This window comes from Hyphococcus lacteus, assembly GCF_041058985.1.
Taxonomy (GTDB): domain Bacteria; phylum Pseudomonadota; class Alphaproteobacteria; order Caulobacterales; family Parvularculaceae; genus Hyphococcus; species Hyphococcus lacteus.
Window position 1 is genome coordinate 458733 of sequence record NZ_JBEHZE010000001.1, and the last position, 57671, is coordinate 516403.

Genomic DNA, 57671 nt, shown 5'->3' on the forward strand with positions numbered 1-57671 from the left:
CTGCCAACGTGCCACATCAGCGGCATTCGCGGGATTGGCGCGAGCTATACGTTGTTACCGGAATCACGCTTTCCCACCCAGATCAATCAGATCGATACAGTTTATCGCGCACTTTTGGAAAGTCATCGCGACAAAGAAATTGTGCTGTTTGGCGATTCTATCGGCGGGGCGATTGCCGTTTCATGTCTGCTGAAATGGCGCGATGAGAACGTGAGGCTTCCATCCAAGGTGATCTTGGCCTCGCCCGCGCTCGATGGTGCCGGCGCAAGCGATACCCATGTCACGCTCGACGGGCATGACCCTTTGATGAAATCCAATGGTGGCCGTAGCTGTCGGCGTTTGTTCAATTTCTATGCGCCCGGCGAAGATTTGAAAAATCCGATGGTCTCACCGATCTATGGCGATCTTTCAGGCTTGCCCCCGACACTTATTCATGTTGGCTCGCGCGAAATTCTCTTAGGCGATGCTGCGCGTTTTGCCGAAAAGCTACGCCGGGCAGGTGTGGAAAGCACATTACGGGTGTTCGACGGGATGTTTCATCTATTCCACATGCATTGGGGGCTTGAGGAAGCAAAATTCGCACATGCCGACATCGCTGACTTTATCACCAAACACAAATAACCATCTTTATACAGATTTTAATGGCTTGCCGGTCAGTGTTGATATAGTCGTTGCGCGAGCGCGGCGGTATCTTCTGCCAAAGCGGGCGGGGCCGTACTGGCACTCAGCACCTCTTTAAATACTGGCATAAAAGCCAACGCCAATTCGGGTCGAGCGCGCTGCACTGAGAACTTACACAACGCCGCATAAATCAACCGCGTTGCCTCAGCCGCATCATTAATCACCTGCTCTCCCAATAACTCTTTATGCTCGCCCCAAAGGTGATTGACCGAAATCGCAATTGCTAGCTTTAGGCGTTCGTGATCTAACGCAATATCTTCAGCGCGCGTAAAAACCCCACTTCGCAAACCATCGCCGCCATAGATCACTTCTAGTGACACCGCACCACCTGTTGCCTCGACAATGCGGCGCGCAAGATCCGGTTTCGGCATCTGCTTTTTGGTGACAATGCGATAGAGCGTTTGACGCGAAACGCCGACGCGCTCGGAAAATTCCTGTATCCCCTCGTCCACGTCGATAAGGTACTGCTTTAAAGGGTGCATCAGGTGGTCCGATAAAGTGCCAAAAAACACCACATGGCTCCCATGAGACTCACAACATTCCGTAAAGAATTGCTGCGACGGCTGAGACCGCCTAAAGGAACACCGTTGAAAGCGGATTGATTATGAGTGCACTGTTATTTTCCCTAACCGATATTCACCTTACTTTGGGTGGTGACCCTTTGTTCGAGGGGGCATCATTGATGGTGGGCGAGCGTGCGCGCATTGCGCTGGTGGGGCGAAACGGATCAGGCAAGTCAACACTGATGAAAATCGCGGCGGGTATGGTCGAACCCGATAGCGGGGAGCGGTTTCTTCATCCCGGCTCGACCCTGCGCTATCTGCGGCAAGAACCCGACATGGCAGGTTTCGAAACCATCGGTGATTATGTCCGCGCCGGGCTTGATGAAACTGGCGGCGACTATCGTGCCGAAAACTTGCTCGAAGAATTAGGACTAAAACCAGATCAATCACCACAAGCGCTTTCGGGGGGCGAAGCCCGTCGCGCGGCGATTGCCCAAGCGCTCGCCGCTGAACCGGATATTTTATTATTGGACGAGCCGACCAACCATCTCGATCTGCCGGTGATTACATGGCTGGAGGATAAGCTTAAATCCCTGCCCTCTTCGATTGTATTGATTTCACACGACAGACGGTTCCTGGAGAATGTCACTAATGACACTGTCTGGATTGACCGTGGTGCGACACGCAATACTGGCCAAGGCTTTGGTACCTTCGAGGCATGGCGTGACAAATTTCTCGAAGAAGAAGAGCAAGCGCATCACAAGCTGGGGCGAAAAATCGTCGCCGAAGAACATTGGATGCGCTATGGCGTAACCGCCCGGCGAAAACGCAATATGCGCCGCGTTGGCGAGCTAAAAGATATGCGTAAACAATTACGCGAAACTCGCCGCGTTCAAGGCAATGCGAATTTTGCCGTCCAAACCGCTGGCGCATCGGGCAAGCGCGCGATAGTCGTTGAGAATGTTTCCAAAACATTCAGTAGCCGGAAAATTATTGACGATTTTTCGATTGAAATTGCGCGCGGTGATCGCATCGGGATCGTCGGGCCGAATGGTGCCGGGAAAACCACATTGGTCAATATGATCATTGGCACGCTTGCCCCCGATGAAGGCAATGTAACATTGGGCACGAACCTTGAGATTGTCTCGCTCGATCAGCGCCGCGACCGATTAAAGCCTGAAATGCGGGTGGCCGATGCGATCAATGACGGCACTGGCGATTGGGTCGAAATCAATGGCGAGAAACGCCATGTCGCAACCTATCTAAAAGACTTTTTGTTTGGGCCGGAACAATGGCGCCAGCCCGTCACCGCACTTTCCGGTGGGGAACGTGGCCGGTTAGCGCTGGCGAGCGCGCTAGCGAAACCGTCAAACCTGTTGATCCTCGACGAGCCCACAAACGATCTTGACCTAGAAACCCTTGAAATGCTCGAAGAGCAGCTATCGGCCTATGGCGGGACATTGTTGTTGATCAGCCACGATCGACAGTTTCTCGATAACCTTGTGAGCAGTGTCGTGACCACCGACCCGGAAACACCGGGAAAGTGGCGTCGCTACGCAGGTGGCTATGACGATATGGTGATCCAGCGCGGCAGTGCGCCGGGTACGGAACGCTCGGACAAAGTCGAAAAAGCAAAGGCTGCCCAACAGGCACCCAAGCCCAAACCCACACAGAGCAAAACAAAGCTTTCCTACAAAGAACAATATGCGCTCGAAAAACTGCCAAAAGAAATGGAAGCGATGCAGGCCGAAATCGCTAAGCTGAAAACGAAACTAGATGACCCGAATTTCTTTAGCCGCGATGGTGAAGGTTTCAACAAAACCGCCAAAGCTCTTTCTGCACTCGAAGACAAGCTCGTAAGCGCAGAAGAAGAATGGCTCGAGCTGGAAATGAAACGCGAAGAAATTGAGAACAGCTAGGACTTTGGCTCGATCAAATCCCATTTATTGCCGAACTGATCGCGGAACACGACGACGCTGCCATAGGGTTCGTGCCGTGGGGCCTCAAGAAATTCAACACCCTTCTTTTTCAAGCGCTGATAGTCAGCATCAAAATCATCACTATTGAGAAATAAAAACACACGCCCGCCGGCCTGATTGCCAATCTGCGCGCGCTGCGCCGCATCGGCGGCTTTAGCCAGCAAAATGGCTGATCCGCCTTCGCCGGGCGATACCACAACCCAACGCTTTTCAGGTGATTGCCGCGTATCTTCGATCAGCGAAAACCCCAACATCTTACAATAATAATCAATGGCCTCGTCATAGTCCGGCACAAGCAAAGCAAACAACGCAAGTTTCATTTTATGTAAACACCGCAACTGATTGCCGTCCGGTGGTCACCAGTTCGCCATCTCTGTTCCACACGAGCATGTCCTGACTTGAATAGCCGTCGCGTGCTGTTTCTGCGCGGGATTGCATCAACCACCAGCCATCTCTGGTTTCGGGTTTTTCGACCACCACATTGACCATCCATGTCATCGAACTAATGGGCGCAAACTCTTTGAACATCGGCAATACCGCTGGCGGCGGCATATCTGCCACTGCGAGAAGCGCGGCCATATCCGTCGCCTTGGGATCTTTATGACGTATCCAGATAAAATGATCATGCTCGGTCGAGCCTGTGCCGGGTCGCGCGCCGCGCACAAGGCGGCTTTCAAAGTGTTTGGCGAATGTCGGTCCGAATTCTTCCGGGATGAAGACCTCGCACTCTTCGGGCGCTTTATATTCCGGCTTTGGCGAAAATGTATTATCAAACATCGAAGGCCGCGCCCCACCGAAAGCAAACAGGCACCGCGTCGCAAGGCCCTTTTCGCCGACAATATCCGCCTCAACGAAAGTCACTGATTTCCCCTGACGGAGGATTCTGGCCTGCCCCGTAACGTCACCACCAGCAGGGCCGATGAACGACACCATCGCCGAGCGCAAAGGCGGCAGATCAGAAAAACTGCGCGTTGCTACATCAAGGCATAAAGCCGCCGACAACCCACCATAGGTCGTGCGCCCCTGCATCCAGCCTTGGGGGATGGTTGTCGAATATTGGCCGTCATCATTTAACGTACCGCTGGCGATAAGATCTTCGAATTCCACAAACGTCCCTTTCGTACTGACTGTCTCGCTAGATAAGAAATACGCACGCACACGCCAACACTAAGTCGCAGTTGACGCTGTGCAAATCACCGTGATCGGCGCAAGTGGCTGTAATTACGTGCGATTTAACAGGATTAACGCGGGCCGCTTTATGCTCTACGATGAACCTTGCAAATCCGTGGGGGATCAATGACCGGCAAGACTCAAAAGACTATGCTTCATGCGCTACAAGCTAGCGCTAACACCGCCTTTGCGCGATTACGGGGCCAGTCGAATGAAGCCCAGCCAGCACCGCACGCTTCGTTTGAAAACGCCGATCCCACCCAAGCTTTTTTTCCAAGTGACAAAAGTTCTGATCGCGAAGGCACATTGCCGCTTTCGGCCCGCCTCGAAGAAGCCGCCCAAGGTATCGTCCGGCGCAGCGACGACCTTCGCCGCGCCGCAAACGGACTATCAGCGCGGATCGCCGAGCGGCGCGCCGGCGAAGTGACGATGCTCACCCAAGGCCTTCGGTTTTTAATCGGATCAGTCTGGCTTGCTGTGGCTGCGTGGCTTTTTTATGGAGTGATGTCAGCCCGCGCCGATGGGCTTTCGGTAACCGCTGGCAATATTCCCGTTGCAGACGCCATTTCATTGGTCGAGATGTTTATGATTGTCGCCGCCGCCGGGCTTGGGGGTGCGCTCACCGTTGGTATTTTTACACGCCTTATGGGCAATGCCGACAATCGCCGCATTCGCAAAGAGGCTGAGGCATTAGGCATCGAAATTGCCAACGCTTCAGCTGAATTTGACCGCGAACTCACCACCTTGCGAAAGCAAATGGATAACCGCAGTGCACAGGCGGATGCCGTAAGCGAGCTTTCTCGCGCGCACCTAACGGCGCTAGAGGCCTGCGCCTATTTCCGGGAGATCGCTTTTCTAACCGGTGCCGAGGGCGACCACGCACAACGTTTGTTCAAAGGCTTTCTCAGCCGCCGAGGCCCCAGCCAATCCCTACCGATTCTTGATTTCGGATTGGGCATGTTTGCGGGCTTTATCCTCACGGTCTTTTTCATTCTACCGAAACCGGACCCAACGGAAATCATGAACGCCCTCGGCATTGCGCAATATCCTTGGGCGATACAACTGATTTTAATGGGCAGCTTTCTCTATGCGATTGCGGGCGCACTCATGTCATTGGCCGCTGGTCCCGCAACAGAGAGCACGGCCGCGGCGGCCCGCACCGAAGCGCTCGATGCGTTGCGCAGCGGGTTCACCGCCCAGGAGGCACCGCGCCCCGCCGATGTTATCCGCCGGATCGAGGATATGCTGGATGTTTATCGCGCCCGCGTCAGCGGTCGTGGCACAGCACCTACCCCTACATCTGGTGGGCGCAACGAGTTCGCACCCAAAGCGGCCGACACGAATCAAACCTCGTTCAAAGCCGAAGATGAATCACTTCCCGAATGGCGGCATCGCGATTCGTCGGTTCGATTCGTCGAAACTGACTTTTCAGGGGTGCCGGAACGCTGGCGGACCGACGCTTTTTCAAAAAAATTTTCGGCCCCTGAAGGACGGAATACGGGATCGAAACGAGGCCACGGAACCCTTAAAAACCCACAAAAGAATTAACCCCACAGGCGCACATAATGCGCCGCGTTAATTTCTCGTTAACCAAAAATATTTCCCCTGTGACTAACTTCATATTGACGTTCACCTAGGTGTCCATCACTATATCTTGTGTCGGCTGGGAATGTCGGCAAATCACAACACGAACGAATAGCCGCTCCGGACGCGGGCCTGAATGGGCACTCCGGAGCACAAATTTTGCGCGCCTTTTTCGGAGGCGAAAAGAGTTAGGGACGGGGACATATGTCGCTCTCAGAAGCCGCCAAAGACCTAGAAAACGCTCAGTCACAAGAGCTGACACAAGATCTTGCCCAAGAGCTGGACCAAAACCCGGCAACAGACGCGGGCACTGAACAGCCGACGGCGAAAAAGCCGGCGCTGAAGGTTGTGCGCGATATTGAGGTTGACCACTCACGTGATGCGCTTTTGACCGAATTCGGCAAGACCACGATGATTGATCGCTATCTCCTGCCCGGCGAGTCGTTCCAAGATATGTTTGCCCGCGTTGCCCGCACATATGGCGATGATGCCGACCACGCCCAGCGCATTTACGGTTATATTTCAAAACTTTGGTTCATGCCTGCGACGCCAATTCTTTCAAATGGTGGCGCAAATCGCGGCCTGCCTATTTCATGCTTCTTGAACGGTGTTGGCGATTCGCTCGACGCGATTGTTGATACATGGAACGAGAATGTTGCGCTGGCTTCTAATGGCGGCGGCATTGGCACCTATTGGGGCAATGTTCGTTCCATCGGCGAGAAAGTGAAACATGCCGGCGCGACGTCTGGCATTATCCCGTTCATTCGCGTGATGGATTCGCTGACCCTTGCGATCAGCCAAGGCTCGCTCCGTCGTGGTTCTGCGGCTTGCTATCTTGATGTGCATCACCCGGAAATCGAAGAATTCCTCGAAATCCGCAAACCTTCGGGCGACTTCAACCGCAAATCGCTAAACCTGCATCACGGCGTCAATGTTTCAGACGAATTCATGGAAGCTGTTGCGAAAGACGAAGAGTTCGGCCTGCGTTCGCCTAAAACAAACGAAGTTCTGCGCACGATCTCTGCACGGAAATTGTGGCAGAAGATCCTTGAGGTCCGTCTGGCCACTGGCGAGCCATATCTTTTGTTCTCTGATACGGTGAACCGCCAAATGGCGAAACACCAGCGCGATCTGGGCCTTAAAGTTTCAACGTCAAACCTCTGTTCAGAGATCATGCTGCACACCGGCAAAGACCACCTGGACAATGATCGCACCGCCGTTTGCTGTCTGTCGTCTGTTAATGCTGAGAAGTATCAAGAGTGGAAAGACGAGCCGCAATTCATCGAAGATGTCATGCGCTTCCTCGACAATGTGCTTCAGGACTTTATCGACAACGCACCGCCATCAATGGCGAAGGCTGCTTACTCTGCCAATCGCGAACGTTCAGTTGGTCTGGGCCTTATGGGTTTCCATTCGTTCCTTCAGTCCATGAACATCCCCTTTGAAAGCGCCATGGCAAAGTCGTGGAACACCCGGTTGTTCAAACACATTCGGATGGGTGCCGATGCGGCGTCTGTTGCGCTTGCTGAAGAGCGCGGTGCCTGCCCCGACGCAGAAGAACGCGGCGTGAAACAACGCTTCTCACACAAACTTGCGATTGCACCAACGGCGTCGATCTCGATCATTTGTGGTGGCGCGTCTCCTTGCATTGAGCCTATTCCGGCCAACGTCTTTACGCACAAAACGCTTTCCGGCTCCTTCACCGTGAAAAATGTTGCGCTGAAAAAAATGCTCGAAGAAAAAGGTCAGGACACAGACGAGACATGGAACTCTATCCTTGAGCATGAGGGTTCGGTTCAACACCTCGAATTCCTTAACCAAGACGAAAAAGACGTTTTCAAAACGGCGTTTGAAATCGATCAACGCTGGGTTATCGAACTCGCCGCTGACCGTTCGCCCTATATCTGTCAGGGCCAGTCCGTGAACGTGTTCTTGCCGGGTGACATCGATAAATGGGACCTTCACATGCTGCATTGGTCAGCATGGGAAAAAGGCGTGAAATCGCTTTACTACTGCCGCTCGAAATCAATTCAGCGTGCGGGATTCGCCAATGGCGCGAAAGCCAAAGAAAACGAAACAGATGGCATTTCATCGATGATGGAAGCCGCCGCCCCCACCGACTATGATGAGTGCCTCGCTTGTCAGTAGGGTGATTAATGAAAGCGAAATGGGTCTACCAACCGTCCTATATGACTAAGCGCGGAACTCGTGCTCGCGGTTCGTGGCAATTTCGTATCCGCAGCGGCGCTGCAGAATCTGGTTACCAAAGCCGCTGCCCTCTCTGCGAGGAGCCTATTCGGTCTCGAAAAATGCGTAGTAAAAAAGTTATCCACTTCGATGACTTGCCCGGCCTAAGACACAACAAACATAGATGCCTACATATACTGGACGCATATTCGAAAACGGCGGGCGATAGAAACTTAGAGTTATTTGATCTCCTAGACTTGGGATGCTCGAAAAAACAAAAGATCGCACAGAATCAAATCGGCCATTGATCCCGGATCAAGTCCGGGATGACGGCTGAGGGTAGAGCGCACCCCACCGCCCACGTCATTGCGGGCTCCGACCCGCAATCCAATGACAAGCAACGTCCAATCACATTTACGCACAATCGATGGATCCCGGGTCAAGCCCGGGATGACGGCTGAGGGTAGAGCGCACCCCACCGCCCACGTCATTGCGGGCGCCGACCCGCAATCCACCAAAAGGCACCATCCTCTCGACCTCGCACACATGGGATGACAAAAGGGGAAACGGGATGACAGGGCGAAAGACCAAAGATAAAACAACGAAATGAAACAGGGATGGGTTTATATCTTAGCATCAAAGCGCAACGGAACACTTTATATAGGTGTTACGTCGAACCTCGCCGAACGGATTTATGCCCATAAGAAGAAAGTCGTCAAAGGCTTCACCGAAAAATATAACGTAGACAGACTTGTTTACTACACACCATTTGAACGGATTACCGACGCCATTACCGAAGAAAAGCGTTTAAAGAACTGGAAACGGGATTGGAAGATCGCGCTTATTGAACGCGACAATCCTGAATGGTCGGATTTGTACGAGACATTGTAAGTGGATCCCCGATCAAGTCTGGAATGACGGCTGAGGATAGGGCCTACCCTCACCACTCACGTCATTGCGGGCCCCGATCCGCAATCCACCAACAAACACTATCCTTTTCAATCTCTCGTATTACCACTGGATCCCGGATCAAGCCCGGGATGACCAGTGAGGACAGGGTAATACTCTCGGCAAGCATCGGTGCCGCCGCGTCGCGTCAGTCACCAGTTTAAGGCCAAACCAAACCCCGTGGATAGATATCCGCACGCCCCAAAAGTGACCGTAGGTTGCTGGCGTGAGGAGTAGCCCATGCGCCTATCGCCAGCCTGCGATAATTTCCGTTATGGATTCAATATCCGCGCCGGTTTCATCAAACCAGCGTGGCGACGGCCCGCGCCAGCGATGGCGCGACCAATCAACAAAACCGTTTTTTCGGAAACTGACACCCTCGGCCAACAACAATTTGCGCTGCCCAGCGGCGGAGGGGCGCGGCGCAATCGCACCCGTGGCATTCACAATTCGATGCCACGGGGTGGTCGCGCCATTCGGCAAATGCCCCAAAGCGCGGCCCACCATGCGGGCGGTGACACCCGGCAACAGGCTCGCGATCATGCCATAACTGGCGGCTTCACCAGCGGGCACTTCGTCCACGAGCCTGTAAACAACATTAGCGTCAAATGGCACGCGACGTTACGCGACCTCGAACAGGCCGGCCGCGCCCATCCCGCCGCCAACACACATGGTGCATACGACATATTTTGCGCCGCGACGCTTGCCTTCGATCAGCGCGTGGCCAACCATCCGCGCACCCGACATGCCGTAAGGGTGACCGACCGAAATTGCGCCGCCATTAACATTGAGCAGCTCATCGGGAATGCCAAGCTTATCACGGCAATAAAGGACCTGCACAGCGAATGCTTCGTTGAGCTCCCAAAGGCCGATGTCATCCATCTTAAGGCCGAACTTCTTGAGCAATTTCGGCACAGCAAACACAGGGCCGATACCCATTTCGTCGGGGTTCGTACCGGCGACCGCCATACCGCGATAAATCCCGAGTGGCGAAAGCCCGCGTTTTTCAGCCGTCTTGGCTTCCATCAAAACCGCAGCCGACGCACCGTCAGAAAGCTGAGACGCGTTACCGGCCGTGATGAACTTGCCTTCTTTTACAACTTGGCCGCCTTTGAAAACCGGCTTCAGACCTTTGAGGCCCTCAAGCGTGGTTTCGGGCCGGTTGCCTTCGTCTTTTTCCAGCTTGGTTTCGACGTCCGAGGTTTCACCGGTTTCTTTGTTCAGGAACTTCATCACCGAAGCCATGGGCACGATTTCATCGTCAAACTTGCCAGCCTGCTGCGCTGCATGGGTGCGTTGTTGCGAACGGAGGCCATATTCGTCTTGCGCATCGCGCGAAATATTATAGCGTTCACCGACGATTTCAGCAGTTTCGATCATCTGCATATAAGTCGACGGCAGGTTTTGGATCAGCCACGGATCAGGACGCACGAACATGTCTTTGGTCTGGTTCATGGAGATCGATTCAACGCCGCCACCAACGGCCACATCCATATTATCGCTGATGACTTGTTTGGCCGCCGTCGCGATAGCCATCATGCCGGACGCACACTGACGATCGAGCGACTGGCCCGGCACTTCATGAGGGAACCCCGCGCGCAACACCGCAAGCCGCGCAACATTCTGTGCAGATGTACCCATCTGAAGGGCCGCACCAAACACCACATCTTCAACTTCGCCGGGGTCAATTTTGGCGCGTTCGACAGCATTACTGATGGCATGCGCGGCCAGTGTCGGCGCAGGTGTGTCGTTAAACGCACCGCGATAGGCCTTGCCGATTGGCGTCCGGGCTGTAGAGACGATTACTGCTTCTCTCATAGGAAAGTTCCTTTAATTCTTGTCGGCGAAGTCTTTCGCCTTGTTCATGAAATTCATGCTCGGGCCAGACGAATTTTCGTAGTAATGGACATTGTCCGTAGACGAAATTTCGTCCCAACGTGCTGCGATCTCTTCCGGCGTTTGGTCATCGGGCGGCAAGTAAATACCATCAGTTTCTACGACGTAACCTCGCGCATAGCCACCTGCCGCGCAACTCACGATCGCTCGACTTGGCGCATCTTCACTCACGAGGAACAACATCGCCGCCGTAATCGCCTCGGGCGTCATTTGGTCAAGAATCGGTTCCGGAATACCAATATCAAGCGTCATGCGGGTCTTGGCCGATGGCGACAACAGGTTGATTTTAATGCCGTATTTTGCGCCCTCAAGGTGCAGCGCATTCATGAAACCAATCATGCCCGCTTTTGCTGCGCCGTAATTGGCCTGCCCAAAAATCCCGTGAAGGCCCGATGGCGACGACGTGCAGACAATCCGGCCATAGGTTTGCTCGCGCATAATCGGCCAAACCGCATGGGTACAAATCGCGGTGCCCACAAGGTGGACGTCGATCACCGTACGAAAGTCCGCAAGCGTCATTTTGTGGAACGTCTTGTCGCGAAGAATGCCCGCATTGTTCACAAGGATGTCAACGCGGCCCCATTTATCCATGGTTTCTTTGACCATGGCCGCGACTTCATCTTCTTTGGTGACATTCGCACCATTGACAATGGCTTCACCGCCGGCCGCGTTAATGTGATTTACAACTTCCTGCGCTGCAGAAATAGACCCGCCCGAACCGTCTACGCTACCGCCCAAATCATTGACGACAACCTTTGCACCGCGCGCCGCAAGTGCAATCGCGTGCGACTTCCCAAGGCCATTTCCAGCGCCGGTTACGATTGCAACCTTGCCTTTATAATCAATCGACATATTCACTCCTTATACAAATTGCATAGTCAACCATTCGGCGACCAGGGCAGGCTTTGGCTCACCTTCGATCTCAACCTTGACCGCGTATTTCAACGACCATTGTCCCGGCACTTTGGAGTCTGCCGACATCAAGGTGAAGTGCCCACGCACTCGGCTTCCCGACTTCACAGGCGTTACGAAGCGGACTTTCTCAAAACCGTAATTGACGCCCATTTTGACGCCTTCCAGCGCGATCACACCGCCTTCGGCGAATTTGGACAAAAGCGAAAGCGTCAAAAACCCATGGGCGATCGTCGTACCAAACGGGGTTTTCGCAGCAGCCTCGGGGTTTACGTGAATAAACTGGTGATCATGCGTTACATCCGCAAACTGATTAATTTTTTCCTGATCGATAACAAGCCAATCGGAAGTGCCCGTAGACTTGCCGACAAATTCGGCAATATTTTCCGTCGTCGCAGTAGGCATTACTTACTCCTGATAAAATTTAATAGCCGCGCATTTGCGCAAGGCGATCGGTATGGAACGCTGTGTCACCAAACATCTCCTGCGCAACGCGAATACGTTTCATATAAAAGCCAATGTCATATTCGTCGGTCATGCCGATACCGCCATGCATCTGCACCGCTTCTTGTGACGCCAGTTTCGCCACTTCGCCAGCCTTTGCCTTCGCCAAAGAACAAATTGGCCCAGCCATACCGTAATTGTCGTCTAGCTCTTGCAGCGCTTTTAGTACCGCCGATTTTGCCAATTCAATCTCGGAGTAGAGATGCGCGGCTCGATGTTGCAATGCCTGAAATCCGCCGATTTCAGTGCCAAATTGCTTGCGTTCTTTTAGATATGACATCGTCATTGAAAAAGCTTGCTGGGAAGATCCTGACATCTCCGCCGCAAGGCCAGCGCGGCCCGCATTGAGAACCCCTTCAAGCGCCATATACCCGCCATCGACCTCGCCGAGGACATCATCACCGGTGGCCTCGACATTATCAAATTTTATGCGCGCTGCATTGCGGCTATCGACCATGCTCGTTCGTTCGACCGCGACACCATTTGCTTTTGCATCGACCAAGAACAACGTCATGCCGTCATTCTCGCCAGCCGCGCCACTCGTGCGCGCCGCAACGATGATTTTGTCAGCAACATGCCCGTCAGCGACAAATGTTTTGTCTCCCGATAACTTAAACCCGTTCCCATGTTTTTCGGCGCTCATGGCCGTCTTTGCGGGGCCATGCTTGCGGGCTTCATCCACCGCGAGCGCGAACAGCGCAGAGCCGCCCGCTATTTTTGGCAAAAACTCCTGCCGCTGGGCATCGGACCCCATTTTCTTAAGTGCCGTGGCCGCTAATACAGACGTGGCTAAAAATGGCGATGCCGTCAGGGTACGGCCCATTTCTTCGGCAATCACGCCAGCACCAACAAAACCGAAATCCGCGCCGCCATATTCTTCGTCGACGAGAATACCCGCCCAACCCATCTCAGCCATTTCAGCCCATAGGTCACGCGAAAATCCATCGGGGTTATCCCCATCCCGCAAAGCCCGCAGGGCTTTGACCGGTGCTTTATCTTCAAGGAAACCACGCGCAGAATCACGCAGCATTTCCTGTTCTTCGTTCAATACAAGAGCCATGATGTTTCCTTTACGCGCCGGGCAATTCAAGAATACGTTTTGCAATAATGTTCAGCTGAACTTCGGACGTGCCGCCCTCGATCGAGTTGGCTTTTGTTCGCAACCAACCCCGCGCGAGCTTTCCGTCTTTCGTGCGCTCGCCATCCCACTCAAGTTCGTCAGAACCGCCAATATCCATCAACAATTCATAACGACGCTTATTAAACTCCGTGCCGTAATATTTCAGCATCGAAGAATTAGCGCCGACGCCCTGCCCGGCTTTGGCTTCGTCTTTCATGCGTTCAAGCGTCAACAAAAACGCCCAGCCATCAATCTCGGCTTGGGCAATCTTAGCACGCAACAAAGCATCCGAAAGTTTGCCGTTTTCAAGACCAAGCTCTTGGGCCGCAACTTCGCCCATACCGCGCCCACCCAAAAGGCCGCCGCCGCCCGCCGAAATCATTTCGCGTTCATGGGTCAAAAGATATTTCGCCACATCCCAACCGCGATTCAATTCGCCGACCACCGCGTTAATGCCATCAGCGTGCTCTTTCGGCACGACGACATCATCAAAGAAAGTTTCGCAGAATGGCGACTTACCAGAAATCAACTTGATCGGTTTTGTCGAAACACCCTCAGCATTCATATCAATAAGGATAAAGCTAATACCATTATGTTTGGTCGCCGTCGGGTCCGTACGCACAAGTGCGAAAATCCAATCGGACTGATCGGCATAGGAAGTCCAAATCTTCTGGCCATTTACAAGCCAGTGGTCGCCTTTATCTTCGCATTTACATTGAAGCGACGCGAGATCAGAACCGGCATTTGGCTCAGAGTACCCCTGACACCAACGTATTTCACCGCGTGTGATCGGCGGCAGAAAATGCAGCTTCTGTTCATGGGTGCCATATTTCAAAAGCGCCGGTCCAAGCATCCAGATGCCAAAGCTTTCGAGCGGCGAACGCGCTTTGATTTTGCGCATCTCAGCTTTGAGGACTTTCACTTCCTCTTTCGACAAACCGCCCCCGCCATATTCTTTTGGCCAAGCGGGCACCGTCCAGCCTTTTGCGGCCATGCGGTCGAGCCAAATTTTTTGAGCTTCGGATTGGAATTTCCAATTCTTTCCGCCCCAACAAATACTGTCTTCGCCGCCCGCACCACCGTCACGCATTTCCTTGGGGCAATTTTCCTCAAGCCACGCGCGCGTCTCTGTACGGAATGTATCAAGATCATTCATTTGTATAACTCCAATCTAAACGGACAGCGCCGGTGGGTGCTGAAGAGAAATTTGTCGAATGGTCAGTTTGTCGAACTTCGCAGTGCCCAACTGGGGCAACGGCAGTGGCGAAACCCAAATGCGTTCGGGGACTTTGAACCCGGCCAAATCTTCGGCAATAAAATCGCGAAGCTCTTTGGCATCGATAGACATTCCCTCTTTTGCGTAAACAGCAAGGCCGACACGTTCGTTGAGCACTTCATCAGGAACAGAAAACACAACCGCTTCGGCCACTGCATCATGTTGATAGACACGGTTTTCAACTTCGAGGCAGGAGATGTTTTCGCCGCCGCGAATAATCAATTCTTTCATGCGGTCGACAATATAGAGATATTGTTCTTCGTCGAATTTCCCGAGATCGCCGGTTTTGAACCATCCATCCGGCGTAAGCGCCTCAGCGGTTTCTTTCGGCATATTATGATAGCCACGGAAATTCGCAGGCGAGCGAATCCAGACTTCACCAACGGAGCCCGTGGGCTGCTCTTCGCCGTCTTTCATAATTTTTATGTCGGTCAATGGCGGCACGGGACGCCCCGTGGAATCAGGACGCTTGAGATAGTCTGCTTGAGAGATCACACAGCCCATCGCATTGGTCTCAGACAATCCGTACCCAGAAGATGGATTTGCCTTTTTGAATTTTTCCTTGAGCTTACGAACATGATTGGACGGGCGTTTCGCGCCACCGGAGCCAATATCCAAAAGCGTCGGGCAACCTGCCTCGTCAACAGCTTGCATCATTTCAAAAGACTGGCTCGGAACGCCAACAAAGTTCGTCAATTTCTCTTGATTGATAATCTCACAAGCTTGTTTCGGGTCCCAGCGATACATCATCGCGACTCTTCGGCCAACCAAGAAAGACAAAAGAAAAATCGAATGAGAACCGGTTACATGAAACAACGGAATCGCCAGCAAAATACCGGGGTTATCGCCAAAAATGCCCGCACCACCGCGCATTTCTTTTATGACCGACGCGATAAAGGACCATGACATAAGTGCAGAAATGCAACCACGGTGGGTCAGCACCACACCTTTTGGATTGCCGGTCGAACCCGAAGTATAAACGATACAATAATCATCATCCGGATGAATATCGACAGCCGGCGGCGTTTCTATATTCGATCCTTCAAGCAATTCTTCATAGCTGTAATCGGCACCTTCGCCTTTGTCGCGCGCGAGCACCAACCTAAGACCAAGCTCTTCTTTGAGCGGCTTTAAATATTCCAGCCGCTTTCCATCAACGATTACGGTCTTCGCGCCGCAATCCTCGATCCCGTATTTCAACTCATCGGCTTTCCACCAAGCATTGAGCGGAACAACCACCGCGCCCGTAGAAATCACGGCCATATAGCTGATGCACCATTCAGGATAATTGCGCATTGCCAGCGCAACTTTATCGCCCTGCTTGATGCCAAGCTCGTCGCGCAGGGCATTCGCAAATCGGCATGCCCGCTTAAAGACCTCGGCGAAGCTTAATCGCTCACCCTCAAATATAAGAAAATCCTTATCACCATGACTTGCGCCATAAGCGAACAAACCGACGACGGAGGCAGGCGCATTCTCGAATACGCGGTATGTGTTGCCGCGAATTTCCGCCTCGCCCACTTTGAAAAGCGGGTTTTCTGTCAGCAGCTTAAATGCGGTTGCGGCCAACTTAGCTGGATCCAGAGGCTCGTCATTATTCACCGGCACTGTTTCGCCCATAACGCGTTTAATCCCTTATATTTATTTGACCTTGCCTCTTCATAGCGCCTCGAGACGGGCGGCGGAACAATGGCATGCAGTTGCGAGCAGTGAATTTTCAGTGAGGCCGAAAATCTGGCTGCGCACATCCCGGAAAATCGCAGATCAATGCGGATGGTGCACTTTTGGCCCGCATTTACTATAACTAAAATCTATTGAGCCTAAGTCTAACCTTGCAGAACCGCGCGCGCGGCGTATGGTGCGCCGCCCTGTGGCCAAGTGCCCGAAATCAAGATTGTTTTTTATGCCTCACGCTTCCGCTCTGATGACCGTTATGATTAATGCCGCACGCAAAGCCGCGCGGGGTTTGACCCGAGATTTTGGAGAAACCCAAGCCCTTCAAGTCTCACGCAAGGGGGCTGCTGATTTTGTCAGCCGGGCCGATCTCAAATCCGAGCAGACCATTTTTGAAGAGCTATCCAAAGGTCGCCCAAAATACGGCTTCATCATGGAAGAGCGCGGTGAGATAGAAGGCGTGGACAATTCCAATCGTTGGATCGTGGATCCGCTTGATGGCACAACAAACTTTCTTCACGGTCTTCCGCAATTCGCTATTTCAATTGCCCTAGAGCGTGATCGCCAGCCCTATGCTGGCGTCGTTTTCAACCCAGCTACAGACGAGCTGTTTTGGGCCGAAAAAGGCGAAGGGGCCTATCTGAATGACCGGCGCTTGCGTGTATCAGGCCGGTCGGATTTAAGTACCTGCCTTTTTGCATGTGGGTTGCCTTTTGCTGGTCGCCCCGGTCGCAAACGCGCTCTGGACGAGGCCAAGCGTGTATTAAAAGAAACCGCTGGTGTACGCCGTTTTGGCTCCGCCGCCCTTGATCTCGCATTTGTTGCGGCGGGTCGTTTTGATGCGTTCTGGGAACGCGATCTCAATATTTGGGATATCGCTGCGGGTGCTGCGTTGGTGCGTGAAGCAGGCGGATTGGTCACAGAAATTGATGGCGGGAAAAACTTCCTGACCTCTGGTTCAATTCTCGCCGCCAATTCGGAAGTTTCTGAAAAAGCGCAAAAGCTCCTCGCCGAAGATTAGATGCACCGATAGTGGCGATAGCGCCAACGCACTGATTGTGGATCAACGGTTTCTCCGTCAAAACGCGCCGTCATATTACGCGCGCCGCAATGCGCTTGGGCTTCAGCCAAAAGGTCATCGGGATCGTAATCATAAGGATCATAAGGAATAGAGATTGATGGCTCTGTCCCATAGGCATTGCCCGGATCACTTGTGGTGCAGGCAGCCATTGCAGCCAAGCCGGCACCCATCGCTAAAATCTTGAAAATACCCATCTAAACGCAAACTCCCCTCACGATTGGACCATCGTACCAATATAGTGCGCAATAAAAAAGGGCGCGGTATTACCCGCGCCCCCATCCATTCCGGGAGGGATTTCCAGAATATCTTCCACTTAGGCTGCGTCAGCGTCTTTCAAGACCTTCACATTTGAGGCCTTTCCGCCAGAGATCCCGATTTTACGGGGCTTGAGTGCCTCTGGAATCTCGCGATGCAGCTCAATATTGAGCAAACCATTGACCAGCGAAGCGCCAGACACCTCTACGTGTTCAGCAAGCTGGAACCGGCGCTGGAACGAACGACCAGCAATTCCCTGATATAGGTATGAGCGGCCATCGTCATCATCACCGCGCGAACCCGTGACGGTCAGCGTGTTCTGATGCAATTCGACGTCAAGCTCGTCTTCGCCAAATCCGGCGACCGCGAGCGTGATGCGATAGTCGTTCTCGTCTAAGCGTTCAATATTGTATGGGGGATACCCACCCGTTTCAGCTTTGCCGGCGTTGTCGAGCAGGTCAAAGACCCGATCAAAACCAACCGTTGAGCGATATAGGGGGGCTAAATCAAAGGTACGCATAGTGGTATTCCTCCTTCATTCAAGCGAGGGTTGCAACACATCAACTTCACCGACTGGTCAAAGCGACATGTCTGTCCAAAATTGACGGAGCCATTAGGCCTCCGTCACGAATTGAGATAATAATAGAGAAATGGAGTTCAAGGGCATCTACCCTATGACGGCAAACTAAGCCTCAGCCCATTCTCCGTCTCGACCATGGCTGAAACCATGGTAAAGACAAAGAACGTCTTACAAAAACCGGAGTTTATTTATGACACTAACCTATACGCCGCGCATTCGTCGCAAATCATCCGCGCTAAAATTTAGTGCCGCAATCATTGCCGCCCTGGCTCTTAGTGCCTGCGGCAGTGGAGATGACAATAGCGCGAGCAAAGCGGCGGACAAGGCCACTCCGGCAACAAGCGAAAACACGATCGATATGGTTCTCGCTGGCGATCATCGCACAGATGAAGAACGCGCGCGCGACACTTCACGTCACCCTAAAGAGACATTGGAATTTTTTGGTCTAGAATCCGACATGACCGTCGTCGAAGTCTGGCCGGGTGGTGGTTGGTACACCCAAGTCATTGCGCCCTATCTGAAAAGTGGTGGCGGAAAATATTATGCCGCAAGCTTCCCGCGCGAAGGTGCCAGCGAATACGCCATGAACGCGCTAACCGCTTTCGAAAAGAACTATGTGGCAAAGCCTGAAATTTACGGCGATGTAGAGCTAACGGCACTCGGTGAAGGACACCATATCGCACCGGAAAATTCGGCAGATATGGTCCTTACTTTCCGCAACGTCCATAACTGGCAGTCAGGTGGAACGGCGCTCGATAATTTTAAAGAATTCTATCGCGCACTTAAGCCCGGTGGTGTTTTAGGTGTTGTTGAACATCGCGCGGACGGAGCGGAAGTCAGCACAGATGGTAAATCGGGTTATGTCTATACGGATGATGTTAAAGCATTGGCCGCAGAAGCAGGCTTTGATTTTGACCAATCATCTGAAATCAATGCGAATGCAGCAGACACGAAAGATCATCCTTTTGGTGTCTGGACACTACCACCAACACGCCGCTCTTCAGCAGTTCGTGGTCAAGACGATCCCGATTTTGATCGCGCAATGTATGATGGAATTGGCGAAAGTGACCGAATGACCCTAAAATTCCGCAAACCGATCGCCGCCGACGGCGCGTTGCTGGAATAGGTATATGCCTGCCAAACCGGCAAATGATGAACTTAAAGAGGCGGCGAAGAAATTCTTCGCCGCCTCCTTTGATGGTGTATTGAAACTTGCCCCGGCTGAACAAGCGCCCCTCTGGGTTGATGGCCATCAGTCCCCGCCCGAGGTTTCTTTAACGCCTCCCGCAAAAACTGAAGCCGATTGCATATGGCATGGTGCCGCAGAAATTCTGCAACAGGCGCTCTTTAGCATTCGATCATTTGAAAGTGCCTATATTTCGGGTCGCGTTACAATATCAGGCGACATGAGCTTGCTGACACGTCTCGGAAAGCCGGAGAAAAAATAATGGCGCATTTTATTTCCATTCCCGAAAATCCAATTCCTGAAAATGCTGAACCATTTGAATTCGAAGCACCGGGAGGAGTGAATATTCGTGGTGGATTTTTTCCTGTCGATAATCCTCGCGGTACAGTCGTTTTAGTCACAGGGTGGTCAGAATTCATCGAGAAATACTTTGAAACGATCCGAGACCTCCACCAACGCGGGCTCAATGTCGCAATGATGGATTGGCGTGGTCAGGGCTTATCAGACCGCGAACAAGTAAAAGAAACGAAATGGAACGGGTACTTCCAAACAATAAAAAATGATCTTGAGTTTTTCACAGATACCCAAGTCAAACCACGCTTTGGTGGACCATATATTCTAATGACCCATTCGATGGGCGGGATGCCAGCACTTAAGTTACTTTCAACCGGTAATGACGGGTTTTCCCGCGCAGTTTTATGCGCACCAATGACACGCCTATTTCCGGAACCACAAAATAAAATAACGGGTCTTGCCGCGTCTATTGCGAGTACAATTGGCTTTGCGCGCACACAAGTGATACGCAGCAAAGACTACGCAGATAAATTTGATGGCAATATTTATACCAGCGACAAAGCACGACATTCGCTGTTCCGCGACCTAAGGCTCGCGGAGCCCAAAGCCGCCTCGCAGTCACCGACCTATGGCTGGGTCAATGATGCCATAAAGGCGAGTAAAGCAATTCACGCCGATCACGCCCTAGACGGCATTAAAATACCGGTACTCATTATTACCGCGGGGCTAGAACAACAAATTGATGGCGAAGACCACCAAATCATTGCCGCATCGAGTGACAAAATTTCTGTCGAGACTATTCCGGGCGCTCTGCATGAAATCATGATGGAGCGCGATTCCTTGCGCGCGCTTTATTGGAAAGCCTTTGACGATTTCGTTGCGCCGGTTTTCAAGGACTGACGTCCTTTGCTTAGCCAGCAAGCAAGGCAAGTGTGGATTGGTGCAACTCGACGCTTGCTGACGCCACCAACTCACCTCGGTCATCCGTACCCGGTTCGTCGCCATTCCAGTTTGAAACTACCCCGCCGGCACCGCGCACAACCGGTAAAAGCGCGGCATAGTCATACCGTTGTAATCCAGTTTCAATGACGACATCCATTTCGCCGATCGCAAGCAAGCCATAAGCATATGCATCAAGGCTAAACCGCGCGACACGAGCAGCAGCCGCTACGCGAGCGAATGCTGCGGCCCCCGCCGCCCCAAAATAAGCCGTTGGCAATGGATCGGTAGTCGATATGCGCGCGTTAGCAATGTCGGTAACACCACTTGTTTTGGCGGCTTTCCGATTAGATGTTCGGCTAAAATCGGATTTTTTGTTTGTGCCAACCCAACGCTCACCTGTGTAGGGCTGGTCTATTAATCCGAAAACCGGTTGTCCCTCATATTCGAGACCAATCAATGTGGTCCAACTAGTCGTTCCGCACATATAAGCCCGAGTACCGTCAATGGGGTCAAGCACCCATCGCCACGGACTATTCCCCGGCAACTCACCAAATTCTTCGCCAAGAATACCATGATCAGGAAATCTTTCCTCGATCAAACGGCGCTGAACACGCTCTGCCTCTCGGTCAGCATCGGTGACGGGATCAAACACTGGCCCGTCTTTTTCAGAAATTTTCACGCCATCACGAAACCGCGACAGAGACTGTTCGCGCGCCGCATCTGCGAGTTCATCCGCAAAGGCGGCGAGTATTGATATTTCTTCTGGTGAAAACGACATAACGCGGTGATCATTACCATCACCGCGTTATTGAGCAAGCTTAAGCTGGAGGGCTTTATGCTCAGAATTTAGCTTTCGCTAGAAAGTGCGCGCGCAAGATCAAGTAACCGTCGACGCGGCTCTTCATCGAGACGATAATAATAACGAACGAGATCCATGGTTTCTTTCTCGTCAAGAAGACCCTCGGCCGGTGCTTCTGAGAAGCCATATTCACTTCTCAAATCCATATCGAGTTTTGGCTCAGCGCCATTCATGCCTTCAAAGAAATAAGAAATAGAGACATCGAGCGCTTTAGAAAGTGACCAAAGCCGCGACGCAGAAACACGGTTTGATCCGCTTTCATATTTTTGAATCTGCTGGAACCGAATATCAACGGCCTGCGCCAATTTTTCTTGGGTTAGTCCAAGCAGCCGGCGACGTTGCCGTAAACGTCTACCTACATGAATGTCGATCGGATGCGCCATTACAAAACTCCAACGAATCGATGCGCCCGATTGCGCCCCGTTCTTTCGAGCGTGTACAACGCAAACACCATGCCGAACCGGTGCATAGGCGCAAACTTCCTCGCCTAAAAAGAGTTTTTGTCTTCTCTAGAGTGTAAAAATGTAAATTACCGTCTCGCGTGGCTACTGATCTGTATCAAAACGAAACGCAACGTTTTATCAATCAATCATTTTCGCCGAGCGAAGCCAAAATTGCTCGTCAAATCCGGGTGTTTCGAGATTCGCGATAAACTGCCTCGACGCCGCTTCCCATGAAAAATTTTCTGCCCAGTCCCGACATGCCTTCGGATCACGGTTTTCATAAGCAGTTAAACAGGCCGTTTGCAGATCTTCATGCATCGCGCCGCAGCCCGCAGGTGCGCCTTTAAGTATTTCTAGCGGCCCTCGAACTGGATAGGCTGCGACAGGCACACCACAAGCGAGCGCTTCAACGTTAACCAAACCAAAAGTGTCCGTTCGCGAAGGAAACACAAATACATCCGATGCCTGATAATATTGCGTCAGATCATCGCCGTATTTCGGCCCGGTAAACACGATGTCTTTATATTTTTCTTCGAGCTCTGCCCGTTGCGGGCCGTCACCAACAACCACCTTTGTTCCCGGCAGGTCGGCTTCGAGAAAATCTTCAATCGATTTCTCAACGGCCAAGCGTCCCACATACAGAAAAATTGGGCGCTTATACTTATTCAAAAACGCTCGGTCCCCGGGAATGAATTGCTCAAGATCCACGCCACGCGCCCACAGCTTCATTCTCGAGAAGCCCCGCTCAGAAAGCTCTTCAACGAGTCCTGGCGTGGCCACCATCATGGTTTCCCCGTCTTTATGGAAATCCTTAAGGATCCCATATCCCCATTTTGTTGGAATCTTCCAACGCTCGTTTGCATATTCTGCGAACCGCGTATGAAAACTTGTGGTGAACGGATATCCCCGCCGCTTACAAAAACGCCGTGTTGCTCTTCCTATAGGCCCTTCGGTGGCAATATGAATCGCATCAGGCTGGAATTCGTTAATCATCTTTGCCACCTTTCGATTTGGCATCAACGACAAACGAATTTCCGAATAGGATGGTAGCGGAACTGATTTGAATTCATTCGGTGTAATATAAAGCACCTCATTCCCAAAATCGGTGAGAATATTTCCAAGTGTATCCAGCGTACGGACTACGCCATTTAGCTGTGGTTTCCAGGCATCCGTGGCGATAACAATTTTGAGACCCGATTCACCTTTGGGCATATCAAACTGTTTTTTCGCTCGCGTTAACCTTCCAACCCCGGAACCGATGCGACGAAGCGCACTTTTCTTTTTCTCGATCGGTTCGTTTGGTTGCGCACTATCTTCAGCCATGACGCTGCTTCCTCGGTTGCAATGAGAGTGGGAGCCCTAATGCACCAATGGCCTTTTTACAATCATTGAGCTCGCAAGCTTCAATACCCAATGATTCGCCATTAACCATGCGCATAAATGGATAATTTTGATTATTTCTGCATTTTTCATGTTGCATCGCAAAAAATATATTGCAATGCAAAATTTATATTTCTATAGTCGGTCTCGTAGCGCTTTTGCGTTACTGCCCAATTTTTGGGCGTTTCCTCCCTAACGACTTTGGCCGCGGTTCGTCCGCGGCCTTTTTTTTACACGGATTTCCTTGGCAAAAATCTGAATTTATTCAGCTGCTTGTGCAACACAAAGATCGGCAGCATCGAACTCAGTTAACTTCCGCATCAACACAATCATATTCTCGCGCAAGACCTCAAACGCCTCTGTTCGCGTAATTCGGCGTTCATCAAGGTAAAGAGCACGGTTTATCTCAATCTGTAGCGCATGCACGCCTGTCCGTGGCCGCCCATAAGATGCTGCCACATAACCACCAGCATATGGCGCATTGCGGGTGACCTGATAGCCAAACCCTGTCAGCACATCCTCTGCAAGGCGTACAATTTCAGGTGAACAGGACGACCCAAAACGATCCCCCAGCACGAAATCAATTGGCGGCTCACCTTCACGAAACGGTGCCCCACCAGCCGATGGCATAGAGTGACAATCAATCAAAATTGCGCAACCAAACCGCGCCCGTGCTTCGTCGACCAATCCACGTAAGGCCTTGTGGTACGGGTCATAACACGCAGACAGCCTACGCTTTGCATCCATGAAATAGAGCTTCCGCCCATATATATCCTGACCGTCGGCCACGATCCGCGGAATGACGCCCAGTCCAGCAATCACTCGACTTGAACGGGTATCGGAACTTTTCGGCACATTATCAGTAAACATGCGCGGATCGAGTTCTTGGCGTGACCGGTTTACATCAACGAATGCTCGCGGAAACAATGCCCGCAACAAGGGTGACCCCATACGCGGGGCCTCATCAAACAGGAGGTCAACATAACTATCCTCAGATTGGCGCAGAGCATGACGATCTAGACGAGAATTACGTAAAAGCTCACCAGGATAATCGCGACCTGAATGGGGAGAAGCAAAAATTACCGGTGAGCTCGTCTCAGCTGGGGCCAGCACGTCTATGGGACGGCGGCCCGGATATGAGGGAGAACTATCAATCTTTTCCGGCATTGCACACCTAGGCTTGAATTTAAGTCGACTTTGGGCATGTTAGCGTGAAGTTGTAGGGTTCGTTAAGGTCTTACCACTTAATGCGCTCTTAAACGGAGCATTTATTGCAAGACGAAGATAGAGCGCAGGGCTGGCGTCAGCCAGAATCTCCCTTTAGGACAACCAACTCGTTGAAGATAACGAGATAGAGTAAAGGTCAGCGTAAATGGCGGCGATTCTTTTGGCGGAAGATGATGATTCGATGCGGCGTTTTCTAAAGAAAGCGCTCGAACGTGCGGGTCATTCTGTAATTGATGCTTCACAGGGCGACGAAGCACTTACTGAGCTTCAATTGCGCGAGTTTGACCTTTTACTCACCGACATTGTGATGCCTGTTATGGACGGTATCGAGTTGGCGCGACGCGCAACCGAAATCGATCCAGAAATGAAAATCATGTTCATTACCGGCTTCGCAGCAGTCGCGCTGAACGCGGCGAACCAAGCTCCCGAGGACGCAAAAGTTCTATCCAAGCCATTTCACCTAAAAGATTTGGTGTTTGAGGTCGAACGCGTTGTCGCGGCGTAGCCCAAAGCTACGCTAATAGGCTTGCATAGCTGGAAAATTCCCGTTACAGACCGTCCCCTTCGAGCGGACATCATCTTGCTCGGGCGCATAGCTCAGGGGTAGAGCGCTACCTTGACATGGTAGAGGTCCCAGGTTCGAAACCCGGTGCGCCCACCACTTTCAGTGGCAACAAAAAAACATCTCCAAGATTCAAAAACTTTCTCACGCAGCCGTTAACAGCGTGCTTCAATCTCTAAAATTATGATCGGAATGGCGGACCCGACAGGATTCGAACCTGTGACCTCTGCCTTCGGAGGGCAGCGCTCTATCCAGCTGAGCTACGGGTCCTTTTAGGAGACCGCTGTTTACGCGATCGTCCGCCGTGCGGCAAGCCATTTGCTCGTTCCCCGACATTAACCAGAGGCCTCAAACATAATTAATGACTAAATGCTGCCCTCCTTTCGCCTTGCTTGATGGTTTATGGTACGGATTCTACAAAACTCTGGCGTGTTGTACTCCCTTTAATGGATGCCACCCGATATCGTGAAGAATAGGAAGCGAAAGAACAACCATGAAGAATGTGACATCTGCCTTACTACGCAGTTTCCTTGGTCCTGCCGCCATTTTTCTTGCTACGCCGACGCTTGTTGCGGCACAGGCACCTGAAGAAGTTATTGAAGTTGAGACTGCGACGCCGGCTATGTGGCGTGTTACTGACGACGATTCTGAGTATTACCTTTTGGGCACCTTTCACATTTTACCGCCAAATTTGAATTGGCGTACGGATGACCTTGCCAAAGCTATTGAGACGGCGGAAACAGTTTACTTCGAAGTCGATGCTGACGCGCCTGATGCTGCGTCAAAAACTCTAAACGTCATGATGACGGAAGGGTTTAACGCGCCGGGGAAAACCCTGAGCGGAATGCTCGAATCAAACGATGCACAAAAATTACGCGACATTGCGAGCGATCTAAACATTCCGTTCGCAGCAATCGATACGATGAGGCCATGGAATGCTTTTTTATCACTCAGTGTACAATTCATCGTCAACCAAGGGTTCGAACCTGGATCTGGTGTAGATAGCGTCCTCCTCAAGGAGGCAAAACAAACCCAAAAAGACGTAAGGTTTTTTGAAACACTAGAAGAACAGTTATCACTGTTTACAGGGCTCGATGCAGACACTGAAAAAATGCTTCTCGTCGTCACTTTGCGCGATTGGGAAGAACAAGAAGCGGCCTTTGATGACTTGTTCAGCGCTTGGGTTACGGGCAACGCCGCATTCCTAGACGAACAAATGAATGACATATTACAAGAGCAAGCACCATCTGTGTACGAGCGACTAATTGTTGCCCGTAACAAAGCTTGGGCTAATGAACTTGATGCGGCGCTCAAAAATGAATCCGGCAAAGGGCTTGTCGCAGTGGGTGCTGCGCACCTTGTTGGAGACCAATTTTCCGTACCCGCATTACTCGCGGCAAAAGGTTATGAAGTTAGCAGAGTCGATACAAACACCCCTGCTAATGATAACAACCCATAAGTAAGGCCGGCAAATATGCCGGCCTTACTTCTATACGTCTAGCGCTGCGGAAAGCGCATTATCTTGAATAAATGCCCTTCGCGGCTCGACAACATCGCCCATTAAGCGTGAGAAAATGTCATCTGCCTCATCCGCCGCTTTAACTTTTACCTGCAATAACACACGCGCGTTTTCATCCAGGGTCGTTTCCCATAGCTGGTCCGGGTTCATCTCACCCAACCCCTTATAGCGCTGTACTGACACACCTTTTTCACCCGCCAATCGTACAGCCCGAAGCAGGCTATTCGGCCCAGTGATCTGTGTTTTCTGGTCTTTGCGAACCCAATTTGCCGGTTTATCAAAAGCATCAGCAAGCTCGTTCATCCCAGCCTGCACCCGCTTAGCATCAGCGGAAAGAAGCATATCGCGGCTCAACTCATGCCGTTCCAAAACGCCCCGTAACTCACGCTCAAAGACATAACCCCCCTCGCCATCAGGCTTACCGGTCCAACCGCGTTCAAATTCATCCGCAATCATATCAAGACGGGCAGACACCTTTGCAGCCCGTTGCATCGCCTCATCGTCATCCGGCGCTTCACTCAACGCACGCGCAAGTGCAGCCTGAACAATAATGTCTCGCGAAAACCGCAACGGAAACTCATCGATTGAATCCCGCACTTTACGCGCTTTATTGACAAGGTCTGCAAGGTCTGGGCCTGCAATACTTTCACCGTCCGCCAAGACCAATGCAGCTTCGGTAATCCCCTCAGCATAAAGATGGTTTTCCAGCGCTTGATCATCAAGTAGATATTGTTCGGATTTTCCTCGCGAAATTTTATAAAGCGGGGGTTGAGCGATATACAAATGCCCACGCCGAATTATTTCCGGCATCTGGCGGAAAAAGAACGTAAGCAACAATGTTCTAATATGCGCGCCATCGACGTCCGCGTCAGTCATAATAACGATTTTATGGTAGCGCAGCTTATCTGGATCAAAGTCATCACGCCCAATCCCGGTACCAAGGGCAGTGATCATTGTGCCAATTTCTTGGCTACTCAGCATTTTATCAAAACGCGCCCGCTCGACATTTAGAATTTTACCGCGCAACGGCAGAACTGCTTGATTTTCGCGGTTTCGCGCCTGCTTGGCCGAACCACCAGCTGAATCACCCTCAACGATAAATATCTCTGCTTTAGCCGGATCACGCTCTTGGCAGTCGGCGAGTTTTCCCGGCAACGAAGCAACATCAAGTGCCGATTTTCTGCGGGTTAGCTCTCGCGCTTTGCGCGCCGCTTCACGGGCGGCGGCGGCCTCGGCAATTTTTTGCACGATCCGCTTGGCTTCGCCCGGATTTTCCTCGAACCACTCGCTTAATTTCTCATAAACCGCACCCTCGACTACTGGGCGAACCTCAGAAGAAACAAGTTTATCTTTTGTCTGCGAAGAGAACTTCGGATCAGGAACCTTTACGGATAGAACACAAGTCAATCCTTCCCGCGCATCGTCACCTGTAACCGAAACTTTTTCTCTCTTTGCTATACCTGAGCTTTGAGCATAATTATTGATTACACGAGTCAATGCACCCCTGAAGCCAGCAAGGTGCGTACCACCATCACGCTGCGGGATGTTATTTGTGAAACAAAGAACTTTTTCATGGTAACTGTCATTCCACCACATCGCCACGTCAACACTAAGGCCATCGCGCTCGGATACAAATGAAAGTGGCTCACTCAACAAAGGCGTTTTAGAAGAATCGAGATAACGAATGAAGGCTTCTAGTCCGCCTTCATAAAACATGTCTTCAATGCGTGTTTCGACATGGCGCTTATCAATTAGTTTGATAGCAACGCCCGAATTCAAGAATGCTAACTCGCGCAGACGATGTTCCAATGTATCAAAGTCGAATTCAACACCAGTAAAAATCTTGTCTGATGGGCTAAAGGTAACTTCAGTACCCGTATTTTTTGCGTCACCCACGACCACTAGATCGGCCTCTGGCTCCCCCATCTTGAAGCGCATAAAATGTTCTTTTCCATTTCGGAAAATTCGCAAATCAAGCTCTTCGGAAAGCGCATTCACAACCGAAACACCCACACCGTGAAGACCGCCAGAAACCTTGTAAGAGTTTTGATCAAACTTTCCGCCCGCATGTAATTGCGTCATAATCACTTGCGCAGCTGATACACCCTCTTCGGCATGTATGGCTGTCGGAATACCCCGGCCATTATCGGTCACGGTGACAGAGCCGTTCTCATTGAGAATGACTTGGACCAAGTCACAATGTCCGGCGAGAGCCTCATCAATGGCGTTGTCCACGACCTCGTAGACCATATGATGTAAACCAGATCCATCATCGGTATCGCCTATGTACATACCAGGACGCTTTCGAACAGCATCTAGGCCTTTGAGTACTTTAATGGATTCAGCACCGTATTCATCTTTCGGCGCGGCGTTATTCGCCATGAGATTATCTTTCTTTTTTACGTCAATGTAGTTTCAAGAACCGCGCCGCTTTGAACATCAAAATGTTGCGCGCGATCACCCCAAGCATCAAACAAGGATTTATCCGTTCCCGTCACAAATGCCTGAAAACCAAGCTCATCCAATATTGTAAAAAGTGCGGCGCGCCGATCGGGGTCTAAATGTGCTGCAATTTCATCAAGCAACAAAATCAACGGTGCCTCGGCCTCGCGTTCGGCAAGCGCTCGTGCGTTCGCAAGCACCAAACCGATAAGAAGCGCTTTCTGCTCTCCGGTTGAACATAACCGAGCGGGTCGGCTCTTTGCCCGATGCACAACATTTAGATCACTTCGATGCGGCCCCGAAAGCGCTCGCCCCGCCTCCATATCTCTACGACGGCAGGCGCGTAGTTTTTCAACAAAATTTGCCGTCACATCAACAACAGTTGTGTTTTCCAATGCGCCTTCCAACTCTCCTTCAAGAGAAATATCAGCTGTCGGAAAAACCGAAGCTTCTGTCGTAACATCCGCTTCCTTTAAACGCTCGGTCATCGCGCGCCGTGCATCCGCAATTTCAGCACCAGCATTTGCCATCTGTTGCTCGACAGCCCCAAGCCATTCCTCATCGCGTCCGCCCTCTTCCAGCAAACGTTGCCGCTGGCGCATCGCTTGTTCATAAGCCGTCGATCGGCGACCATGCGAGGGGTCATGCGCCAGTGTCATTCTATCGAGAAAACGACGACGCTCACCCGCACCTTCCATGAACAATCGGTCTTGCGCCGGTGTAAGCCACAAAAATCGCAAGTGCTGTGCAAAAGCGCCGGGCCCTGACGCATCTCGGTCGTCAAGCCTGCAAACGCGGCGGGCCGGCTTCGATGCAGAAACCCCTACACCAAAACGGCGCTCATCTTCCCCATCATCCACGCGAGCTGAAACGGCCCATCCGCCAGTGCCGCCAATGCGCGGTAATTCATCTAGCCTAGCGCCACGCACACCGCGGCCCGGCCCGATCAGCGAAATCGCTTCAAGAATATTTGTTTTTCCGGCACCATTTGCGCCTGAGATCGCCACTGGACGCCCATCGAACTCAATTTCAGCCCGATCATAAGATCGGAAATCAGTAATCGTTAGCCGCTTGATCCGCGCACCTTTATGGGACGCAAGTATGGTTGACGCATCCCGCTGACCGAGATCGTCTCGGTCGCAATCCGCGCCGTCATCCCAATTTTTAACAGCAGCTTCACTCAAAACTTAAACCCTCAACGGCATGAGAACGTAAAGCGCGCGTTCGTCTTCTTCATCCGTGATAACTGTTGGTGATGATGGGTCTGCCAAACGAAACGTCGCGGTTTCGCCGTCAATCTGCTGCGCGACATCAAGCAGATAGCGCGCATTAAATCCGATCTCGATTGGCTCACCACCGTAATCAACCGAAAGCTCTTCCAATGCAGACCCGGCCTCGGGGTTGTTGACCGTGAGCCGCAAGCGATCTGCATCAAGAGCCATTTTAACTGAACGCGTACGATCCGCAGAAACCGTAGAAACTCGGTCTACCGCTTTTGCAAAATCTTTCGTCTCAACTCGCAACACGTTGGAATTTCCCTTTGGGATAACGCGCTCATAGTCAGGGAAAGAGCCATCGATCAGTTTTGACGTTAGATAACCCGCCCCAAAGCCAAAACGAATTTTCGCCTCAGAAACCGCAACATCTACATTATCTTCAGCGTCTTCAAGCAAACGCCCCAACTCCGCGATTGCCTTACGAGGAACAATAACGCCAGGCATTGTAGCTGCGCCATCGGGAAGAGGCGCGTCGATTCGAGCAAGGCGGTGTCCATCAGTTGCAGCAGCACGCAACGCGGGCGCATCGCCATCGGTAAAGGCATGGAGATATACGCCATTGAGATAATAGCGCGTCTCTTCTTGCGACATCGCAAAACGCGCCTTTTGTAATAAGCGACGCATATCCGATGTCGGCATAGCAAATCGTGTTTCGAGGTCTTCAGTAGCAAGGCTCGGGAAATCGTCTTCTGGTAAGACAGCAAGCTCAAATTGTGACCGGCCAGAAGACACTTGCAAGCGCCCCTCACCTGACGAAAGATCCAAACGGACCTGCGCACCGTCTGGCAAACGCTTAACAATTTCAAAAAGCGTCAATGCGGAAACCGTCGTTGCACCGCTTGTGGCCACATCCGCCGGGGCCGCCTCTGATATTTCGATATCAAGATCAGTTGCGGTCAACGTCAATGTACTACCGTCAGCCTGTAACAACACATTCGATAGGATCGGTATTGTGTTGCGGCGCTCGACGACGCTTTGCACATGCCCCAATGCTTTCGACAAGGCGGACCGTTCAATCGTAACTTTCATGCAGAATGCTCTCTCGAAATGATGCTTCTCGCTAACAGCCCTCCAGGACAATCAGCAAAAAAGCCGCCGGGACGACACGAAAGCCTTCCTGAAAAGCTTGCCCAGGCCCGAGGTTTGTCCCTCATATTGACCCGCCCAAAATCAGCAGTTCAGAAAAGTTAACGCGGCGAATCGCCGAGCGAAATGACGTAAAATAGTATAGCCGAAACAACCCCCAAAAAGCTAGCGCCGACGCTCATTTCAAGCATCGGCGCGCATTCGGTAGACCGTTGTTTTTTATGCTAATTTTGAACGCAAATTTTGCGCAGGAATTTAGCCCTCCAGCGCCTCGCGAATACGTCGCACGCCGTCTTGAAAAGTCTTGTCGCGCTCGATCAAAGCCTGCGCCCTACGGTAGGAGGACATGACCGTTGTGTGGTCACGCTTAAGCGCCTTGCCAATGCGAGGAAATGACTCTTTCAACACCTCACGGGCACACCAAACAACCGCGTGGCGAGACCGCACGATGCGCTGCGGCTGAGCCCGCCCAAGCAGGTCATCCATCGTCAGCCCAAACGCTTCCGCGCCGGCAGCAATCGCATCATCAATAGTCGCCACGCGTCGACGGTCCTCCAGCCTTGATTTAAGAACGGCTTTCGCCTCCTCAAGATCAACCACAGTCTCCTCAGCACCATACATCAAAAGCAATTGGTTGAGTGCCCCGATTGTCTCCCGAGTACTCTGCGTGAATGTGCGCGCGATAAATTCAAGAGCCTCATCCGAGACTGAACACGCAGCAGGGCTTTGCTCAACGCGCTTCTTCAGAACAGATAAACGAAGCGGCTCGTCGCCCGGATGGATTGGTGCACAGATACCACCGGCCAAACGATCGGCAATCCGTTGATTGATACCAGCCTCAGCTAGTTTTGCTGGTGGAAGCTCACCAGCGATGACAACCTGCTTACCACTATCGAGTGCTGCGTCGATCACAATTAAAAGCTCCTCTTGCGTACGGTTTTTTCCAGAAAGAAAATGGATATCATCAAAGGCGATGAAATCATTATTCAGAATTGCTTTGTGAAGAGCCGGCGTAGAGTTTGACCAAACCGCACTCACACAAGCGTTGATAAGGTTGTTATAAGTTACATAACCTGCAGAGCCGCGCTGGCCATTGCGCGACCATTCATGAGCGATTGATTGCAGCAAATGCGTTTTGCCAACACCCGACGGCCCATAAAAATAAATCAGCTCTTTCGGGCGCCCCTCTGCCAAAGCTTCATGTGCTGCGGCCCACGCAATCCGGTTCGACCCATCGACAGCAAAAACACCAAATGTACGGCGCGGATCAAGTGGCGTCGCAAGATCTTCAAATGTAGCAGAGCCCTTGCCACCACGCGCCGCAACAACAGCGGACGCGGTTGAGTTTTGCGCGGCCTCCGTTGTTGGAACCTGCGACACCACACGCTGCTCCTCTTGCGCATCAACGCGTGCTGCGTGTGCCGCAAGGTTGTTCTTCATGACTGTTAGACTCAGCTTCCGGACGGGGCCAATTTCTTTACGCCAAATCTCTGCCATGACAGGATGAAAACGATCATCAAGCATCACACGCTTAGCTTCCGAACCCGTTGAAAGAGTCACGCAGTCATTATTTATGTCCGCAAGACCGAGATCAACAAACCATGATTTATATTTCGCATCCCCTACACGTGCACGCAAAGCTGTAAGGTAACGTTTAAATACTTCCTGTTGCTCAAGACCGCTCATTGATTTTTCATTGTCCATTTTTTTGAAACCGCCCGAATTTCAGTCAAACTCGCCGCCGCGTACATTAAAAAACGCAACGCGCTACACAAAAATACTGCAAGTTATTGATCGATTAAAATCAGAAGATAGCCGACAAACTTAAGAGACGCATATTAAGACAGAAGCCCGCCCACTTCCAGAACAATAGTATGTATAAACACTAATGGAAGGAAGCCGTCGCTATTCATTCTAATAATCTCCGATTGATTTAGCGTCAAAATTACGTGCCTACGCAGCAGCCGCCCAGCTATAGGCAAAGGTGGCGAACCAAACAACACTTTTTCAAACTGAAACTGATTGGCGAAAATTAATCCGCATAAGTCATATCGACAAAGCTAGTGTAGTTAATCTGAACGATGATGGTCAAGCATTGATTGTGAATTTTGTGTTTTTTTATGTCGTTTTTTTTACGCGACGCTTGGGCCTTGAACGCGAGTATTAACAACCTGTTCAACAAAAACAAATCGTTACGCTTATAAGCAAACGAACAATAGTAAGGTGCATTTTTTGCGGCAGCACATTGTGCGCACGCACCACCTACAAACGCGGCAAAACAAACGCGCTCACCAAAGGCGAGCGCGCTCAATTAAGATCAAATTTCAGATGGACCAGCTTACGCTGCAAGTGATTTAATACGCGAAGACAAACGCGACAGTTTCCGAGAAACTGTTTTCTTGTGATAAACGCCCTTGGTCACAGCGCGGTGCAATTCTGGCTGCGCACTCTTAAAGGCTGCTTCAGCAGCACTTTTATCACCTGACGTGATGGCCTCCTCCACCCGACGCAAGAATGTTCGCACGCGCGAACGGCGAGACTTGTTCACAGCAGTACGTCGCTCAATTTTGCGAACCATTTTCTTGGCGGAAGTTGTATTGGCCATATATCGTCACTCAAGGTTGGAAAGCCACTCATCGGCGGCGCGAGCGGCGGTATATAGACACCCACTGAGAGGGCGTCAACACGCGATTCCGCCTTAATTGAAGCTTATTTTAGCCCCGGCCGGTTTTACCGCTGGCACTGACCACAGAAAAACGTTGAACGGCCGCTTTGAACAATTCGCTGGATGACGTCGCCGCAGGCCGTACATGCCTCGCCTTCGCGATCATAGACATCAAACCGGTGCTGAAAATAACCGAGATCCCCATCAGCGGATGCGAAATCCCTTAGCGTTGACCCGCCTGCATCTATGGCATCCCGCAACACCTCTATTATGGCCCTATACAGCCGCTCGCCACGTTTACCCGCCACAGTCCCCGCTTTCCTGCGCGGCGACACACCGGCACGATAGAGGGCTTCACAGACATAGATATTTCCGAGCCCGGCAACGTTGCGCTGATCCAAAAGCGCCGCCTTGATTGGGCTGGCCTTACCCGTCAACGTCTTGCTCAATGTCGTTCCGGAGAACTGGTTGCCTAACGGCTCCGGTCCCATCGCGGCAAAATGTCTGCAATTATCAAGCTCTAAGGTCGGCACGAGATCCATGAAGCCAAATCGCCGTGGATCGTTATAAATTATCACTAAAGACCCATTACCGTTCATCGAAAAAACCACGTGGTCATGCTTGGGATTTCCGCCTTGGGTCATGGCCGGATCGGCCTTTTCATCAATGATCGTAAAGCGGCCCGACATACCTAAGTGCATGATTAAGCATTCATCCGTCGATAAGAATCCTAGCAAATACTTACCGCGACGCTCTAGCCTTTCGACCGTCGCGCCAACGATGCGATTTGAAAAGTCTTTCGGAAAAGGAAAGCGTAGATCTGGGCGGCGAGCCTCAACTGCCCTAAATTTCGCCCCCTCCATAACTGGCACCAGCCCACAGCGGACTGTTTCAACTTCGGGCAATTCAGGCATATCAGACTTTCGGATTGTGATTCTGCGTACGGGCGCACGCTCGGAATACCATACCGGTCACCCTCTGGCATCACTTCACCATCTGAAATCAATCACAACCTTTCCCTCGAGTGTGTATAGTTAAAATCGATTAGCTCTATTCTCGATTGATATATGGTTTGACCGGCTTCTATTCTGCGCTGTAGCCTCACTGCATTGACGGAGGGGCAATCATGTCGAAAACAAATTTTGAAACGCCGCCCACGGCGAGCGTCGGCGCAACAATGCGTGACGATCTAACCGTGCGAAATGTTTCGCGTATCGGACCGGTGCTTTGGATCGGATTCTACACGTCGATGTTGAACCTGTTCACCCTGACCTTATTCCGGTTTTGGGGGCGAACCCATTTCCGACGACGGCTTTGGTCGGATACGAGTGTCGGCGGTGAGCCACTGGAATATACCGGTCGTGGGCTAGAGCTCTTTGTCGGATTTGTCATCGCGATATTTACGCTGATGCTACCCTTCGTCGGCATAGTGTTCGCTATCCAATTCTTCATCGGCCCCGAAACAGTCTATTTGGCCGCGGTTCCGCTACTATTGTATGCGTTCCTATTTTTTATCTTGGGCGTCGCAATCTTTCTTGCTCGACGCTATCACCTCTCACGCACCCGTCTGCGCGGCATTCGCTTTGCCCAAACCGGTTCGGCGCTAGGATATGGCGTTGCCATGTTCGGCTATCTTGTTCTGTCTATAATTACTTTAGGCTGGTACGGACCGGCTGCGCGCATCAAGCTTTCCCGAAAATTATGGGAAAAGGCCTATTTTGGCAGCGAGCAATTTTCCTTCACGGACACTGCGGAAGCCACAGCCGAACCTGTCTATAAGAGCTTCGCATTTGCGTGGTTTGGAACCATTATCGTCTACGCGATTTGGGCTGGATGGTTTTTCATCTCGATGGGCGAGAGCCTAACGGAAACCGCAACTGCACCCGATTTAGAGTTGATTGGTAAACTCTATTTGTCATTTATCCCAATGGTTATCTTAATTGGTATTTTCGTTAGCTGGCATGAGGCCGTGATGATCCGTCGAATTGTCAAAAGCCTAAAAGTTGCTGGCGCGGATTTTTCTTCCAACATGAAAACCGTCGACATTATCGAGCTCGCGATCACCAACACTTTGCTCGTAATATTCACATTAGGGTTTGGTTTTATGGCTGCCCAAATGCGGGTCTGGAAACGTATTGCAAACCGCATCGCGCTTGATGGGGATGTAGATTTCGCGAGAATCCAGCAAACGACTGAAGCGGCACCCAAACAAGGTGAGGGACTTGCCGATGGTCTTGATATCATTTCTAATTTCTAAAACCCGTTGAGCATGAGCAGCGAACCAACATTGAGCGGACGATATTTCGATGGGGAAAGTGGTAACGCCCAGCCCGTCGAAATCGTCCTTTATAACGATCATTTTTTGATACGCTCGTCTAAGAAGGAGTTTCGGTGGGAATACCGGCACACGAAAGTTGCCGCACAACCTGACACCGAAACTCGGCTTTCGAACCGACACTTTCCGGATGCAGTTCTTGTCTTGCCATCAACGGGCGCATCGGCGCTTAAAAAGGCCGCCCCGGAAATTTTTGATGGGCGTCGCGAACGACGACGTATCACTGCGCTGATATCGGGGTTGGTTATCGGCGCAGGCATTGTGACTGCCGCAGTCTTTATCGGCGTACCGGCAGCGTCGGGTCCACTTGCCCGAGCAACGCCAAAAGATTTTGAAATGCGAATTGGCTCCAATCTCGCAGCACAAATATCAATTTTATACAAACCCTGCGGCGAAGCAGACGCGTTGGAAATTCTGCAACCGGTTCTCAATAGTATGGCCGAAAAAGGCGATGTGGGTTTCCCCATTGAGTTTCGGTTCGTTAAGTCACGCGGCCCAAATGCATTTGCCCTTCCTGGCGGGCAGGTCATGGCAACCTCAGGGCTTTTAGATGCGATAGGTGATGACCAAGAGGCATTCTTCGCGGTAATGGCACATGAACTTGGCCATGTGCGAGCGCGAGACGGAATGCAGGCTGTATATCGAAATGCGGGTCTTGGCATTACGCTCGATATTATCACTGGCGGCTCCGGCGCAGCTCAGCAATTGGTACTGCTCGGTGGGCAATTAAACCAGTTGCGCCATACCCGCATCCAAGAAGCTGCCGCAGATGAGACAGCTATCGAGATAATGACCGCAATGAATCTCGACCCAAGTGCGCTTTCGCGTGCCTTTGAAGCGATCAGCGCATCTGCGCCTGATGAGGCGCAGTCGGAGAATAACGAAAAGAAATACCCAAGCTGGCTTCGCTCACATCCCAACACTGAAAAGCGGATCGAAAATGCGCGTCAACACCAGAAATCCGGTGGAAAGCCGCCGCTAACATCTGAGCAATGGCAAACTATTGTCAGGACTTGTCATGCGGCACAGAAAGGTTTGGCGGACAAAGAGACAACGCAAAGCGAATAAAAAAACCCCGGCCTTGGCCGGGGTTTTTATTAGATCAGACGACAGCTTTTAGGGCTTAGTCTTTCGTCTCGTTTTCTTTCATGGCTGCGCCAAGGATATCGCCGAGCGACGCGCCTGAATCTGCAGAACCGTATTGTTGTACGGCTTCTTTTTCTTCCGCCATTTCGCGCGCTTTGATCGATACGTTGATGCGGCGTGTTTTTGAATCGATTGCCGTAACGCGAGCATCGATTTTGTCACCGACAGCGAAACGCTCTGGGCGTTGTTCACCACGGTCTTTCGACAGATCAGATTTACGGATGAAGGCTTTTGGACCTTCAGCGCCGCCGACCTGAACTTCGATGCCGCCGCTTTCGATAGCAGTAACCGTACAGGTCACATCGCTGCCGCGGCTAATGTCACCGATAGTTTCAAGTGGATCGGAGCCAACCTGCTTAACGCCAAGTGAGATACGCTCTTTGTCTGGATCGACATCGAGAACTTTGGCCTGAATGACCTGACCTTTTTGATAATCCTTAATGGCTTCTTCGCCAGAACGATTCCAATCAAGGTCTGAAAGGTGGACCATTCCGTCCATCTCTTCGTTGAGGCCAACAAAAAGACCGAACTCGGTGATGTTCTTGATTTCGCCTTCGATCATCGACCCGATTGGGTGTTCTTCAGCAAAACGTTCCCATGGGTTATCAGCACACTGCTTAAGCCCGAGCGAGATACGGCGTTTGGTTTCGTCAACTTCAAGCACCATGACTTCGACTTCTTGAGATGTCGAAACAATTTTGCCTGGGTGTACGTTTTTCTTGACCCAGCTCATTTCAGAGACGTGGACAAGACCTTCGATGCCGTCTTCAAGTTCAACGAATGCACCGTAATCAGTGATGTTAGTCACTTTACCGCTAAATTTCGCACTGATTGGGTATTTCGCTGCTACGCCTTCCCATGGATCTGGCGAAAGTTGCTTGATGCCAAGCGAGATGCGGTGTGTGTCAGGGTTGATCTTGATGATTTTGACACGGATCGTATCATTTACGTTAAGCACCTCTGACGGGTGGTTCACGCGGCTCCAAGACATGTCAGTAACGTGGAGAAGACCATCAACGCCCGGTGCCAGTTCAACAAATGCACCATATTCGGTGATGTTCTTCACGATACCTTCGCGTTCATCACCCTCGTTCAGTTCTTTAACAACTTCCTGACGCTGTTCTGCGCGATCTTCTTCGAGAATAGCGCGACGTGAAACAACGATATTACCGCGACGCTTGTCCATTTTCAGGATGCGGAATGGCTGCGGTATGTTCATTAGCGGGCCAGCATCGCGCACGGGGCGGATGTCAACTTGGCTACCCGGCAAGAACGCTACAGCGCCGCCGAGATCAACAGTGAAGCCACCTTTAACGCGGTTAAAGATTTCACCATCAACGCGTTCATTTTTCTCGTAAACTTTTTCGAGACGGTCCCAAGCTTCTTCACGGCGCGCTTTTTCGCGACTGATCACAGCTTCGCCTTGCGCATTTTCAACGCGCTCGACAAAAACTTCTACAGAGTCGCCGACTTTAAGCTCAGCCGGTTTACCGGGTTGGGAAAATTCTTTGAGGGCTACACGGCCTTCGGTTTTTAGACCGACATCGACGACTGCAACGTCTTTTTCGATGGCGGTTACGATGCCTGTTACAACCGTTTCTTCAAAATCTTTACGGTCAACTAGTGAGGCTTCGAGCATTTCCGCGAAATCGTCGCGGGACGGGTTTAAGGTTTCAGTTGAGGACACGAGTGTCAGTTCTCCAATGGTTCAGCTTACGCCGTTTATCGGGGCCAGCCGGTTGATCCGGCGGTCTTTCCGCAGGGTTTCCCTGTCGGACGATTGAGCCGAGTTAAAATAAAGCAGCGCTTTGTCTTGCTAGACGGACAAAATCAAACATTTTCCAACAACCAAAGATCAGCGCTGATCGGCTAAATTCCTAGGGATTTAGCCACAACGCCGGAAAACACCGTCAATCACGCGACGCGCTGCCGCGAAGGCCGCGTCTATAGACAAATGAGTCGTATCTAGCAACTCCGCATCGTCTGCCGCCGCCATGGGGGCATCATCACGTGCCGCATCCCGGGCATCCCGCTCCAGCAGATCCTTGTAGATTTCCGCCTCTTGCAGTTCCGGACGTCCCGAAACAAGCTCAAGCCAGCGCCGGTGGGCACGGGTTTTGGGGCTTGCGGTGACAAAAAATTTGACCGTCGCATCGGGGCAAACGACCGTTCCGATATCCCGGCCATCCAATACCGCCCCAACCGCATTTTGCGGCGGTTTCAAGGCAAACCGGCGCTGAAAATCGAGGAGCGCCGAACGCACGTCACTATTCGCCGCAACAACGCTTGCCGCCGCCCCGACCTCTTTGGTCCTGATATCGGCATCAGCCAGTTTTTCGATCTCAAATGTGCGGGCCGCATTCGTGGCCAGCACTGGATCAGTCGGGTCAGCGTTTTCCGAAAGAACAAGCCACGCCACACCGCGATAAAGCGTACCTGTATCAAGATGGGCGAAACCATAATGCTCGGAGATTAAACGCGCGAGCGTCCCTTTACCGGAAGCAGCAGGCCCATCAAGGGCAATAACGATGGGTTGATCCATGGTCTTTTCCATGGGCCCACAAACTGGACCACGCAACGCAGCGGCGCAAGCCACCAAAAGATGGCTCAATGCAATTAACCGGAGAAACTGTCCACCGATTGTAACAGACTAGCGACATAATTACGCTCATCGGCAGTCAATTCCGGACGCCAAATCGAAAAGATCAAAACAACCCGCGTCTCATCACTGCCATTCCACGCTTCATGTTCTATTGTATCATTGAACACCCAGCCCTTGCCGCGTTCCCATTGCCGCGCATCATTACCGACCCGAAGCCAACAATCACCCGGCACAATAATCGGCAAATGACAGATCAAACGCGAATTCAGAAATCCTGTATGCGGCTCGATATGCGCGCCCGGTGCGAGCTTAGAGAACAACACCATCGGCGCACGTCCTGGCACGTCTTCCATTGGAACATGCGAAAGTGCACTTAGCGTTTTTGGGAAATGCTTTGCGATATTTTCATTGCGCACGCCATCGCGCCACAAAAACATAGCGCTCCAATTTTCACTATCGAGCAACTTGTGATCATGCCGAACGGGACGATTACCTTCTTGGTGGATGTAGGGCGCAAAAAGCGAAGGCTGGTCCATGACTGCTTTTAGTTCTGCAGCAATGTCATCGGTCGCCGATTCTAATTGCTCCAGCCAATCGAATTCGTCGCGGTCATAAAATTCCTTTGGTGGCATATCAGGGAAATAATACGCGCGCGGTGCCTCGACAAACCGGCGCGTTCGTTCCGTCAGAAAATCAATAGACTCAGAAAAACGCGCGCTCGCGCCATCAAGCGGATTTCCGTCACGCTTTAGAGACGCTTCAATATGATCCATCATACTTTTCTGATGAACCGCAATCGCTTCGCGTGCTCTATAGATTTCTTTGGCAACTTCCGGCGGGAACACTTCTGGTTCCGGTACAAGTTTTACGAGCGCATTATAAAACGACGCAGCAGCACGACGATCGCCTTGCGCCATAAAGCAATCGCCCTTTAGCAAAAGCGCGCGAATGTTTTTTGGGCTTCGGCTTAAGACCTCATCCAAGGCCTTCTGTGTAGCCTGATAATCTTTCATCCCATGCCGTGCGAGTGCGACCGCAAGCCAAGTATCTTCATCTTGATCACCCGCCGCTAGAATAGACTCGAACTTCTCGCGGGCTGTCTTCGGATCACCGTTACGCAAAGCGGCCATGCCCTCTCGTCCAATTGCGTTTAGGTCCATCGTTTGCGACATATCCATCTCCCTAAAAATGCTAAACGGCAGTTTTTATTTATCTTGCGCTATATCTGCACCAATCGAAATCATCTGCGCGATAAAATCTGGAAAGCTTGTGGCGATCATTGATGCATCATCAATTTGAATAGGCTGTTCACTCACAAGACCCGCCACCAAAAAACTCATCGCAATTCGATGGTCATGATGAGTTTTGATCGTTGCTCCACCAATCATCGCAGGCGTGGTGCTGCCACCGCGCACTCGTAACCAATCAGGACCGCTCACTACATCTACGCCGCAAGCGACAAGCCCAGTCTCGACCGACGCAATTCGATCGCTTTCTTTCACCCGCAACTCTTCGAGGCCGGTCATCATTGTCTCGCCATGAGCAAAAGCAGCGACCACCGCTAGGATTGGATATTCATCAATCATTGACGGCGCACGCGATGCAGGCACTTCGACGCCGCGCAAAACCGAATAACGCGCGCGGATATCCGCAACCTCTTCGCCATTCTCTTCGCGTTGGTTTTCAAACGTTAAGTCCGCACCCATTTCTCGAAGCGTTTGATACAATCCCGTTCGCAGTGGATTGAGCAGCACCCCCTTCACCACTACATCTGAATTGGGCACTATCAATGCCGCTGCGATCGCAAATGCTGCAGACGACGGATCACCCGGTACATTCACATCACATGGTGAAAGGGCTTGCCCGCCTGCCATGGTGATATACCGCCCGTTTTCGCAGTCAGGCTCTGTTGAAAGCTCAACTCCAAACGCGGACAGCATCCGCTCTGTATGATCGCGACATAAGATCGGTTCATGAATACGTACTTGACCGCTTGCCCCTAGCGCGGCCAACAAAATCGCCGATTTCACCTGTGCTGAAGCGGATGCCAGCTTTACCTCAACGGCGCGCAAACCGTTTTCAGCCGTCTTAATCTTCACTGGAAGACGCCCCTCATGGTCGTCAGCCTCAACACCCATCAGGCGCAGTGGCTCAAGCACCCGACCCATGGGCCTCCCACGTAAGGAAATATCGCCTTCGAATGACGCGCCAACACCGGCACCAGCGACAGCGCCCATGACCAGGCGAACACCCGTTCCCGAATTACCGAAATAAAGCGACTTTTCTGGCGTTGCCCATGCGCCGCCAGAAACAGTCCACTCTCCAGCCCCGCTTCGTTCAACCGACGCGCCTAGCGCCCGCATTGATGTCGCGGTGCGCAGCACATCATCCCCCTCTAATAGGCCGGTAATACGGCTCTCGCCCTTTGCCAGAGCCGAAAGAATCAAGGAGCGATGCGAGATCGACTTATCGCCTGGCGCGGTCACAGCTCCATTAAGTGGGCCGCTACGGCGTGCGACAGTACGGTGTGTTTCAGTATCGGAAGGTTTACGACTGGACGCGGACATCGCGTGATTTTCTCCGGGATCAATGGGTGAATAAAGCGCAATCCTTTTGACAGTCGCGTCTCGTCGTGGCAACAGGGCTGCTTTCAAGACATCTTATCCCCTACGAACGGCGAAAAACCATGACGAAACCAGAACTTGGCGTAAAACGCGATTGCCCGGAATGCGGTACGCGCTTTTACGATCTCAATAAGCAACCGGCCCATTGCCCCAAATGCGATCACGAATTCGTACCGGAGGCGCTACTAAAACCGCGCCGCGCCCGTAAAGATGACGAAGAAGCGGCGAAAACGGAAACCGAAGAGAAAACGTCCGAGAAAGAAACGACTCTCGAAAACGCGGAAAAAGAAAAACGCGCGCCGAAATCCAAGCGTCAACCAGGTCTCGATGAAGACGACGATGACGACGACGATGATGATGACGAACTCGCCAGCATCGCTGATATCGACCTTGGCGACGATGACGATGAAGAATCTGATGACAGCCTATTGGATGACGACGATGATGATGACGTCTCAACCATGGTCAAAACCGGCGGTAGCGACGACGACTAATTGCTGGCCTATTTTGGGTCTTGCGCGACACACAACCCATCGCTAGGTTCCGCCACCCATATCCCAAATATGGGTGGCGCATGATCCAAACGGATCGCCAAAACTATCCGCGCAAAAGCGCAATGGGGCTATAGCTCAGTTGGGAGAGCGCTTGCATGGCATGCAAGAGGTCGTCGGTTCGATTCCGACTAGCTCCACCACTCTTGTGCAAAAGAGGGAACCAGTTCTCCAGAGGCGGCGTAGGTTGCGGCTTGGTGCGTGAGGGCCTTTCTTGTTCGGGCAATGGTGCGCGGCGGACGCATTTTACGCCCCGGTTGCATTACGGTTCAGAACCTACGGGGTTCATCTTAACGGCATTGAGCAAGAATACCTTGACGAGGTTTACTGTCACCCGCTGGTCAGTGCCCATGCGGAAAAAGAGCCTTGGCTGTTAAAGCCCGGCCTTGAAGGCCCGGAATATGTCGGATTACGGTGAGATTTTAGGAATAAAGATAATGAAACATGTAGGAATACTTGCTCACAGCCCCGATGGCGCGGCGCTTGCCTTCAAAGAGTTCTGCCATGTTGGATACAAAAAGTTTGGAGAAGCGATCCATCCGGATATTACGCTTGATTATATCGCTATGGGCCGTTCCCTACCGGCTTGGGATCGTAACGATCTGAGTGAAGTGAGATCAACCCTCGCCAATAGCATCGATAGGCTGGCCGCTGTTGGAGCTGAATTCTTTTTTTGCCCGGACAATACGGCTCATATCGCCTTGGAATTTGAGGGGCCAGCGCTGAGCCTGCCGGGACTCAACATCGCTGATATTGTTGCTCATGAAGCAAAAAGGCGTGGCATGACCAAGGTTGGCGTCCTTGGAACGCGCTTTACAATGCTAGGGCATGTTTATCCTCGCGCATTAGGTGTGCTTGGCATTGAAAGCGTATCGCCAAATGATGCGGATCGCGGCGTTATTGACGAGATTATATTTTCCGAACTTTGCAACGGAATTATCCGTGGCGAGTCGCGCGATCAATATTGTGAGATAATCGACCGGCTAAAAGATGACGGTTGCGACGGCGTCGCTCTTGTCTGCACGGAAATTCCGCTTCTCATTTCTGAGCTAGATTCCAGCCTGCCTATTTTGGACTCAACAAGGCTGATTGCAAAAGCAGCGTTTGAGATCGGTGTTGAGGAAAGCCCAATTCCGTCATGGTTTGGCGGCCCAGTCGGATAAGGAATTTTTTTTAATACACAGAAAAGTAGAATTTATACAATTTTATCAATACGTTGCAACATACCACTGCATCATCTTGCCCTCCTTGCAGACCAGTTCCCCTTTTCACCCTCATTGGTCCACCAATCGGTATTACCGCCTAATCCTCCCCCGTACCAATAACTCCTCGCCAACGTGTTCGGTGGTCACGCCGTCGAGGCGAATTGCGACGTCAAGTTTAACCGGGCCTTCACCGCCAATCGCCACTTTTGATTTGCCGCCCAAGATCAACGAGAGCGCGAGATAGGCCCAAACTTCATCAACTAAAGATTGATCGAAAAAGCTACCCATGACGGTGCTGCCACCCTCAACCAACATTGACTTAACGCCGCGCCCATAAAGCGCAGCCAAAAGCGCGACTATGTCTACTCGTGCGTCGCCACCCCGAGGCAAAACAACAACAGTCGCACCCGTATCTTCAAATTTCGCTTTTGCCCTTGGCGAAATCATGTCCGTCGTCGCTAGGATCGTGCCTTCGCGATACACGTTGCTAGTCGGGCTTGTCCGCCCAGTGCTATCAATCACTACACATATTGGCTGATAAACATCCTCAAGATCGCCACCGTCCCTATCGCGGGCGGTCAGGCGCGGATTATCATGTACAATCGTATCTGCACCAACCAATATTGCATCCACGGATTTTCGCAATTTATGTGATGATTGTCGTGATTCACGACCTGTAATCCATTGGCTCTCACCGGACGCAGTTGCAATACGACCATCCAAACTCATTGCTAATTTGGCAACAACAAAAGGCCGCTTATTGTCTTCGGCAAAAAACCAGAACCGATTCATCTCTCGTGCTTCGTACTCACAAAGGCCACCGATGACTTCTATTCCGGCACTTTCAAGGTGTTTCGCACCGCCAGCCGCTAGCGATGTCGGGTCTGCCACCGCATAATAAACAGATTGAATTCCTGCCTTTATTATTGCCTCTGTACACGGACCTGTACGGCCCTGATGGCAACATGGCTCCAGCGTGACATAGGCCGTCGCGCCTTTCGCATCGCCCGCATCACGAATAGCCGCGACTTCTGCGTGATCAAGTCCCGCCCCCAAATGCACTCCCTCGCCGATGATGGCACCATCTCGAACCAATACGCAGCCGACCATCGGGTTAGGCGATGTTCGCCCATCGCCATAGCGCGCAAGCTCTATGGCGCGGCGCATATATTTGGTGTGAACGTCCGCCAGTTCAGGCCCGGTGTTCGGGGTTTTCATAATCGAACCGGCACCCCGCTTTCCACGCATTGCGGTCGTTGCCATGGTTGGAAATACCGCCCGCATCTTTCATCATTTTCGCAAGGTGCAGTAAGTTCCACGTCATAATTGTGGTGTTTCGTTGCGTGAAATCATTGTCGATACCAATCGGCCCGTTCTCTCCATCGTCACCATAAGATGGGCCCGGTCCTGCCTCGCCGATCCATCCACAATCGGCCTGAGGCGGAATGACATAACCTAAATGTTGAAGTGCATATAAAATGGTCATTGCACAATGTTTGACGCCATCCTCGTTGCCGGTGATGACGGAACCACCAACCTTGCCGTAATAAATGCTCTGGCCTTTGTCATTCAACATTCCGGACATCGCATAAAGCCGTTCGATGATCAGACGACAAACTGAGCTTTCTTCGCCTAGCCAGATAGGGGTGCCGATAATCAAAATATCCGCCGCGCTTACTTTTTTCCATAGCTTTGGCCAATCATCACGATCCCACCCGTGCTCGGTCATATCTGGCTGTACACCAAAAGCGATTTGATGTTCCGTAGCATGAATATAATCGACCTCAACGCTATTCTTTTCCATAATGGATTGGGCAACGGATAAGAGCGTTCTGGTGTGGGATTTTCCTGCGTCCTTTTTCAAACTACAATTAATGATCGTAGCTTTAAGATTAGAAAAATCAGTTTTGTTTTCGTTGCAAAGTTTGGCTTGTTTTTCATTCAACGACATCAGGCGTCCTCCTATTAATCAACACCAAAATGATGATGACTGCGCGCGCCTGTGCGGAACACGGCGTCGCGCACGAATGTTCCATCTTTGTGATCTCAACTTATTATAGCACGTTACTGGCGAAATGGTGCCTTGACGAAATGGCGCTTTGAGAACGCTCGAGATTAAGCATACAGGCCGGAATTTATCCTAGGGTCGTTGTCCGGCGCTTTTGAATAACAGGACGAATTAATCGACGATAACTAAGCGCAAGCCCAGTCCAGACCAGAAACAAACTCGCAATAGAGCCAAGCCCCGCCAACGTTTGCCCCACGAAACCAAAGATCTCACCTGTATGTAAATAGCGAACAAATATTCGCGCCCGCATACCCGCAGTGCGGCGATCACTAGGGCGATCAGCGCTCAGCAACACCCCATCGGGAGCAATCACCGCTTCATATTTATCCTGATATCGGGCACCATTTCCCGTATCGACGCTAAAATATATCGGTGCATTGAGCGCAGTTTCAGCAGGAAAGCTAATTCTCTTCCAGCCTTTATACTCTGCCGCTGCGCGCTGCATACGATCTTCAAGTACAATGGGCTGACTGTTTACATCGAACTCAGGGAGTTCAACTTTTGTCGGCGGTGCCCCACGCCCCGGTTGTGGTTTTTCACCATACGCAGCAAACAGTACTTTATTCGCCCACGGATAATAAAATACTGTTGCCGTTGTCGCCATGAAAAAAATTGGTAACAACATCCAAATACTAAAAACATGATGCCAGTTATAATCACGCGCTTTGCCGGTAGGTGGTGCCATATTGAATAGCATCTTGGATTTAACAAGCACCCAGCGAACACTCGGCGTCAACCAAAGAAACAATCCACTCGCCACAAGGAAAACAAACAATAAATTTGCCGCGCCCGTTATCGCCCGACCGGTTTTTCTGGCGTCACCCTCAAGCGCAAACCACCGGTGAAAGCCCATCGTTTTGTGAAAGAATTTCTCGGTGGCTGTATCCCCTACGAGTAATAAATCACCCGATACAGGATGGAGAAGAATTTGGTCACGACCTTTTAGAATTTTGATCGGCGCATCATCTCTCGACGATATCTCGATCCGTGTGCTTTCGCCGTACTCTCGCGCGATTTCCACTATTGCATCCGCTGACAAACGGGGACCGACAACTTCGGTCACCAACCCTCGCTCAGCCGCCCCGACGATCTGCCGTTGATAGGTCAGCATGACGCCAGTAATGGACATAAAGAAAATAACAGCACCAGCAAGGACACCAGCCGTAAGATGCATCCAGAAAATTACACGCCGAAATGATTTCATGAGGTCAAAAGTTCTATGTAAAAGGAAAAACCAAAAATTAATTGCGAATAATTATCACTTTCATGTATTTTGTAAACAGATAGCTTGAATCGCACTGACCAGAATTGGCCCAAATCCGTTGAAATCCGGCCGAATGTTAATCATTTTTTGCCGCGTCCCTGCTTTAAACGTCACTGCGCCATGCTAGACAGCACCAATAGAGCGCGCGCGTTCTTGACCTATCGTTAAGCACTTGAATTCAGGGCCGGAATTTCCGTCCCGTTGATCTGGGAGAAAGCCATGAGGCTTATGGTTACCGGCGGTGCCGGGTTTATTGGTTCCGCTGTTGTTCGCCAGGCGATTGCTGCGGGCGATACGGTCTTGAATGTTGACAAACTGACCTATGCGGCCAACCCGGAAAATATAGCGAACGTCGCTGATCATCCGAATTATCAATTTTCCGAATCTGATATCTGCGACATGGATGAGATGGCGCGGTTGATGAACCAGTTCAAACCCGACTGTGTTATGAATCTTGCGGCGGAAACCCATGTGGATCGCTCGATTGATGGACCCGGTGCGTTTATTCAGACCAATATCGTCGGCACATATTCGCTGCTGGAGGCAGCGCGCAATTTCAGTAAAAGCGATGATGCGCCCAAGAGTTTTCGCTTTCATCACATTTCCACGGACGAAGTTTTCGGCTCGCTTGGGCCAACGGGCGAATTTACCGAGGACTCCCCCTACCAACCCAACTCGCCCTATTCGGCCGCCAAAGCATCGTCCGACATGTTGGCGCGCGCGTGGCGCGAAACATATGGCCTTGATGTTATTGTTACTAATTGTTCGAATAATTACGGGCCATTTCAGTTTCCTGAAAAATTGATCCCTGTTGTTATCATTGCGGCACTCGAAGGTCGTGACATTCCGATCTATGGCAAAGGCGACAATATTCGTGACTGGCTTTATGTCGAAGACCATGCCGATGCACTTTTGCTCGTCGCACGCAAAGGGAAACCTGGCGAAACCTATAATGTGGGTGGCCGGGCCGAACGCACCAATCTTGAACTGGTCAAGATGATTTGTGCTGTTCTTGATGACGAACTCAACGACTCGCCGCATCGCCCCCATGAAGGTCTTATCAAATTTGTCTCTGATCGTCCGGGTCATGATCATCGTTACGCTATTAATTGCGAAAAAATAGAACGCGAATTAGGCTGGACGCCATCACTCTCCGTCGAAGAGGGCATGCGCCAAACCGTACTGTGGTATTTGAACAATAAAGAATGGTGGGAAGCCATTCGCGGCAAAGGATTTGATGTCGCCAAACGTCAGGGCCTAGGCCAACAAAAGGGCTAATATGCGGATTCTGGTTTTCGGCAAGAATGGACAGGTCGCACAAGCGCTGCAGCTTGAATCGATCACCGAAGGTACACTGACGGCGCTTGGGCGGCTTGAGGCTGATCTTTTGACGCCTGGCAACGCCGAGGCTGCAATTCATGATCACAAACCAGACATTGTGATCAACGCGTCTGCCTATACTGCTGTCGATAAAGCCGAAGAAGAAACGAGCGCAGCACAGCAGCTGAACACCTACGCCCCAACAGAAATGGCCAAAACTGCGCAAAAAATTGGCGCACAATTCATTCATCTGTCTACCGACTATGTCTTTGACGGCGTAAGCAAAGACCGGCTGGCCGAAGACACACCTGCGAACCCGCTCAACCAATATGGCGCGACGAAACTTGCAGGAGAAAAAGCGGTAATGTCCGCCCATCCTGGCGCTGTGATCATTCGCACGTCTTGGGTCTTCTCGTCCTTCGGCAATAATTTCGTCAAGACCATGCTGCGCCTTGCAGAACAAAGAGATTCGCTTTCCATCGTTGCCGACCAAATCGGCGGCCCAACCGAAGCGGGCGACATTGCGCGGGGTATTCTGGCCATTGCGGCCAAGAAAAATCGCGGCGCGCCGGGCGTTGGGATTTATCATTTCCAGGGAAACCCGCCCGTCAGCTGGGCTGAATTCGCCGCCACAATTTTCGAAATGGCCGATAAAAACGTCTCCGTCACCTCCATCCCAACGGCGGAATACAAAACGCCGGCGGTCCGCCCGCTGAACACCATACTCGACTGCGCAAAAATTGAACGCGACTTTGGTGTCGCGCAACCAGATTGGCGCAGCGCTCTCGTCCGGGTCATCAAAGAACTCCAAAGTAAGGAAGCTAATTCATGAAGGGTATCATTCTCGCAGGCGGGTCGGGCACGCGTCTTTTTCCGGTAACGCGTGGCGTCTCTAAACAATTGATGCCGATTTATGACAAGCCAATGATCTATTACCCACTCAGCGTACTGATGCTTGCCGGGATTCGTGATATTCTCATTATCACAACACCCGAAGATCGCGCATCTTTTGAACGCCTTTTGGGTGATGGCAATGAATGGGGTATTTCCATTAGCTATGCCACACAACCAAGTCCCGATGGCCTTGCGCAAGCTTTTATTATTGGCGAAGAGTTCATTGACGGCGACAAATGTGCGTTGGTTCTTGGCGACAATATTTTCTATGGGCAAGGGTTGACCAATCAGTTGCGCGCTGCCGCTTCGCTTAAAAATGGCGCAGAGATTTTTTCTTATCAGGTAACCGACCCCGAGCGTTACGGAGTCATCGAATTTGGTGATGGCGGCGAAGTAATTTCCATTGAGGAAAAGCCGACAAAGCCAAAATCGAATTATGCCGCTACCGGATTGTATTTTTACGACGAGACCGTGGTTGAACGCGCGAAAAAAGTAAAACCTTCGGCGCGAGGTGAGCTTGAAATCACAACCCTCAACGAAATGTACATGCATGATGGTTGTCTGCGGGCCCAAATGTTGGGTCGCGGCTTTGCATGGCTGGACACCGGCACCCACGAATCTCTCCTTGAGGCAGCGCACTTTGTGCAGACCATCGAAACGCGCCAAGGGCTCAAGGTTTCCTGCCCCGAAGAAATTGCCTTCCGGTCCGGCTTTATTGATCGAGATCAATTGCTGAAACTTGCCGAACCGCTGAAAAAAAATCAGTACGGGCAATACCTCATTCGTCTTGCGGGCGAATAATCGCGAAAACGCACTGTTGAATTTTGCAATTCCAAGGGGTTTTTTCGCAAATCCCTTGCCGTTACCGGGTATCCGTAGCGGCACAAAATCACCCTTTAATGCGTCTCGTACACTCCGGGGTTGCGTAACGCGCCATTGGCACTTTATGACAGCACAAAAGCTTGTATATACTGCAAGTTTAAACGCTAGAAGTTCTGATAAATGGGAAGCGATATGAAGATCCTGGTGATTGGTGGGGATGGTTTTTGCGGGTGGCCAACGGCATTGCACCTGTCGAATGTGGGACATGATGTTGTCATCGTCGACAATCTCTCGCGCCGTAAAATTGATATCGAACTCGAAGTCGAATCCCTGACGCCGATCAAGCCAGTCTCCGCACGCCTTGCGGCTTGGGAAGAGGTTTCCGGAAAAAGCATCACCTTTGAAAATATTGATGTTGCTAAAAATTACGCACGGCTGGTCAATCTGTTGAATGACTTCAAGCCCGATGCGGTTGTCCATTTTGCAGAGCAGCGCGCTGCACCGTATTCGATGAAGTCGTCTTATCACAAACGATACACAGTTGATAACAATCTGAATGCGACGAACAATGTTCTCGCCGCTATCGTTGAAGCTGACGTTGACCCCCATCTTGTGCATTTGGGCACTATGGGAGTTTACGGTTACGGCACTGCGGGTATGAAAATCCCCGAAGGGTATTTGCCGATTAAAATCGAAACTGATGATGGTCAGGAAATTCGCCAAGAAATTCTGTATCCGGCTAATCCCGGTTCGATCTACCACATGACCAAAACGCAGGATCAGTTGCTGTTTGCTTTTTATAACAAAAATGATGGCCTCAAGATCACCGACCTTCATCAAGGCATTGTCTGGGGCACACAGACGGAAGAAACAAAAAAAGACGAACGTCTGATCAATCGTTTCGATTATGATGGCGATTACGGCACTGTTCTTAATCGCTTTTTGATGCAGGCCGCCGTTGGTTTTCCGATGACGGTTCACGGCACAGGCGGTCAAACACGCGCATTTATTCATATTCAAGACACCGTCAAATGTATTGAGCTTGCGATTGAAACGCCACCACAACATGGCGAACGGGTGCGCATCCTGAACCAGATGACCGAAACACACCGGGTTCGGGATCTTGCGAAATTAATCGAAAAGAAAACAGGTGCGGCGATTGAGTATGTCAATAATCCGCGCAAGGAAGATGCTGAAAACGATCTTCACGTAGAAAATGAACGTCTTTTGGGCCTTGGCCTTGATCCAATAACGCTTGAAGAGGGTCTGTTGGAAGAAGTCACAGAAATCGCACGAAAATATGCGGATCGCTGTGACAAAACAAAAATCCCTTGCGTGTCTTACTGGACCGATAACCAGAAAAAAGACTAGCAACCATCGACTCTATCGAACCGGTAGTTTTAGTGCGGCGCAATTCTATTGCGCCGCATATTTTTTGAAATACGCCAGTGTTTCATCATAGGGCTTTGAATCGGCTGTGCGCCAATCATGAACGCTATCAACATTCAGCAATTCACCTTGCGGTGACAAAATCAAAACCGTCGGTGTACCGCGCACTTCCAAAACACCAAATCGTTGCGCTACATCAAGATTACGATCGCGGTGACCGACATCGACCCATACAAGCTCATATCCCTCAGCCACAATCGCCGCGAGTTCCGGCTCTTCAAATTTTCCGGCCAAACCACGGCTGTCATGACACCAGTTCCCGCCGAGCACCAAAAGCACATTCTTGCCGCTTGCTTGCGCCGCGGACAAAGCCACATCAACATCCATCATTGCGTTGCGCGACGCATCGAACGGGCGCGGATTGTCATCACGGTGCTCGGTTTTTGCGGCTTCAACGGGCGTTGATCCAACCGCGTTCGTACAACCAGAGACTGACAGAACCGCAATCCCGATCAATAATACTCTCAACACGTTCTAACTCTCCTTGATATAGTTGACTAAGCGGTCACACGCTTCGTTTAAAACTTCTTTTTTCTTACAAAAGCAAAATCGCACAAAATTGTGTGGCGCGTCCGCTTGGGAAGGGTGGTAAAAAGCTGAAATCGGTACAGCGGCTACTTTCGCTTTTTCAGTAATCTCACGACAAAAGGCTGCATCGTCATCACGCCCTACAGAGCGAATATCAACGGTGATAAAATATGTTCCCGCGCACGGTAGAACATCAAACCCCGCCTCTGTTAAACCCTCAGCCATTAAATTTCGCTTCGTCTGCATATCGGTCTTGAACGCGGCATAATAGTCATCGCCCATGCGCAGCCCCGCCGCCACAGCTTTTTGCAAAGGTATCGGCACGGTATAGGCTAAATGTTGATGCGCCTTCATGACACCGGTAATGAGATGCGCTGGGCCGGAGACATAGCCAATCCGAAATCCGGTTAGTGAAAAAGTCTTTCCAGCGGACCCGATGCGGACACAACGATCACGCATGCCCGATATTGTCATTAGCGGTTGGTGCGAAACTCCATCAAAAATCAAATGCTCGTAAACTTCGTCACATACAACAATCAGGTCCTGCTTGATCGCAATATCGGCAATAAGTGACAATTCATCCGTAGACATCACTTTGCCTAACGGGTTATGGGGCGTATTAACGACGATCAATTTCGTCTTTGGTGTGATCGCTCGTTCCAGTGCCTCGCGATCCAGCTGCCAATGGGGCGGGACAAGATTGACGAGGTTGATTCGCGCGCCCGTTGCCTCAATTTGCGGGGCATAGCATTCATAAAACGGTGCGAGCAAAACCGCCTCATCCCCCGGCGACAGGAACCCCAGGAAAGCTGCTGCCAGCCCTTCGGTCGCGCCGGAGACCACAAGCGTTTCCGTTTCAGGGTTTAGGTCAAGCCCATAAAAACGCTGGTTATCAAACGCAATCGCCTCGCGCAGCTCGGGAATGCCCTCCACCGGCGCATATTGGTTTGGCCCTTCTATTGTCGCTCTGGCGGCAATCTCTCTGATCTCGCGCGGACCATCCTCGTCGGGAAAGCCTTGGCCAAGGTTAATCGCATCATGAGCGTTCGCGAGCCGCGACATGGTCGGAAAAATCGACTGCGGACGATCGGAGAAAACGGGGTTCAAGCGCGGCATCTAGGGGTCTTTTCTGTTCGGCGAGCAATACCGCCAAGGACATTTTGAACTGCAGAACCACTATAGCGTAACTTGCTTGGGTGCGGATAACTACGCACCGGAACAGGGTTTTTTATTGATTTTCGCGCGGTGCGGGTTCGGCCCGAGCGCATGCACGCAATTAACCGCAGATGAAAAAGCCGGGTGATTGCTCACCCGGCTTGATTGAGTTTAGGCAGCTTTTTTAAGCGCCTTTTTTGCTTTTTTTAGTTTTGATTCTTGCTTGCTGATAATCTTTTTGCGGCCTTTGATCTCTTTTTTGAGTTTTTTAACGCGCTTGTTTGCCATTGGCTTTTCCTTAATTGACTAAAAATCGACCCGCGCAACACCTTACTTATCGGGCTTATCCTGCTCGGCTAAAAAGCCCTTGATGAAGCGGCGGATTTCCCGGGCGGCGCTGGTATCCATCTCATCACAATGCTCAATGAAGCGATCTCGGTCTTTGCGATTAATGCGAATGACCAATTGGCTATCTTTTTTGTTCGCTTTTTTTGTCTTGTCCGCCATGACCGCTAACGAGTTATGCAATGAGTGTACAATGTATATACATTGCATCCCATTCAGTCAAGCGCATTATGCGCATAAAAAAAACCGCCCCGAATGGGGCGGTGTTTAGTTTGCGGGTCGTGGGGGATATTATTGTTGAGGGTCCTCATCGGCTGCGTCTTCGATGTCCTCTTTCATTTGTTCAGCGGTTTCATCGACGCGATCACCAAATTCATCGGCGGCTTGTTCGGCCTCTTCGCTGACATCATGAGCAGTGTCTTCGGCATTTTCTTCGATGTTCTCTGCGGTTTCATCAATGGCGTCGCCCGCTGCATCAGCGGCGTCTTCCATATCTTCACCGGCTTTCTCGGCGGCTTCGCGCGCGTCAGCACCGGCCTCTTCCATTTTATCCGAAGCGGTTTTCTCACCGCAGGCCACAAGGCCCGATGCGCCGAAAACCAATGCGATACTTAAGAGTAATTCTTTTCTCATGGCTCACGCCCCTTAATTGCTTTCGGGAAGGAGAACACAGGGAACCGAGAAAGGTTCATTCATAGGCTGAAGATAAATTTCAGCTGCGATTAAATATGAGAAAGAAAAAGGCGCTAGCGAAATCCGCCAGCGCCTAATTTCAACTCAGAATACATACACGCCGCTTAGAGGCTTTCATTCGCTTTCTTGACCGCCTCGGCTTCGAGATAAAGTTCAGAGCCCATCTTTTTATATTTTTCTGACATTTCTTTCATGCCGTCTTCCGAGAGGCGTTCGAGGTCTTTTTTCTCGTTGTCAGAAAGGCCATCCGCATAGTCGCGAACGTCCTGGGTGATTTTCATGGAACAGAATTTCGGCCCGCACATGGAACAGAAATGCGCGACCTTGTGGGCCTCTTTAGGCAAAGTCTGATCATGGTAGTCACGGGCGGTCTCGGGGTCGAGAGCGAGGTTGAATTGATCCTCCCAACGGAAATCAAACCGCGCGCGGGAGACCGCATCATCACGCACCTGCGCCGCCGGATGCCCCTTCGCGAGGTCCGCCGCATGGGCCGCGAGTTTATAGGTGATCACGCCGACTTTAACGTCATCGCGGTCAGGCAGGCCAAGATGCTCCTTAGGCGTTACATAGCATAGCATGGCCGTACCGAACCAGCCGATCATTGCCGCGCCAATACCGGATGTGATGTGATCATAGCCGGGTGCAATATCGGTGGTGAGCGGCCCAAGCGTATAGAACGGGGCTTCGCCACATTCTTTTAGCTGTTTGGTCATGTTCACGCGGATTTTGTGCATTGGCACATGCCCCGGCCCTTCGATCATAACCTGACAACCGTGATCCCACGCGATCTTTGTCAGCTCGCCAAGGGTTTCAAGCTCGGCGAACTGCGCGCGGTCATTGGCATCCGCCACAGAGCCCGGACGCAAGCCATCACCGAGCGAGAACGACACGTCATATTTGCGCATGATCTCGCAGATTTCTTCAAAGTTCGTATAAAGAAAGCTTTCGCGGTGATGCGCAAGGCACCATTTCGCCATAATCGAGCCGCCGCGCGAAACAATGCCCGTCACGCGATCTGCGGTCAGGTGAATATAGGGTAATCGCACGCCCGCATGGATGGTGAAATAATCAACGCCCTGCTCGGCCTGCTCGATCAGGGTATCGCGATAGACCTCCCATGTCAGGTCTTCGGCGACGCCATTGACCTTTTCGAGAGCCTGATAAATTGGCACCGTCCCGATTGGCACGGGCGAGTTGCGGATAATCCATTCGCGGGTGTTGTGAATATTCCGTCCCGTCGAAAGGTCCATCACGTTATCCGCGCCCCAACGGGTTGCCCAGACCATTTTGTCGACTTCTTCTTCGACCGATGACGCCACCGCAGAGTTACCGATATTGGCATTAATCTTTACAAGAAAGTTTCTGCCAATGATCTGGGGTTCGATTTCGGGGTGGTTGATGTTGGATGGGATAATCGCACGACCACGAGCAATTTCATCGCGCACAAATTCCGGCGTGATAAAAGGCGGGATGTCCGCGCCAAAGCTTTCGCCTTGGGCTACGCGCTCTTCTGCGCCGTCTAGGATTTGTTTACGGCCAAGATTTTCGCGGATCGCGACAAATTCCATCTCGGCGGTGATGACCCCCGCTTTTGCGAATTCATATTGCGTGACCGGGCCTGTGCCTGTCCCGCGTAGGGGACGGTTTTTGACCGGGAATTCCCGCGCCAGATGTTTACCGCTCGCGCCGCCGTTATCTTCGGGCTTTACGTCACGGCCATCATATTCCTCGACATTGCCGCGCGCCTTGATCCATGCAGTACGCGTGCGCGCAAGGCCCTTTTCTACGTCGATCTCAACGCTCGGGTCAGTATAGGGGCCGGATGTGTCATAGACCGGCACCGCCGGTTCGTTCGCACTCGGGTGCAGATCAATTTCGCGCACCGGAACTTTTATATCCGCATACTGATCGCCAGAGACATAGACTTTGCGCGATGATGGCAAGGCCCCCGTGGTGACTTCAGGTGTTTTAAATTCAGATTGGGGGACGTGTTTGTTCATGATTTAACTTTCTTGGAGAGATTGGATGAAATTCGTTTACGCAGATCAATCGGTATCAGGCGATACCCGCACGACCCGTTAACCCGAGCAGCAGTAAAAGCGCGCCGATAATGATGATGCCAACAGCAAAACCGAAAACTGCGCCGGGGCGGAGAAAGCTCGCGGACCATTTCATGAGCGGGTCTGGCATCGCGATCAGGACAACACCTTCGATCGCGGCGACCCAGCAAAAAATGCTGATCGCGATGGCGAGCGGGTCTGTCCAGATATTGTGGACCATGACCAATGCGGCCCCAAGGGCGAACACAAACACGCCAGAGATATAGGTGAGGCCCTTGTGCGCGCGAAACTCGTTGAGCATCGCGGACCAGCGCTCGCGGTCAATCAAACCAGACAATCCCGCCGCGATCATGTAGATCCCGAACGCCTTAGCCAATG

General features: G+C 51.5%; 54 protein-coding genes and 3 tRNA genes (2 of these 57 cut by a window edge). 21 read left to right on the forward strand and 36 right to left on the reverse strand.

The genetic code is table 11. The features are described 5' to 3' along the window. Positions 1-621 carry the 3' portion of an alpha/beta hydrolase gene (locus tag ABFZ84_RS02175; RefSeq protein ID WP_369312270.1) on the forward strand. The gene continues 321 nt to the left of window position 1, outside the view, so the window shows 621 of its 942 coding nt (coding positions 322-942); the start codon falls outside the window, past its left edge; the stop codon is at positions 619-621. 32 nt (positions 622-653) lie between these two features. On the opposite strand, the gene ABFZ84_RS02180 is transcribed toward ABFZ84_RS02175, so the two are convergent. Then, the gene (locus tag ABFZ84_RS02180; protein WP_369312271.1) at positions 654-1163 is read right to left on the reverse strand and encodes a helix-turn-helix transcriptional regulator; all 510 of its coding nucleotides are present in this window, start codon (positions 1161-1163) and stop codon (positions 654-656) included. A gap of 122 nt (positions 1164-1285) precedes the next feature. On the opposite strand from ABFZ84_RS02180, the gene ABFZ84_RS02185 reads away from it, so the two are divergent. After that, on the forward strand, positions 1286-3103 hold the full coding sequence (locus tag ABFZ84_RS02185) for an ABC-F family ATP-binding cassette domain-containing protein (protein WP_369312272.1): 1818 nt from the start codon (positions 1286-1288) through the stop codon (positions 3101-3103). Here the strand turns inward: ABFZ84_RS02185 and ABFZ84_RS02190 are convergent. Both ABFZ84_RS02190 and ABFZ84_RS02195 read right to left on the reverse strand, forming a co-directional pair. Then, positions 3100-3483 (reverse strand): VOC family protein, encoded by a 384-nt coding sequence (locus tag ABFZ84_RS02190; protein ID WP_369312273.1) that lies wholly within the window; start codon positions 3481-3483, stop codon positions 3100-3102. The genes ABFZ84_RS02185 and ABFZ84_RS02190 overlap by 4 nt on opposite strands. Before the next feature lies 1 nt (position 3484). Then, positions 3485-4270, reverse strand: a complete 786-nt coding sequence (locus ABFZ84_RS02195; protein ID WP_369312274.1) for an acyl-CoA thioesterase — start codon at positions 4268-4270, stop codon at positions 3485-3487. A 189-nt stretch (positions 4271-4459) separates the two neighbouring features. Between ABFZ84_RS02195 and ABFZ84_RS02200 the strand changes: the two genes are divergently transcribed. The 3 genes from ABFZ84_RS02200 (at position 4460) to ABFZ84_RS02210 (ending at position 8995) form a co-directional block, all read left to right on the forward strand. Further along, positions 4460-5881: a hypothetical protein gene (locus tag ABFZ84_RS02200; protein WP_369312275.1), complete on the forward strand. Its 1422-nt coding sequence runs from the start codon at positions 4460-4462 to the stop codon at positions 5879-5881. Between the two features lie 240 nt (positions 5882-6121). Next, positions 6122-8065, forward strand: coding sequence for a ribonucleoside-diphosphate reductase subunit alpha (locus ABFZ84_RS02205; RefSeq protein ID WP_369312276.1), 1944 nt, complete (start codon positions 6122-6124; stop codon positions 8063-8065). A 645-nt stretch (positions 8066-8710) separates the two neighbouring features. After that, complete coding sequence (locus ABFZ84_RS02210) at positions 8711-8995, forward strand: GIY-YIG nuclease family protein (protein WP_369312277.1); 285 nt, start codon at positions 8711-8713, stop codon at positions 8993-8995. A gap of 303 nt (positions 8996-9298) precedes the next feature. On the opposite strand, the gene ABFZ84_RS02215 is transcribed toward ABFZ84_RS02210, so the two are convergent. Genes ABFZ84_RS02215 through ABFZ84_RS02245 form a run of 7 tightly spaced genes read right to left on the reverse strand, consistent with a single transcriptional unit; the run spans position 9299 to position 16380 of the window. Beyond that, positions 9299-9667 (reverse strand): MGMT family protein, encoded by a 369-nt coding sequence (locus tag ABFZ84_RS02215; protein ID WP_369312278.1) that lies wholly within the window; start codon positions 9665-9667, stop codon positions 9299-9301. Between the two features lie 6 nt (positions 9668-9673). Further along, positions 9674-10870, reverse strand: coding sequence for an acetyl-CoA C-acyltransferase (locus ABFZ84_RS02220; protein WP_369312279.1), 1197 nt, complete (start codon positions 10868-10870; stop codon positions 9674-9676). 12 nt (positions 10871-10882) lie between these two features. Beyond that, positions 10883-11800 (reverse strand): SDR family NAD(P)-dependent oxidoreductase, encoded by a 918-nt coding sequence (locus ABFZ84_RS02225; protein ID WP_369312280.1) that lies wholly within the window; start codon positions 11798-11800, stop codon positions 10883-10885. 9 nt (positions 11801-11809) lie between these two features. Beyond that, positions 11810-12265, reverse strand: a complete 456-nt coding sequence (locus tag ABFZ84_RS02230) for a MaoC family dehydratase (protein WP_369312281.1) — start codon at positions 12263-12265, stop codon at positions 11810-11812. A 19-nt stretch (positions 12266-12284) separates the two neighbouring features. Then, positions 12285-13424: an acyl-CoA dehydrogenase family protein gene (locus tag ABFZ84_RS02235; RefSeq protein WP_369312282.1), complete on the reverse strand. Its 1140-nt coding sequence runs from the start codon at positions 13422-13424 to the stop codon at positions 12285-12287. Between the two features lie 10 nt (positions 13425-13434). After that, the gene (locus ABFZ84_RS02240; RefSeq protein ID WP_369312283.1) at positions 13435-14640 is read right to left on the reverse strand and encodes an acyl-CoA dehydrogenase family protein; all 1206 of its coding nucleotides are present in this window, start codon (positions 14638-14640) and stop codon (positions 13435-13437) included. 15 nt (positions 14641-14655) lie between these two features. Continuing rightward, complete coding sequence (locus ABFZ84_RS02245; RefSeq protein ID WP_369312284.1) at positions 14656-16380, reverse strand: class I adenylate-forming enzyme family protein; 1725 nt, start codon at positions 16378-16380, stop codon at positions 14656-14658. A 283-nt stretch (positions 16381-16663) separates the two neighbouring features. Here ABFZ84_RS02245 and ABFZ84_RS02250 point away from each other — a divergent pair, with 283 nt between their 5' ends. After that, a complete protein-coding gene (locus ABFZ84_RS02250) occupies positions 16664-17455 on the forward strand; it encodes an inositol monophosphatase family protein (RefSeq protein ID WP_369312285.1) in 792 nt (263 codons plus the stop codon). On the opposite strand, the gene ABFZ84_RS02255 is transcribed toward ABFZ84_RS02250, so the two are convergent. Beyond that, positions 17452-17709 carry a hypothetical protein gene (locus ABFZ84_RS02255; RefSeq protein WP_369312286.1) on the reverse strand — a complete coding sequence of 86 codons (258 nt, stop codon included), beginning with the start codon at positions 17707-17709 and terminating at the stop codon, positions 17452-17454. The two genes, ABFZ84_RS02250 and ABFZ84_RS02255, sit on opposite strands and share 4 nt — an antisense overlap. Before the next feature lie 119 nt (positions 17710-17828). Continuing rightward, complete coding sequence (locus tag ABFZ84_RS02260) at positions 17829-18290, reverse strand: Hsp20 family protein (protein ID WP_369312287.1); 462 nt, start codon at positions 18288-18290, stop codon at positions 17829-17831. A gap of 250 nt (positions 18291-18540) precedes the next feature. Between ABFZ84_RS02260 and ABFZ84_RS02265 the strand changes: the two genes are divergently transcribed. Genes ABFZ84_RS02265 through ABFZ84_RS02275 form a run of 3 tightly spaced genes read left to right on the forward strand, consistent with a single transcriptional unit; the run spans position 18541 to position 20730 of the window. Then, on the forward strand, positions 18541-19476 hold the full coding sequence (locus ABFZ84_RS02265; RefSeq protein WP_369312288.1) for a class I SAM-dependent methyltransferase: 936 nt from the start codon (positions 18541-18543) through the stop codon (positions 19474-19476). A 4-nt stretch (positions 19477-19480) separates the two neighbouring features. Then, on the forward strand, positions 19481-19798 hold the full coding sequence (locus ABFZ84_RS02270) for a hypothetical protein (protein ID WP_369312289.1): 318 nt from the start codon (positions 19481-19483) through the stop codon (positions 19796-19798). Then, positions 19798-20730: an alpha/beta hydrolase gene (locus ABFZ84_RS02275; protein WP_369312290.1), complete on the forward strand. Its 933-nt coding sequence runs from the start codon at positions 19798-19800 to the stop codon at positions 20728-20730. Before ABFZ84_RS02270 ends, ABFZ84_RS02275 begins: the two co-directional genes overlap by 1 nt. 10 nt (positions 20731-20740) lie before the next feature. Here ABFZ84_RS02275 and ABFZ84_RS02280 read toward each other — a convergent pair whose 3' ends face one another. From ABFZ84_RS02280 to ABFZ84_RS02295, 4 genes are all read right to left on the reverse strand, one after another. Beyond that, on the reverse strand, positions 20741-21550 hold the full coding sequence (locus tag ABFZ84_RS02280) for an inositol monophosphatase family protein (RefSeq protein ID WP_369312291.1): 810 nt from the start codon (positions 21548-21550) through the stop codon (positions 20741-20743). Between the two features lie 68 nt (positions 21551-21618). After that, a complete protein-coding gene (locus ABFZ84_RS02285) occupies positions 21619-22014 on the reverse strand; it encodes a helix-turn-helix domain-containing protein (RefSeq protein WP_369312292.1) in 396 nt (131 codons plus the stop codon). A 198-nt stretch (positions 22015-22212) separates the two neighbouring features. Beyond that, positions 22213-23397, reverse strand: a complete 1185-nt coding sequence (locus ABFZ84_RS02290; protein WP_369312293.1) for a glycosyltransferase family 4 protein — start codon at positions 23395-23397, stop codon at positions 22213-22215. A 318-nt stretch (positions 23398-23715) separates the two neighbouring features. Continuing rightward, positions 23716-24621 carry an N-formylglutamate amidohydrolase gene (locus tag ABFZ84_RS02295; RefSeq protein WP_369312294.1) on the reverse strand — a complete coding sequence of 302 codons (906 nt, stop codon included), beginning with the start codon at positions 24619-24621 and terminating at the stop codon, positions 23716-23718. Positions 24622-24826: 205 nt separating this feature from the next. On the opposite strand from ABFZ84_RS02295, the gene cpdR reads away from it, so the two are divergent. Continuing rightward, on the forward strand, positions 24827-25186 hold the full coding sequence (cpdR, locus tag ABFZ84_RS02300) for a cell cycle two-component system response regulator CpdR (protein WP_369312295.1): 360 nt from the start codon (positions 24827-24829) through the stop codon (positions 25184-25186). 81 nt (positions 25187-25267) lie between these two features. Next, positions 25268-25342: transfer RNA gene (locus tag ABFZ84_RS02305), tRNA-Val, on the forward strand. A gap of 94 nt (positions 25343-25436) precedes the next feature. On the opposite strand, the gene ABFZ84_RS02310 is transcribed toward ABFZ84_RS02305, so the two are convergent. Beyond that, positions 25437-25513, reverse strand: a tRNA-Arg gene (locus ABFZ84_RS02310). A gap of 223 nt (positions 25514-25736) precedes the next feature. Here ABFZ84_RS02310 and ABFZ84_RS02315 point away from each other — a divergent pair. Then, a complete protein-coding gene (locus ABFZ84_RS02315) occupies positions 25737-26702 on the forward strand; it encodes a TraB/GumN family protein (RefSeq protein ID WP_369312296.1) in 966 nt (321 codons plus the stop codon). Positions 26703-26732: 30 nt separating this feature from the next. Here the strand turns inward: ABFZ84_RS02315 and gyrB are convergent, their stop codons facing one another. From gyrB to mutM, 6 genes are all read right to left on the reverse strand, one after another. Further along, entirely contained in the window at positions 26733-29144 is a 2412-nt protein-coding gene (gyrB, locus tag ABFZ84_RS02320) for a DNA topoisomerase (ATP-hydrolyzing) subunit B (RefSeq protein WP_369312297.1), read from the reverse strand. Positions 29145-29161: 17 nt separating this feature from the next. Next, positions 29162-30388 (reverse strand): DNA replication/repair protein RecF, encoded by a 1227-nt coding sequence (recF, locus tag ABFZ84_RS02325; protein WP_369312298.1) that lies wholly within the window; start codon positions 30386-30388, stop codon positions 29162-29164. A 3-nt stretch (positions 30389-30391) separates the two neighbouring features. Further along, the gene (dnaN, locus tag ABFZ84_RS02330; RefSeq protein ID WP_369312299.1) at positions 30392-31510 is read right to left on the reverse strand and encodes a DNA polymerase III subunit beta; all 1119 of its coding nucleotides are present in this window, start codon (positions 31508-31510) and stop codon (positions 30392-30394) included. Positions 31511-31822: 312 nt separating this feature from the next. After that, complete coding sequence (locus ABFZ84_RS02335) at positions 31823-33253, reverse strand: DnaA ATPase domain-containing protein (protein WP_369312300.1); 1431 nt, start codon at positions 33251-33253, stop codon at positions 31823-31825. Between the two features lie 652 nt (positions 33254-33905). After that, positions 33906-34172 carry a 30S ribosomal protein S20 gene (gene rpsT / locus ABFZ84_RS02340; protein ID WP_369312301.1) on the reverse strand — a complete coding sequence of 89 codons (267 nt, stop codon included), beginning with the start codon at positions 34170-34172 and terminating at the stop codon, positions 33906-33908. Between the two features lie 125 nt (positions 34173-34297). After that, positions 34298-35146, reverse strand: a complete 849-nt coding sequence (gene mutM / locus ABFZ84_RS02345) for a bifunctional DNA-formamidopyrimidine glycosylase/DNA-(apurinic or apyrimidinic site) lyase (RefSeq protein ID WP_369312302.1) — start codon at positions 35144-35146, stop codon at positions 34298-34300. A 212-nt stretch (positions 35147-35358) separates the two neighbouring features. Here mutM and ABFZ84_RS02350 point away from each other — a divergent pair, with 212 nt between their 5' ends. Both ABFZ84_RS02350 and ABFZ84_RS02355 read left to right on the forward strand, forming a co-directional pair. Further along, a complete protein-coding gene (locus ABFZ84_RS02350) occupies positions 35359-36489 on the forward strand; it encodes a YjgN family protein (RefSeq protein WP_369312303.1) in 1131 nt (376 codons plus the stop codon). Positions 36490-36501: 12 nt separating this feature from the next. Then, positions 36502-37635 (forward strand): M48 family metallopeptidase, encoded by a 1134-nt coding sequence (locus tag ABFZ84_RS02355; RefSeq protein WP_369312304.1) that lies wholly within the window; start codon positions 36502-36504, stop codon positions 37633-37635. Between the two features lie 55 nt (positions 37636-37690). Here the strand turns inward: ABFZ84_RS02355 and rpsA are convergent, their stop codons facing one another. The 4 genes from rpsA to aroA all read right to left on the reverse strand — a co-directional run bounded on the left by rpsA (position 37691) and on the right by aroA (position 42882). Next, entirely contained in the window at positions 37691-39400 is a 1710-nt protein-coding gene (gene rpsA / locus ABFZ84_RS02360; protein ID WP_369312305.1) for a 30S ribosomal protein S1, read from the reverse strand. 198 nt (positions 39401-39598) lie between these two features. Next, positions 39599-40243, reverse strand: coding sequence for a (d)CMP kinase (gene cmk, locus ABFZ84_RS02365; protein WP_369314531.1), 645 nt, complete (start codon positions 40241-40243; stop codon positions 39599-39601). Positions 40244-40329: 86 nt separating this feature from the next. Next, positions 40330-41487, reverse strand: coding sequence for an aspartyl/asparaginyl beta-hydroxylase domain-containing protein (locus tag ABFZ84_RS02370; RefSeq protein ID WP_369312306.1), 1158 nt, complete (start codon positions 41485-41487; stop codon positions 40330-40332). Positions 41488-41520: 33 nt separating this feature from the next. Next, a complete protein-coding gene (gene aroA, locus ABFZ84_RS02375; protein WP_369312307.1) occupies positions 41521-42882 on the reverse strand; it encodes a 3-phosphoshikimate 1-carboxyvinyltransferase in 1362 nt (453 codons plus the stop codon). Positions 42883-43001: 119 nt separating this feature from the next. Between aroA and ABFZ84_RS02380 the strand changes: the two genes are divergently transcribed. The 3 genes from ABFZ84_RS02380 (at position 43002) to ABFZ84_RS02390 (ending at position 44653) form a co-directional block, all read left to right on the forward strand. Then, complete coding sequence (locus tag ABFZ84_RS02380) at positions 43002-43433, forward strand: TIGR02300 family protein (protein ID WP_369312308.1); 432 nt, start codon at positions 43002-43004, stop codon at positions 43431-43433. A gap of 124 nt (positions 43434-43557) precedes the next feature. Further along, positions 43558-43633: transfer RNA gene (locus tag ABFZ84_RS02385), tRNA-Ala, on the forward strand. Between the two features lie 294 nt (positions 43634-43927). After that, positions 43928-44653, forward strand: coding sequence for an aspartate/glutamate racemase family protein (locus ABFZ84_RS02390; protein ID WP_369312309.1), 726 nt, complete (start codon positions 43928-43930; stop codon positions 44651-44653). A gap of 132 nt (positions 44654-44785) precedes the next feature. Here the strand turns inward: ABFZ84_RS02390 and ribD are convergent, their stop codons facing one another. From ribD to ABFZ84_RS02405, 3 genes are all read right to left on the reverse strand, one after another. Next, complete coding sequence (gene ribD, locus ABFZ84_RS02395; RefSeq protein ID WP_369312310.1) at positions 44786-45913, reverse strand: bifunctional diaminohydroxyphosphoribosylaminopyrimidine deaminase/5-amino-6-(5-phosphoribosylamino)uracil reductase RibD; 1128 nt, start codon at positions 45911-45913, stop codon at positions 44786-44788. Continuing rightward, on the reverse strand, positions 45888-46646 hold the full coding sequence (locus ABFZ84_RS02400; protein ID WP_369312311.1) for a flavodoxin family protein: 759 nt from the start codon (positions 46644-46646) through the stop codon (positions 45888-45890). Before ABFZ84_RS02400 ends, ribD begins: the two co-directional genes overlap by 26 nt. A 184-nt stretch (positions 46647-46830) precedes the next feature. Then, positions 46831-47967, reverse strand: coding sequence for a PepSY-associated TM helix domain-containing protein (locus tag ABFZ84_RS02405; protein ID WP_369312312.1), 1137 nt, complete (start codon positions 47965-47967; stop codon positions 46831-46833). A 279-nt stretch (positions 47968-48246) separates the two neighbouring features. On the opposite strand from ABFZ84_RS02405, the gene rfbB reads away from it, so the two are divergent. The 4 genes from rfbB (at position 48247) to ABFZ84_RS02425 (ending at position 52434) form a co-directional block, all read left to right on the forward strand. Then, complete coding sequence (gene rfbB / locus ABFZ84_RS02410) at positions 48247-49305, forward strand: dTDP-glucose 4,6-dehydratase (protein WP_369312313.1); 1059 nt, start codon at positions 48247-48249, stop codon at positions 49303-49305. 1 nt (position 49306) lies between these two features. Beyond that, positions 49307-50179, forward strand: a complete 873-nt coding sequence (gene rfbD, locus ABFZ84_RS02415) for a dTDP-4-dehydrorhamnose reductase (protein WP_369312314.1) — start codon at positions 49307-49309, stop codon at positions 50177-50179. Next, positions 50176-51042 carry a glucose-1-phosphate thymidylyltransferase RfbA gene (rfbA, locus tag ABFZ84_RS02420; protein WP_369312315.1) on the forward strand — a complete coding sequence of 289 codons (867 nt, stop codon included), beginning with the start codon at positions 50176-50178 and terminating at the stop codon, positions 51040-51042. The genes rfbD and rfbA overlap by 4 nt, the downstream gene beginning before the upstream one ends. Positions 51043-51255: 213 nt before the next feature. Then, positions 51256-52434 carry an NAD-dependent epimerase/dehydratase family protein gene (locus ABFZ84_RS02425; protein ID WP_369312316.1) on the forward strand — a complete coding sequence of 393 codons (1179 nt, stop codon included), beginning with the start codon at positions 51256-51258 and terminating at the stop codon, positions 52432-52434. 45 nt (positions 52435-52479) lie between these two features. Here ABFZ84_RS02425 and ABFZ84_RS02430 read toward each other — a convergent pair whose 3' ends face one another. The 6 genes from ABFZ84_RS02430 to ABFZ84_RS02455 form a co-directional block, all read right to left on the reverse strand. After that, positions 52480-52983, reverse strand: a complete 504-nt coding sequence (locus ABFZ84_RS02430; RefSeq protein ID WP_369312317.1) for a thioredoxin family protein — start codon at positions 52981-52983, stop codon at positions 52480-52482. Between the two features lie 3 nt (positions 52984-52986). Next, positions 52987-54156: an aminotransferase gene (locus tag ABFZ84_RS02435; protein ID WP_369312318.1), complete on the reverse strand. Its 1170-nt coding sequence runs from the start codon at positions 54154-54156 to the stop codon at positions 52987-52989. A gap of 369 nt (positions 54157-54525) precedes the next feature. Continuing rightward, complete coding sequence (locus tag ABFZ84_RS02440) at positions 54526-54702, reverse strand: hypothetical protein (protein WP_369312319.1); 177 nt, start codon at positions 54700-54702, stop codon at positions 54526-54528. A gap of 129 nt (positions 54703-54831) precedes the next feature. Continuing rightward, on the reverse strand, positions 54832-55173 hold the full coding sequence (locus ABFZ84_RS02445; protein WP_369312320.1) for a hypothetical protein: 342 nt from the start codon (positions 55171-55173) through the stop codon (positions 54832-54834). A gap of 164 nt (positions 55174-55337) precedes the next feature. After that, positions 55338-57233, reverse strand: a complete 1896-nt coding sequence (thiC, locus tag ABFZ84_RS02450; RefSeq protein ID WP_369312321.1) for a phosphomethylpyrimidine synthase ThiC — start codon at positions 57231-57233, stop codon at positions 55338-55340. A gap of 55 nt (positions 57234-57288) precedes the next feature. Then, positions 57289-57671, reverse strand: the 3' portion of a protein-coding gene (locus ABFZ84_RS02455; protein WP_369312322.1) for a DUF2065 domain-containing protein. It continues 31 nt past the right edge of the window; only the last 383 of its 414 coding nucleotides appear in the window; its start codon lies off the right edge, out of view; it ends in the stop codon at positions 57289-57291.

Excerpts from the sequence above, each read along its gene's own strand:
- ABFZ84_RS02285 (WP_369312292.1), bottom strand. The coding sequence starts at position 22,014 with ATGGCGCATCCGATCGACATTCATGTAGGTAGACGTTTACGGCAACGT.
- ABFZ84_RS02280 (WP_369312291.1), bottom strand. The coding sequence starts at position 21,550 with ATGTCGTTTTCACCAGAAGAAATATCAATACTCGCCGCCTTTGCGGAT.
- ABFZ84_RS02190 (WP_369312273.1), bottom strand. The coding sequence starts at position 3,483 with ATGAAACTTGCGTTGTTTGCTTTGCTTGTGCCGGACTATGACGAGGCC.
- ABFZ84_RS02260 (WP_369312287.1), bottom strand. The coding sequence starts at position 18,290 with ATGCGTACCTTTGATTTAGCCCCCCTATATCGCTCAACGGTTGGTTTT.
- rfbB (WP_369312313.1), top strand. The coding sequence starts at position 48,247 with ATGAGGCTTATGGTTACCGGCGGTGCCGGGTTTATTGGTTCCGCTGTT.
- aroA (WP_369312307.1), bottom strand. The coding sequence starts at position 42,882 with ATGTCCGCGTCCAGTCGTAAACCTTCCGATACTGAAACACACCGTACT.
- ABFZ84_RS02210 (WP_369312277.1), top strand. The coding sequence starts at position 8,711 with ATGAAACAGGGATGGGTTTATATCTTAGCATCAAAGCGCAACGGAACA.
- ABFZ84_RS02235 (WP_369312282.1), bottom strand. The coding sequence starts at position 13,424 with ATGGCTCTTGTATTGAACGAAGAACAGGAAATGCTGCGTGATTCTGCG.
- ABFZ84_RS02180 (WP_369312271.1), bottom strand. The coding sequence starts at position 1,163 with ATGCACCCTTTAAAGCAGTACCTTATCGACGTGGACGAGGGGATACAG.
- ABFZ84_RS02290 (WP_369312293.1), bottom strand. The coding sequence starts at position 23,397 with ATGGCTGAAGATAGTGCGCAACCAAACGAACCGATCGAGAAAAAGAAA.
- ABFZ84_RS02390 (WP_369312309.1), top strand. The coding sequence starts at position 43,928 with ATGAAACATGTAGGAATACTTGCTCACAGCCCCGATGGCGCGGCGCTT.
- cpdR (WP_369312295.1), top strand. The coding sequence starts at position 24,827 with ATGGCGGCGATTCTTTTGGCGGAAGATGATGATTCGATGCGGCGTTTT.
- ABFZ84_RS02225 (WP_369312280.1), bottom strand. The coding sequence starts at position 11,800 with ATGTCGATTGATTATAAAGGCAAGGTTGCAATCGTAACCGGCGCTGGA.
- ABFZ84_RS02370 (WP_369312306.1), bottom strand. The coding sequence starts at position 41,487 with ATGTCGCAAACGATGGACCTAAACGCAATTGGACGAGAGGGCATGGCC.
- ABFZ84_RS02435 (WP_369312318.1), bottom strand. The coding sequence starts at position 54,156 with ATGCCGCGCTTGAACCCCGTTTTCTCCGATCGTCCGCAGTCGATTTTT.
- ABFZ84_RS02240 (WP_369312283.1), bottom strand. The coding sequence starts at position 14,640 with ATGAATGATCTTGATACATTCCGTACAGAGACGCGCGCGTGGCTTGAG.
- rpsT (WP_369312301.1), bottom strand. The coding sequence starts at position 34,172 with ATGGCCAATACAACTTCCGCCAAGAAAATGGTTCGCAAAATTGAGCGA.
- ABFZ84_RS02335 (WP_369312300.1), bottom strand. The coding sequence starts at position 33,253 with ATGAGCGGTCTTGAGCAACAGGAAGTATTTAAACGTTACCTTACAGCT.
- ABFZ84_RS02250 (WP_369312285.1), top strand. The coding sequence starts at position 16,664 with ATGCCTCACGCTTCCGCTCTGATGACCGTTATGATTAATGCCGCACGC.
- ribD (WP_369312310.1), bottom strand. The coding sequence starts at position 45,913 with ATGAAAACCCCGAACACCGGGCCTGAACTGGCGGACGTTCACACCAAA.
- ABFZ84_RS02380 (WP_369312308.1), top strand. The coding sequence starts at position 43,002 with ATGACGAAACCAGAACTTGGCGTAAAACGCGATTGCCCGGAATGCGGT.
- rfbA (WP_369312315.1), top strand. The coding sequence starts at position 50,176 with ATGAAGGGTATCATTCTCGCAGGCGGGTCGGGCACGCGTCTTTTTCCG.
- dnaN (WP_369312299.1), bottom strand. The coding sequence starts at position 31,510 with ATGAAAGTTACGATTGAACGGTCCGCCTTGTCGAAAGCATTGGGGCAT.
- ABFZ84_RS02265 (WP_369312288.1), top strand. The coding sequence starts at position 18,541 with ATGACACTAACCTATACGCCGCGCATTCGTCGCAAATCATCCGCGCTA.
- ABFZ84_RS02425 (WP_369312316.1), top strand. The coding sequence starts at position 51,256 with ATGAAGATCCTGGTGATTGGTGGGGATGGTTTTTGCGGGTGGCCAACG.
- ABFZ84_RS02185 (WP_369312272.1), top strand. The coding sequence starts at position 1,286 with ATGAGTGCACTGTTATTTTCCCTAACCGATATTCACCTTACTTTGGGT.
- ABFZ84_RS02270 (WP_369312289.1), top strand. The coding sequence starts at position 19,481 with ATGCCTGCCAAACCGGCAAATGATGAACTTAAAGAGGCGGCGAAGAAA.
- rfbD (WP_369312314.1), top strand. The coding sequence starts at position 49,307 with ATGCGGATTCTGGTTTTCGGCAAGAATGGACAGGTCGCACAAGCGCTG.
- thiC (WP_369312321.1), bottom strand. The coding sequence starts at position 57,233 with ATGAACAAACACGTCCCCCAATCTGAATTTAAAACACCTGAAGTCACC.
- ABFZ84_RS02440 (WP_369312319.1), bottom strand. The coding sequence starts at position 54,702 with ATGGCGGACAAGACAAAAAAAGCGAACAAAAAAGATAGCCAATTGGTC.
- gyrB (WP_369312297.1), bottom strand. The coding sequence starts at position 29,144 with ATGGCGAATAACGCCGCGCCGAAAGATGAATACGGTGCTGAATCCATT.
- ABFZ84_RS02230 (WP_369312281.1), bottom strand. The coding sequence starts at position 12,265 with ATGCCTACTGCGACGACGGAAAATATTGCCGAATTTGTCGGCAAGTCT.
- ABFZ84_RS02400 (WP_369312311.1), bottom strand. The coding sequence starts at position 46,646 with ATGTCGTTGAATGAAAAACAAGCCAAACTTTGCAACGAAAACAAAACT.
- ABFZ84_RS02355 (WP_369312304.1), top strand. The coding sequence starts at position 36,502 with ATGAGCAGCGAACCAACATTGAGCGGACGATATTTCGATGGGGAAAGT.
- ABFZ84_RS02445 (WP_369312320.1), bottom strand. The coding sequence starts at position 55,173 with ATGAGAAAAGAATTACTCTTAAGTATCGCATTGGTTTTCGGCGCATCG.
- ABFZ84_RS02255 (WP_369312286.1), bottom strand. The coding sequence starts at position 17,709 with ATGGGTATTTTCAAGATTTTAGCGATGGGTGCCGGCTTGGCTGCAATG.
- ABFZ84_RS02220 (WP_369312279.1), bottom strand. The coding sequence starts at position 10,870 with ATGAGAGAAGCAGTAATCGTCTCTACAGCCCGGACGCCAATCGGCAAG.
- mutM (WP_369312302.1), bottom strand. The coding sequence starts at position 35,146 with ATGCCTGAATTGCCCGAAGTTGAAACAGTCCGCTGTGGGCTGGTGCCA.
- ABFZ84_RS02295 (WP_369312294.1), bottom strand. The coding sequence starts at position 24,621 with ATGCCGGAAAAGATTGATAGTTCTCCCTCATATCCGGGCCGCCGTCCC.
- ABFZ84_RS02275 (WP_369312290.1), top strand. The coding sequence starts at position 19,798 with ATGGCGCATTTTATTTCCATTCCCGAAAATCCAATTCCTGAAAATGCT.
- ABFZ84_RS02315 (WP_369312296.1), top strand. The coding sequence starts at position 25,737 with ATGAAGAATGTGACATCTGCCTTACTACGCAGTTTCCTTGGTCCTGCC.
- ABFZ84_RS02205 (WP_369312276.1), top strand. The coding sequence starts at position 6,122 with ATGTCGCTCTCAGAAGCCGCCAAAGACCTAGAAAACGCTCAGTCACAA.
- ABFZ84_RS02200 (WP_369312275.1), top strand. The coding sequence starts at position 4,460 with ATGACCGGCAAGACTCAAAAGACTATGCTTCATGCGCTACAAGCTAGC.
- ABFZ84_RS02405 (WP_369312312.1), bottom strand. The coding sequence starts at position 47,967 with ATGAAATCATTTCGGCGTGTAATTTTCTGGATGCATCTTACGGCTGGT.
- ABFZ84_RS02245 (WP_369312284.1), bottom strand. The coding sequence starts at position 16,380 with ATGGGCGAAACAGTGCCGGTGAATAATGACGAGCCTCTGGATCCAGCT.
- ABFZ84_RS02350 (WP_369312303.1), top strand. The coding sequence starts at position 35,359 with ATGTCGAAAACAAATTTTGAAACGCCGCCCACGGCGAGCGTCGGCGCA.